This window comes from Flavihumibacter cheonanensis, from assembly GCF_022352215.1.
Taxonomy (GTDB): Bacteria; Bacteroidota; Bacteroidia; order Chitinophagales; family Chitinophagaceae; genus Flavihumibacter; species Flavihumibacter cheonanensis.
Genome location: NZ_JAKRWF010000006.1, coordinates 57,672 through 104,273 on the forward strand (window position 1 = coordinate 57,672; position 46,602 = coordinate 104,273).

The window sequence follows — 46,602 nt, forward strand, 5'->3', positions numbered from 1 at the left end:
CCAGGAAGGCTGACCGTGTTTTATATTCCCAGCCAACAGACAGTCTCTTAAAGCTGATGATGCTTCGCAGCGATAATTTTTATGCAGAACAGGTTTTATTGATGGCATCGCAACAGGTTTATGGCTACATGAATACCCGGAAAATGATTGATACCATTTTAAAAGCCGATCTCAAAGGTTTGCCACAAGCACCAAATTGGGTTGATGGGTCGGGTTTGAGCCGTTATAATTTATTTACGCCGGTTGATATGGTATGGTTATTGGAAAAAATGGAACGGGAGTTTGGACGCAATAGAGTGGATGCCATACTTGCATCTGGCGGAAAAGGAACATTATCGAATTACTATTCTGATTTAGGTGATGCAATAAAGGCAAAAACAGGGACATTAAGCGGCCAGGTTGCATTGAGCGGCTATCTGACTACCAAAAAAGGGAAGCGATTGATTTTTTCGGTTTTAGTAAACAATCACCAGACCAGTGCAGTAAAAGTTCGAAGGGCCATGGAAGCATACCTTCGAAAAGTCTGGGAGCGGTATTAATAGCAGGTGTTATCTTTGCCGAAAGGAGTGTGAACATTGGCAGATAGCATACAATTATTGCCCGATCATATAGCTAACCAGATCGCGGCAGGAGAAGTGATTCAACGTCCGGCTAGTGCAGTAAAGGAATTGTTGGAAAATGCAGTGGATGCAGGAGCAACCGAAATTCGACTACTGGTTAAAGAAGCTGGTAAATCCCTTATTCAGGTTATAGATAATGGAAAAGGGATGAATGAAACCGATGCGCGCCTTTGTTTTGAACGACATGCTACCTCCAAGATCCGTCAGATCGACGATCTTTTTCATATCAATACAATGGGTTTTCGCGGGGAAGCGCTTGCTTCTATTGCGGCAGTTGCCCAGGTTGAATTAAAAACCAGAAGATCGCAGGATGAGCTGGGTACCTACCTGGAAATGGAGAACAGTATGGTCGTAAGGCAGGAGCCATGTGCTACTGCAGCAGGCACGAGCATCGCAATGAAAAACCTGTTTTTTAATGTCCCCGCCCGTAGAAACTTTTTGAAAAGTAATGCAGCCGAAATGCGGCATATCATTGATGAGTTTACAAGGGTAGCAATGGCTTTTCCCCATATCTTTTTCTCGCTTTCCCATAATGACCAGCAGGTTTTTCACCTGGATAAAGGATCGCTCAAACAACGGATTGTTCAATTGCTTGGGAATTCCTATTTATCCCGGTTGGTGCCTGTTCAGGAGCATACTGATTATCTCAATATCCAGGGCTTTATTGGTAAACCGGATGCAGCCAAGAAGACCCGGGGGGATCAATATTTTTTCGTTAACAACCGCTTTATCAGAAGCGCCTACCTGAATCATGCGGTAATGCAAGCTTTTCAGGATCTTATACCGTCAGATAGTTTTCCACTTTATGTATTATTCATTGATTTAAATCCGGAACAGATCGATGTGAACGTGCATCCAACCAAGCAGGAAATCAAATTTGAAGACGAAAAGATTGTGTATGCATTTGTACAGGCTGCAGTGAAACATGCGCTTGCACAATTCAGTATAACGCCTACCCTGGAATTTGATATAGATGCCGGCATTCAACAATCAGATGCGGTTACCAAACCATTTACGGATGAACACCGGAAGGCTGCGAGCAGTTCTGAGCTCTACCAGGCATTCAGCAAGTCAAACCAGGCACATTTTATCGAGAAGGGAGGTTATTCAGGGATCGGTGGATCTGGTGGTTCAACAGGAGGAGCAGCACCTGACAAAGCGATGCCCTCCTGGAAAGATTTTTTTGAGAAACCAGCAACCGAAAAGCCGACGAGTGGATTGCCGGCGGGCAAGCTGGGGGATGAAGAGGGTGAATTATACTTTGATTGGGAAAAGCCCAAAAAAAAATGGCAACTACTGGAACATACTGATTTGCTTCAAATCCAGTTTCAATACCTGATCGCTCCAACACTCCAGGGCTTTTTGCTGATTCATCAGCAATTCGCACATGAGCGGGTTTTATATGAACGCTATGCTGCGGCCCTGGTAGGGAAAACAATTCCATCCCAGCAAAGCTTGTTTCCAGTGACACTGGAGCTCGCACCGGCTGATTCGGCCCTGCTTACCGAACTGCTCTCGGATATGGTACTGCTTGGCTACCAGATTGAACCCTTTGGCAATAATAGTTTTGTGGTTCAGGGGAGTCCGGCCGATATTGTTCAGGGCAATGAGAAAGCCGCGATTGAGCAATTGCTGGATCAGTACAAGCATTTCAGCAGCGATGTCAAATTTTCCCGCCGGGAAAAACTGATCCGTTCACTGGCATCCCAACATTCCATCAAAACCGGAACCGCACTTACCCAGGTGGAAATGCGCCGGCTGGCGGAAGACCTGCTGCGTTGTGCACAGCCCAACATTACAGCGAACAGCCGCCCCACCTTTATCGACTTCAACCAGGATTATCTTTCCCGTTCCTTCGGCCTCTAATCTCACCGGACGGGTGGCACCCGTCCAGTGAGTAATTGCGTGCCAGTTTCAAATAATTTGAAAAATATTTGCATAACTAAAAATATAGTTTTAGATTGCTATGACTAAATTATTAGTTATATGAAATCGTTGACAAAAGCCGAAGAGGAAGTAATGCAGGTTTTGTGGGGAATTGGCCAGGGATTCTTAAAGGATATTATGGAAGCTACGGATCAACCCAAGCCGCACTCCAATACCATTGCCACGATACTCAAAATTCTGATCGAAAAAGGATTTGTGGAAGCAATACAGCAGGGAAGGAATAACTTATATCGTCCTCTGATCAGTAAAGCGGATTATGGCAAGCGATCCGTTCAGCAACTGGTAAAAGGATATTTTGAAGGATCCGCTTCCAACCTGGTGAGCCAGTTTGTGAAGGATGAGAAAATATCTGTTGATGAACTGGAAGCACTTCTGAAACAGATTCGATCAGCTAAAAAATAAGCTATGCTCCCGTATTTATTATACATCTTCAAAATGCTTGTTTGCTCAGCTATCCTGCTGGGTTATTATTGGATCTTTCTACGAAATCAGCGTTTTCATCAGTATAACCGGTATTACCTTTTAGGAGTGCTGGTCATCTCAATAGTCCTTCCGTTGCTTCATTTTGATTTGTCATTCTTTAATAAAGGCATTATCAGCCAGACTGTAATCCGGACTATCGAGGTAATCACTGTGTATGGGGAAGGAGAAAATGTAGATGTAAGTCCTATTGGGTCGATGCTGAAAACAATTACATTTTTAAAGCTGATTTATGCTGCAGGTATTGGTATTGGTTTTTGGGAATTGGGTATCGCGCTTCGAAGGATTCACAGAATGAGAAAAATCTATAGAGGTGAGCAACTGGATGATATTACAATTTATCATACCAGTGAAAAAGGTACACCCTTTTCATTTTTCCGATCTGTTTTTTGGAACGACAAGGTTTCATTGAATAGCAGAGCCGGGCAACAGATTTTCAGGCATGAACTCTACCATATACGGCAATATCACAGCCTCGATATCTTCTTTTGCCAGCTGGTTGTCCTGGTTTACTGGTTTAATCCTTTTTACTATCTGATAAGGCATGAATTAAAGGCTGTTCATGAGTATCTAGCGGATCAGCATGCTATAGGGAATGATGGTCCACTCGAATACGCAGAGATTTTGCTGGAACGCAGTATTCAGGAAAAGCAACTAGCCCTTACCCATCCATTTTTTCAGTCACAACTTAAACGTCGAATAACCATGTTAACCATTAAACCTTTCCAAAAATCCGGCTACCTTAGCCGGGTGATGGCCCTGCCTTTGGTTGCCAGCCTTTCCTTTCTGTTAGTTGCCTTTGTAGTTCGTAAACCATCCGAAACCGGTTTTGTTGCTAAAGAGCCGGTTACCATTGTAGTGGATGCGGGGCACGGCGGACCAGATCCTGGTGTTAAATTACCTGATGGACAGACAGAGCAGCAACTGGCATTAGCGATTAGCCGGCAAATTGCCAGTCTGGCTCCTGAGTACAATGTTAAGGTGCTACTCACCAGAACAGAGGAATCACTTCCTAATGATTTGGTAGATCCAGAGGTAGCAAACGCATGGCGCGTTACCTATTCCAATTCCATACAGCCAGACTTGTTGTTGTCTATTCATTTAAACGCAAGTAACAATACAAATTTGAATGGGTACGAGATCTACGTTCCCCGGTCAAACGGGCCGCACCAACAATTAAAAGCCTCCCAAACGGCAGCTCAAATTCTGCAAAATCAGTTAGATGCAGTCGTCAAAGTAAATGGCATAAAAGAACGGAAGAACCAGGGCATCTGGGTGCTTGACAAAGCTGAAAGTCCTGCTTTACTAATTGAGTGTGGTTTCCTCACCAACCCTGATGATTATACATTTATAAAGGAGTCTCATAACCAGGAAACTCTTGCACGGAAAATTCTTGAGTCTGTCGTATTGTTTGCGGAATATCAACGAGGTAATAAGAATGTTCATTTAGATACAGTTCCGGTTAAAAAAACACCGATGAGAGAGGATATTACATTCACTCAGGCCGAACATATGCCATTCTACCCCGGTGGTAAAGAAGCCTGGCAAAAGTTTTTAAACACTACCCTTCGATATCCCCAGGAAGCCATTGATTCCGAAACAACAGGCACCGTATTACTTGGCTTTGTAGTTAGAGCAGACAGCACTTTAGCGGATATTTCGATTCTCAATGAACCCGGTAAAGGACTTGGACTGGAAGCCAAACGAGTATTGGAAGCCAGCGGTAAGTGGGCCCCGGCAAAGCAAAATGGCCAACCGGTCAACTGTTACTTTAAACAGCCCATTACCTTTATGCTCGAACGGGAGTTTTGATTTGATTCCACCGGACGGGTGGCACCCGTCCGGTGGATGCGGGAATTTGCTGAATTATGCGGCATTTTTCAATAACTTAGGCAGATGAAACAAACCTGGTTATTGGCAGCTGCCCTGCTCGCAGCCGGCAGCCTTACGGCACAAAAGAAATCTGCCCTGAATGCAGATCAATGGGTAGACAGTGTGTTCAAGACACTGAACAATGATCAAAAGATCGCCCAGTTAATGATTGTCCGAAGTTCCGGTATGAAAAACGGGATACCCGTTTTTTACGATAAGGAAGTGGAAGAGGCAATCAAAAAATACAATGTCGGTGGCATCTGTGTTTTCCAGGGCGGGCCTCTTCAGCATGCCCTACGCATCAATAATTTTCAGCAACTGGCTAAAACTCCCTTACTGGTAACCGTAGACGGAGAATGGGGATTGGGTATGCGTTTCGATAGCGTGATGAGTTTGCCTCGCCAGGTAATGCTGGGCGCAACCAACGATCCTTCGCTAATGTATGATTATGGGAAGGCTGTGGCGGAACAGTGCAAGCGGGTGGGTATCCAGGTAAACTATGCACCGGTGGTGGATATCAATAACAATCCGGCGAATCCTGTAATCGGAGAACGTTCTGCAGGTGAGGATAAAATTAAAGTTACTGAGTTAGGTATCCAGTATATGAAAGGCCTGCAGGACCATGGAGTGATGGCCTGTGCCAAACATTTTCCCGGTCACGGTGATGTTGCCGTTGATTCGCATTATGACCTGCCGGTTATTGCTAAGTCGCGCCAGGAACTGGATTCCTTGGAACTCTATCCCTTTCGCAAAATGATCGAAGCCGGTGTAGGTAGCGTAATGGTTGGGCACCTGGCCGTTCCTGCCATTGATGATGCCAAAAACCGACCCAGCTCGGTATCAGCCAAACACATTAATGAACTCCTGAGAAAGGAGCTCGGTTTTAAAGGCCTGACCTTCACCGATGCCCTGGAAATGAAAGGTATCGCGAATTATTACCCCGATGGGGAAGCGTCGGCTCAATCATTAATAGCGGGAAACGACCTGCTTTGCCTGCCGGGTGATATAGCGGGAGGAATACAGGCAGTTAAAAAAGCCATCCGCAAAAAACAACTTACCTGGGCCAGTATTAATGAAAAAGTACGGAAAGTTCTGTATGCCAAGTACCAATATGGCCTTGCCAATATAAATCCGATCGACCTTCACAACTTAACGGCGGACCTGAATAAAGATATTCCTGCTCTCCGCCGAAGAGTGGCGGAGGAAGCAATTACTGTTTTACGCAATGAAAACAGGGCCATTTTTCCGCTTCAGCCGGGAACCAACCGCAGGGTTGCCTATGTAGCCATTGGAACCAACCAGGATAATGTGCTAGCTAACCGAATGCGTAAAGACTATGGTGCCCATACCTATTTTTTCAATAATAAGCTGGATGAAAATGCTGCCAATTCGCTCATTCAATTTATGATTGGACAGTACGATGTTGTAATTGCCGGAATACATTCCTACAACCGGACACCAGCCCGCAATTTTGGATTAAATCCTGCTGGTTTACATCTGCTTGGGCATCTGCGGGATAATATCCCAACTATTACCGTGTTTTTTGGCAATCCCTATGCCATTAAAAATTCCTGTGACAATAAGGTTTTGCTGGCAGCCTATGATGACGATCCCATTACTCAGGAAACAGCCGCTGATCTGATAAATGGAAAAATTCGTCCCAAAGGAAAATTGCCCGTTTCCGTATGCCCTGAACTTTCCGTTGGAACCGGCCTTGTAACACAGCGACTGCTTCCTGAAACCTGGCCTGGTAATCTTGGCTTCAGATACGACCACTTGGTAAAAATTGACTCTGTTTGCCTGGATGCTATTAAACAACAAGCCATTCCAGGGGCAGTTGTGTTGGTAGCCCGGGACGGGAAGATCGCTTTTGAACGGTCCTACGGCACCTATGCTTACAATGATTCCACCCCTATGTATTGTGAAACCATCTTTGATATGGCTTCCGTCACAAAAATCATGGCAACTACCTTGTCTGTCATGAAATTGGTGGATGAAGGAAGGCTGGATATCAATAAAACCCTTGGTGATTACCTTGAATGGACCAAGGGGTCCAATAAAGCCGGATTGAGGATCAAGGATATTTTATTACACGAAGCCGGGCTAAAGTCCTTTATTCCATTTTACCGGGAAACGATAGATCCGGTTGATGGGAGTCCGAATGGCGCCATTTACTCCAACCGGCCCGATAGCGTTTACGCCATTCGGGTGGCAGAAAACCTTTTTTTACGAAAGGATTTTACAGATACCCTGCATAAGCGCATTTTACAGAGTGAACTCGGGCCATCAGGTAAATACGTGTACAGCGATAATGATTTTATCTTTCTGGGAAGAATAGTAGAAGCTATCACGGGTCAGGATCTGGACACCTACGCCCGATCCACTTTTTATGAGCCGCTCGGGCTCACCCATACAGGATTTAAGCCAAGAACCCGATTCCCCGCATCGTATATGGCCCCTACTGAAACAGAACCTGTATTCCGGAAACAACGTTTACAAGGGGATGTGCACGATCCCGGTGCCGCTATGTTTGGTGGTGTGGCTGGCCATGCAGGACTCTTCAGCACGGCTTATGACCTGGCGGTATTATCCCAGTTGCTGCTAAGTAAGGGGACACTACAGGGGCAAACATTTTTCAAACCTTCCACAGTGGATCTGTTTACGGTGTATGCCAGCGGGATCAGTCGCCGCGCATTGGGTTTTGATAAACCGGAGCGTGATAATCCCATTCGCAAAGAACCCTATCCAGCAACCTATGCATCTCCTGAAACCTATGGTCATACTGGTTTTACAGGCACCTGTGTATGGATTGATCCCAAATACAACCTTACCTATATTTTTCTTAGTAACCGGGTAGTGAATAACGGTGATCCCAATAAATTTTTGAGAATGAGTGTGCGACCGAAAGTGCAGGATATCATTTATCGGTCTATGGGAGTTGGTGAAAACTGAGGCAAGGTGACGTCTCACGTCTCACGTCTGACGTCTCATATCTGACGTCTCACGTTTCACTTTTCCTTACATTTGTGTCCGTTTGCTGTACACACATTCATCTCAAAACCAAACAAGCAAAAAACAATGAGTTACATTTCCGAAGTACATGCCCGGCAGATATTGGATAGCCGTGGTAATCCCACTGTTGAAGTTGATGTAATAACCGATGAAGGTGCACTTGGCCGCGCTGCCGTTCCCAGTGGCGCCAGTACCGGAATTCATGAAGCGGTTGAGCTTCGGGACAACGATAAGAAAAAATATGTAGGAAAGGGTGTTTTGAAAGCGGTAAAGAATGTAAATACAGTAATCGCAGACAAGCTGCTGGGTTGGGACGTATCTGACCAGGCCGGCATCGACAACCTGATGATTCAATTGGATGGCACTCCGAATAAAGCTAAGCTGGGTGCCAATGCCTTGCTGGCTGTTTCTATGGCTGCTGCCAAAGCTGCTGCAATTGAAGCAGGCTTATCCCTCTACCGGTATATTGGTGGGACCAATGCTAAAACATTGCCAGTTCCAATGATGAACATCCTGAATGGTGGTGCTCATGCGGATAATAAAATTGATTTCCAGGAATTCATGATCATGCCGGTTGGTGCACCCAGTTTTTCTGAAGGTTTGCGTTGGGGGGTAGAAATTTTTCACACTTTGAAATCCGTTCTTAAAAAGAAGGGCTACAGTACCAATGTGGGTGATGAAGGTGGATTTGCTCCCAACATCCAGAGTAATGAAGAGGCTATCGAAACTGTTCTGGAAGCCATTTCCGCAGCAGGTTATAAAACCGGATCACAGATCGTGATTGCAATGGATGCGGCAAACTCTGAACTATGGGATGCGAAAACCAAAAAGTATATTTTCCATAAGAGCGATGGTAAAAAAATGAGCCCTGATCAACTGGTAAAATACTGGGAAAGCTGGGTGAAACAGTACCCTATTGCATCCATTGAAGATGGTATGGCAGAAGACGACTGGAATGGCTGGAAAGCTTTGACTGATGCAGTGGGAACCAAGTGCCAGCTGGTGGGTGATGACCTTTTTGTAACCAATGTTACCCGTCTGCAACAAGGTATCGACAAGAAAATCGGCAACGGTTTGCTGGTAAAAGTGAACCAGATCGGAACCATAACTGAAACCATCAACGCCGTAACACTGGCTCAGCACAACGGATACAATACGATCATGAGTCATCGTAGTGGAGAAACCGAAGATACCACCATCGCTGACCTGGCTGTGGCATTGAATTGCGGACAAATCAAGACCGGTTCTGCCAGCCGTACCGACCGTATGGCCAAGTACAACCAACTTATCCGCATTGAAGAAATGCTGAATGAAACGGCTATCTATCCGAAAAATCTTAAATTCGGAAAATAAACTACTCAAACAGTCGGATAGCAAAACTATCCGGCTGTTCTTTACCCATGCAGCAAATCCTTTCCCATATCCCGGGTTTCCTTAAGAATAAATATATTCTTACAGTCCTTTTCTTTGCAGTTTGGATGGTGTTTTTTGACGACCGGGATATCATTACAACCCACTTCCGTTATAAAAAAGAATTGAGGAACCTGGAGAATAGCAAAGCCTATTATCAGGAACAGATTACTGAGACCAGGAAAGAACTGGAACAATTGAAAAATGATCCTCAAACCCTGGAACGTTATGCCCGCGAAAAATATCGCATGAAAAGGGCTGAAGAAGATCTCTATATTATTGAAGATCAATAATTAGCGATTATATTTTGGAAAATTGTAAGATTCCCCTTACTTACTGTAGAAAGGCTTCGAAAAAAAAGTAAAATTATTTTTAGGTTATCGCAATAATCTATTTATAACGATCGTTTTATAACCGGACGAAACCCCGGACTGGACCCCGGGTAATTTATTTACTGGACAAAAATGGTTTGCTTATGTCAATCTTTACACAGGAAGATTTACTACTCTATTTGTACAAAGAAACTTCCGCTCAACAAAACGCTTTAATCGAAGCTGCCCTTCAACAGGATTATGAACTCCGTAAGAGTTTAGCTACCTTGCAGGAATCCATCCAATTACTTGATCAGCCTTCTGTAGCACCCCGTACCGAGGTGGTATTGAATGTTCTGAACTATGCGAGAGAAGCGGTGGAAACCGGCGCATGACGATTAAAGAAAGGTATTCTAAAGTAATAGCGTTTTTCCAACAACAGGCCCCCAATGCCGAAACGGAATTATTGTATGATAACCCGTTTCAGTTATTGGTGGCCGTTGTCTTATCAGCCCAATGTACGGACAAGCGGGTCAATCTCACCACTCCCGCCCTATTTGAGCGCTTTCCAGATGCAGCAGCACTTTCCAACGCCTCGGTGGAGGAGATTTTCACTCTTATAAGAAGCATTTCCTACCCAAATAACAAAGCCAAACATCTGGTCGGACTGGGGAAAATGTTGATGGAGCAATTTGATGGTGAGGTTCCCATGACCGTCGAAGAGTTGATTAAGCTTCCAGGGGTGGGCAGGAAAACAGCCAATGTTATAACCTCTGTTGTGGATGCTCAGCCGAATATGGCAGTCGATACTCATGTTTTCAGAGTTTCTGCGAGATTAGGGTTAACAAAAAATGCCAGAACCCCGCTGGCAGCAGAAAAACAATTGATCCGGCATCTTCCCAAAGAGCTTGTGCATATTGCGCACCATTGGTTAATTCTTCATGGTAGGTATGTTTGCACCGCAAGATCCCCTCAATGTTCAGGTTGTGGCCTAAGGGATATTTGTGTTTTTTACAAGCGTGTTCAAGCAAAACAACCAACCAAAACTACTCATGGTAAATAGGTAGTTTAAGGGCTTATCTGTATAAAAAACTACTGTTTATTCGTCGAAAAATGTTGTCCGTTCGTCGAAGGGATAAAATGCAATGTTCTGAAAATCAAACAAATAAACCTACTCGTAAGTTTACTATAGGGTAAATTCAGCAGATTTTACCTTGCGGCTCAGCATAAAAGCTGCTACTTTTCGTTTTAGTTATAATCCGCATTCTGTTAAAAACGAAAATGTACCCCTTATGAACACTAAGCTCTACGTAGCTGGAATTAGCGGCTGTTTGCTATTGCTGATTGCAATATACCAGCCGTTCGTTCGATTCACTTCTAAATCCGTTGCACAATCCACTGAAGATTTATCCGCTGGTCGATCTGTTCTGAATTATGAGCAGGCTGCCATACCAGGGCTTGAGGTTAAAACCCCGGCTAAAGTTGCGATAGTAAACAAGGCTGAAGTCGCGGAGATTCGCAAAAATCCTAAAAAAGTTAAAGCTGTTCTGGCTAAAACCCAGCCAAAAGCCAAAACAATCAGTGAGATTGAACCAGTAATTAAAAAATCTGAAGAAATAGTTGCCAGTTTGCTTAAAAAAGAAACGGAAGAGGATAATCTGCATCCATATGTTGCATCCAGCAAAACTGCAAGTCGTAGAGTAAAAAATAAAACACCAAAACCTGAAGTAGAGATGCCTGATGAGGTATTGGTGAATGCAAGTCCGAAGCGCCCGGGAAGAACAGTTATCAATTACGAAAATGAAGAAACCGTTGTAAATACTTCGTATAAAACAGAAGCGGAAAATACTGTTAATACAAGTAAGGATCGATTCCCACATGGAAATGAGGCAACGGATGAAGTTCGGGTTGAAAGTGGAGCAGATGCAGCTGTTGCGGTGGCTAAGGTTGAAAAGAAAGAAAAAACCTACAGTTTCCGTGGCAAAACAGAGGTTAAGTCCAGTTTGTATAAATACATTCCTCCTTTCTGGGATGGTTTTTCTCCTGAAATCGGAAATGAATCGGCGGATCGCACAGAAGTTATCCAAAAAGCTAAAAAGCTGGCGGCAATGGCGAATAAAGGGGGTTACAACAATGAATATGCATTCCTGCTGGATATGAGCGTAAAATCCAACAAGTATCGTTTTTTCATTGTGAACCTGAAAACAATGAGGATTGAAAAGAGTGCGCTGGTTGCACAGGGAAGAGGTAAACTAAACCTGAATCTGGATAAGGAATATTCCAATACTCCGGGCAGTAACTGCAGTTCACTGGGTGTTTATAAAGTTGGTAAGTCTTACCAGGGTGATTTCGGCCTTTCCTACCGTTTACATGGATTGGAAACATCCAATAACAATGCACTGAAACGTTATATTGTACTTCATGCTATGGGAACAGTTCCGGATATTGAAACCAATTTCCCGATCTGGCAAAGTGAAGGCTGTCCTTCGGTTGCGCCAAAAATCATGGAAAAGCTGAGCAATATGATAGATAACAGCAAGAAACCCATCCTGATGTGGATGTATGACGACACCTACATCCCCATGATGTAGAATTGGTTAATTTTGTAGTCGTTTGCATTAAGGCAACGGTCAACAAAATGGAACCGAATCATTACGGGGAACTGGAAATTCAATCCCGATTATCCTTCGCCCCACTGGTAGATGCCTGGGCTAAAACAGCTGCAGAAGGCAGACCTGGAACGCGCAAGCTCTACCAAACATTACTGGATCGAATTAAACGGCATCCTGAACTGCTGGAGCCGATTGAAGATATCTCCATTTTAAAGGAACACGAGGAATGGGTAGACATGTTAATGGCTACCCTTTTCCCTGTTTCCTACTCTGACCAGGAAGATCTTTATGGAGTAGGGCTCCCATTTGGCAGGGAAATGATTTATTGCAGTAAACGTTTTCGGGAGTTATTCCTGGATGCATCCGGTCAGTTGAACCGCATTCCTGAAGCTGTAGCTACCCAGCACCTTCAGGAAGAAAAATGCGCATCTGCTTATAAATTGATCCTTTCTCAGTTATACGGCCAGAATATTGACGGAAATGTAACCAGTATTGTGAAATTGCCCAATCCTGAAACGGGACTGGATATTTATTATGAACTTGATCTGGATACAACCTTTATTAAAGTACATGCACAGGGTGAACTCCCGGATGTTTCCGGTTTACCGCAATGTTGTAATGTAACAGATGTGTTACAGCAGGATGAGCTGCGAAAACTCTTTCCACTTGAAAAATTCCGGTTTGAAGGAATTACCGTTGTACGTATCAAGGATGTAACGCATCGGGAGGTTATAAACTCCATCAAAAATATCTTACTGGAACAGCATGGTTTTGGAGAAAACCAGGTATTCCATCAAATAGAGCGGCAGGTTCAGGCATTGATGGGCATTCCTGATCTGAAAATGGGGGTCACTCCGTTTTTTAGGGTCAATGAACATCAGATTGTAGCTGAACAATTCACACATCACAGTTTTCTGCTTAAAACTGATAATAGTCAAAAAGGAACTGATCACCTCTGTAAGATCTTTCAGGAATTATTTAAAGAAACCGATCAGCCCTTACTGATCTCATCAATAACGGATGAGTGGTTGGAGCGCTATCCGATGCTAATAAATCTTACTTCCATCGGTTATTACAGTGCAGCTTTTTTCCCATTAAAAAGTGTTGGAAAATTAATTGGTATTCTATCGGTGGTGCATAAAGAAGCTCATGCAATTAAACACCAGCACCTGAATGAGGCTGTGGAAGCCATTCCGCTTTTTGTATTGGCTATGGAACAGGCTGCGGAAACGCTGGATAATGAAGTTGACAAAGTTATCAAACAGCATTTCACAGCAGTACAAAGCTCAGTAGAATGGAAATTCACGGAAGCGGCACTTCAGTTTATCGCAACTAAGACAAAAGGAGGAAAAGCGAAGATTGAACCAATTGTATTTGACCAGGTGTTTCCATTGTATGGGGCTATTGATATTCGCAATTCTTCCATTGAGCGTAACCATGCCATTCAACAGGATTTGCTGGAGCAGCTAAAGTACGCGGGAGAAGTAGTGCAGAAAGCGAAGGAAAAAACAAATATGCCCTTGCTTCAGGAAGTGGCCTATCGAATTGAGAAATACAGTTACAATGTCTCCAATATCCTGTTTTCCGGTGATGAGGTTATCATAGATCACTTTCTTCGGAATGAAGTGGTGGAACTATTTGAACATCTCCGTGTTTTGCTTCCCGAACTAGGAACGTTCATAGATGGATATTTTGAACAGATAGATCCTTCGATTCGTTTAAAAGTTACTCACAGACACGAGTTTGAAGAAAGCATAACATTTATCAATCAGGAACTTGCCCGCTTTATCGATGCAGAACAGGATGCTGCCCAAAAAATTTATCCGCATTATTTTGAACGGTTTGTGACCGACGGGGTAGATTTTAATATGTATATCGGACAGTCCATTACTCCGGACAAACCTTTTGATACTTTTTATCTGAAGAATCTGAAGATGTGGCAATTGACGACGCTTACCAAAGCTGCCAGGCTGGCTAACCAGTTGCAGACAAGGATGGCCAATCCCTTAAAAACAACACAACTGATACTTGCTCACAGTGTTCCGATTTCTATCAGTTTCAGAACCGCCGAGCGAAAATTTGATGTGGATGGCGCTTATAATATTCGCTATGAAATTATCAAGAAACGAATTGATAAAGTTCATGTAAAGGGTAGTAATGAAAGGCTAACCCAACCCGGCAAACTGGCAATTGTTTTCTCTCAGTCGCGGGAAGCTTCAGAATACCTGGATTACATTGAGTTCCTTCAAAATCAACGCATGTTGCTGCATGATCTGGAACAGCTGGAATTGGAAGAATTGCAGGGAGTGGTAGGACTAAAAGCACTACGGGTAAGTATCAATATGGAGCCGGATGAATCTGAAAACACCGTGAACAAGCCCGAAATTATTAAGATCGTTCAGAATTGAAATCCCAGGCTGACAAAGGGAAGTCCGCCTTCTTCTGACTGACCATAACAGGCTACCATAACAAACCGGTTGGCTGGTGCCAGCCAGATGCCGCCACCATATCCCAGGTGCCAGCGCCTGGAACTTTCGTTCTTTAACCAAACCCGGCCAACATCCTGAAAGAATAACAGTCCGAGGGTGCCCGGCAAAATATATCCTCTGAGTTCCGTCAGCCTGATCCGAAGGTCCAGGTTATTGTAGAATCGTTTGTCTCCAGCGAATCTGAAATTACGGTACCCCCTTAGACTTTCATTCCCACCCAGGTATTGGGCCTGGAAAAATTCGTAACTCCCATAGTTGGCACCACCACCAATTCTTCCAGCTAACACTACCTGGTTTGGAGCCATCAGGTTAATAAAATAGGAGAAGGTGGATTCCCATTGCGTAAATGAATTGGAGACGCTGCTAACCCCGTTTATCCATCTCGCTGTATTCATCCAATGTACACCCCTGGTGGGAACAGTTTGATTATTTCGTGTATCCAATACCGTTTGAGCCTGCAAGCCCAGATAGGTTTTTTTCTGCTTTAGTCGCTCCTGATCCAGGCCGCTCTCCGGTTTTGTAATAAAGCGATCCTGATTGTCATCGTAATCAATCCAGTAATGTTGAAATACAGGGCCTGCATTCAACTGTAGAGAAGGTACCGGATGATACTTTGCAAGTGCAGCCAATTCGAAAAGGTTAAAGCGGGATCGGTAATATGTGATATTGATCTGGTCGTTTTTTACAAATTTTGTCTGATTTCCAAATCCAAAGAAGTTTCGGGTATTATTAGGGGCTTTCAGGTTGGCAAAAAATCGAAAGGCGGGAGCGTCAAATAAATATCGAAACTGGTAAGCACCTGTTGCAACTGCATAATAAGCATTGAATTGATGCTGGTAGGCAAAAGGTTCTTTTCGGAACCGGTGATGTGTGGATCGTACTCCTGCTCCCAGAAAAACACCATCATCCCTGTTGTAAGTTGCGAGCAGCAGAGGCGTTGTAATATTGTAACGAAAACTTTTCCGGTCGTAGTTGTGTACGGATGGTAAGTTGGAAAATTTTTTTCTCAGCTTGCCTGTGCCGCTTAATTGATTGGCTTCCTGTTCTATGTCGTACCATTTTATACCTGATGGCCGGTTGCCGGATTGACCAAGTACCAGGCTATCATTTCCTTCACCGCTTATGATGCGGATGGTAAAGTCTTTTGGCATTTCACCCCTGATACGAAATACATCGCTCCCTTTTAATCCATATAGTCTGAGTTCCCTGGTTACATAAGGGTCAATCAGTTGCTCAGAAAGTTTATCAGTCGGTTTCCCTTCTTTGTTAATATCAAAAATGGTCAACTTCAATTCACCCTTATTTTCCCATTCCAGTTCAAACCAGTCTTTTTTGTTCGATCCTGCAATATCAATTGTCCTGTGTAAAAAAGACTGGTATTCCAATACTTCGTCAATAAAAAATTGTTTTCTCCTTTTTAGAATAGAAGCAATAGTACCTGCCTGCAGGGGTTGAAGTTCTGTAGGTTGAGCCGCAAGGGCACTATCAATTACAACATCCGAAATTTCCTGAACCAATTGATTACTCAACTTCTCCCAATCCGATCTGCTGGTTCGGTTTAAAAAACTTCGGTCAAAATAACGGGCATTGTAATTAAAGCGATTGATATTCTCTGCCTGTACATTGAACCCCTGAAATTTTGGTAGTAGCCAGGATCTGCTAATAAGCCAGGGGATCCAGCCACGGTTGGTGAAGAAAGCCTGATCTCGGTCGCGTGGAATGGGAAAATAAATTCGACCTTCTTTTGTGTTTTGACTGCCCCAGCGCCATTGGTCATCATGGCGGTCAAAATCCATGATGAACATATCTAACAGGCGTGCTTTTAATACAGCCGCCTGATCAACTATATTATCATTGTCTTTACTGAGGGCTTCCAGTACTTTGTCTGTGCTATAGGTCTTGGTCAGCCCATCCGGTTCACGTGGTTCGAAAAGATAGAGTTTGTTGCCAAAATCAGCACGATAGTGACCCAGGGCAGGATCAGTTGGCAGAAAAACCAGCCTGGGTTTAGTATGAGGAATTCCGGTGGCTTTTGCTAAAGCGGGAACTGATAAGGCTGCATATGGATAAGAGGCTGAAATGCCATCAACAATCGCATCCTTTACAAAGGTTTGTCGCAGTTCTTCGGGAAGGGTTTTGTCAGGATATTTTTCAATACTTCTCAAGACATATTCCCTGCCAGTGCTGTCTTCCAGCCGGAGAGACCGGCTTTGCATACCACCACCCCGTTTCGTAGGATGTAATCCGCCGTTAAAATCTTTTATTGAGAAAACGGTCACTTTTACAGGTGTTGTCCATTCCTTCCGGTAATTGGATCCGAAAATTCGCTGCCTGAACCTGCTGGCCTTAAAGTAAGGAGCAGCCGCCAGCGAGATGCTGTCCGGTAAGTCTGAATTGGATAAACTGGCAGAATCTCGCGTTTTCGGTGCAGGAAGCAAAATTTCTTGCCGGTACACTTCCTGGTGGTTTATATCACCAGCTTCCATGAATACCAATTGCATTTTTCCATCTGTAAACCATTGCAGTTTTGCATAACCGGTAGTTGAAAAACTAATATGATCTACAGTGTTTTTTTTGTGCCGGGTTGACTTGGATCCGGCACCACTTACGATATAATGCTGGTTATTGAGCCGGATATGTTGCAACCCATGTTCATGACCGGCCAAACGGAGTACGCGTCCATGATAGGTTAACAGGGAGTCTATTCTGGACGACATGTTTTTGTATGCGGGATGATTGTTGTCCTGGATATTTCCAAAACCACCTCTCACGATGGGGTAGATGGAACCAATGAGGGGAAGGGGTATATAAAGTTTGGGATTGATCTCCGTCAGTGGGAAAAGATGTTGCCTGAACTGGTAATAACCTCCATGAATACCCGAAGAAACGAAAGGATGGTGACTCAGAAACAGAATGGTCTTTTCTCTGTTCCGGTACAGAATTTCCTGCAGGCGAAACAGTACTTCATCTTCGGTTTTGCAATCGCAGTCGTTGCTAATACCAGGTTTTTCTGTTTGATGCAGCCACCACTGACTATCCATAATGATAACTGTTAATTGATCATTCAGGTTTCGTTCTTCGGGGCCGGGACAGCCATTGGCAGGCAAGAAAAACAAGTTGGGAAGGTTGAGGTTTTGAATGTATTCCCCCTGGTTTTTTACCTGTTGCCAACCGTTACTGCGGCCCTTTGCCCAATCATGGTTGCCGGGAATAAAATAGATCTGATCTGCGAGTAGCTGTCCTGCTTTCCATTGAGTATCCAGAATAGCTTTGTACTTGGAGTAATTCCTGCTCTGTTCATCCGGTAAACCGGCAGGGTAGATATTATCTCCCAGGAAAAACAAGGCGTTAGCTTTCCTGTTTTTAGAATGCTGGCTTTGCAGCAGTTTGTTTAAAAGAGGGTGTTGATTATTTTTAAATTCACCAGCGTCTCCGATAAAGATTATTTCCTGCACTATTGAATCTGTTTGTGCCGATACCAGCATTGAAGCCAATACAAGGAAGAATACGAACAGCAATTTATTTGCTATAGGGTTCATTTAACTTCAATTTGAATGTTGTCCTCAAAATGCTTCGGATCAAATGGGAAAAAGAGCAGTGTGGCTTTTGATTGTCTTCCTTCATTTGAAATAAAGAGATCTCCATTTGGGGCAAAGCAAAGACCTTCCGGTTGTTGAAACAGGTCGGGATTCAATCCAACTACTGATTCCGGTTGTCCCTCCCTGTTACAGACGGCCAGTAGTTTGGCAGTTGAGGATAGCATATACAACTTACCGGTAATGGGATGAAACGCTGCTGCGGAAGGCTGAAATTCAATCGTATCGTCTTTGGCAAGCCTACGAAAAACATCCCATACTATTTGTATCACTGGCTGTTCTTCCAGTAGGTGCGTGTTCAGGTTAAATGCCCATCCGAAAACAACGGGTTCTGTTTGACCGCAGTTCTTACAAAATAGCAATAGTCGGTTCTGCTCCTGGTCATAGGCAATGCTTTCGAATTCTGTGTATTTACTAAAGCTCAGCGGGTAATCTGCCAGAAGTTTTCCATTTCGTCCGTCAAGCAGAAAAAGGCTGCCATCACTTCTTAGCACATAATATCCTTCTGGTGTTCGGACGATGTCTTCATAATCACCTTTTTCTCCAAAACTCAGGGTATTGATTTTACCTGAAGCTGTGGTGAGCACGAATAGTTTTCCCTGTTCATCGTTTATGGCAACCAATTGGTTATTGTTGTGAAAACTGATTCCCGATATTTCGCGAAGAGGTTTCTTAAGGAAGAGTGTATGGGAAGGCTGATTCGGATAACCTGGCAAGGCTGGCACAAAACAAACACCGCTCAGTTGATTACAGGATAAAAAGCCTGTTACAACCAGCAGCCATAAAAAACTATTCCAGGTAAAGCGGAGGAACATAACTGCAAGTTAGTTTGACCTGAGATTCAATGCTTGATTTGCGTTAATTTAGTTTAATAAACAGTTACATGGAAGCATACGCGGGCATTCTGGATAAGGCTGCTAACCAGGTTCGGCAACATTTTGAAAAAAACGTTCCGTCAACGCTTTATTTTCATGATCTCCACCATACACTACAGGTAGTTGATGCTTCCAGCCAGATGGCTGCAGCTATGCAGCTTCCGGAGGAAGACTGGCTGGCTTTACTGCTGGCTGCCTGGTTTCATGATACTGGGTATAGTTCAGCCTATGAGGGGCATGAAAAATCCAGTGTGGAAATTGCCCGTAAATTTTGCAAAGAGGAGGGATTGTCAGAAACCCTAATAGCTAAAATGAGTTCCTGTATTCTGGCTACAAGCATGCCTCAGTCGCCGGTCAGTCCTATTGAACAGATCATCTGTGATGCTGATATGGCGCATCTTGGCTCCGCCCACTACCCGGAGGAAAGTAAATTACTCAGAAAGGAAATCAATACGGTCTTTAATAAAGACATTAGTAAAAAAGCGTGGCGAAGAACAAATATTCGGTTTCTTCAGGAGCATCGGTATTTTACGGAATATGCGCGTACTCATTTTGAGCCGGTTAAACAGGCGCATTTAAATGCATTGCTCGATAAGGAAGCAGCTGCTAAAGGAGAAACTGTTGAAACCCCGGTAGGTACTATTGAAGATGTGCCTGCATCGGAGTCAACCAGTATTGAAAAGGAAAAGAAACTGGTTGATAAGACCAGTCAATCGCGAACAGACAGGGGAATTGCTACGATGTTCCGTATCATGAGTGAAAATCATGTGAGCCTTAGTCAAATGGCAGATAGCAAAGCCAATATTATGATCTCGGTAAATACCATTGTGTTATCTATACTGGTTTCTGTTTTATTGGGAAAATTGCAATATTACCCGCAGTTTATTCTGCCTACAGCTATACTGGCATTGGTTTGCCTGACAGCTGTAATCTTTGCCATACGCGCAACCCGCCCAACGGTAACGGGGGGTGTTTTTACGGAAGAAGACATTCGTCAGAAAAAGGCCAACCTCCTGTTCTTTGGCAATTTTTTTAAAATGGATCTGAAGGAATACGAATGGGGTATGAAAGAAATGATGAACGATAGTGAGTATCTGTACGATAGTATGATAAAAGATATTTATTACCTCGGTAAAGTGCTGGCCAGGAAATATCATTATTTACGTATTTCCTATAATGTATTTATGTATGGCCTGGTGGTAGCGGTTCTTTCTTTTGCAATTGCCAGTTTTATAGGAATGAAATAACCCGGTAAATCTATGATTGAATACATCCGGGAATATAAAAAATACAGCAGTAGTTATTATGTATCAGAGGGCATTCGTACGACGGCGGGTGTGATGCTTCCAATCCTGACAGCCAGTTATTTTGGATATCTGGATGTTGGTATTGCACTCGGACTTGGTGCTCTTTGTGTAAGTATTGCGGATAATACCGGTCCTATTCATCACCGGGTAAACGGAATGATGGCGGCGCTTATCCTGATCTTTATTTCCACGCTCATTACGGGCTTCTGCATGCCTTATCCCTGGTTACTGGCTGTGCTGATCGTTTTGATGGGCTTTTCCTATTCGATAATTGGTGTGTATGGCGTACGTGCGGCTGCTGTTGGAGTAGCGGGCTTGTTGGTGATGATACTCAGTATTGATGAACGTTATACGAACTGGGAGGTGGTAAGAAATGCACTACTGGTAGCTGCCGGCGGTCTTTTTTATTTTACGATTAGCTTATTGTTATATCGTCTGCGTCCATATAAACTGATTGAGCAGGCTCTGGGTGACTCTCTGCTTTCCATGTCAGATTACTTGCGTACCCGCGCCGGCTTTTACGATGCACAGGTTGATTACGATAAAAATTATAAGGAAGTACTTGAGCAGCAGGTGCTGGTACACAATAAACAGAGCCTGGTTCGTGAAATGCTGTTTAAAACCCGTGATATTGTTCGCGAGTCTACGCATAAGAGCCGGATCCTGATGATGATCTTCCTCGACAGTGTGGATCTGTTTGAACGGATCATGACATCCCAGCAGGACTATCGGCTATTGCATCAGCTGATGGACAACTCAGGATTGTTGCCGGCTTTTCAAACACAGATACGTCTCTTATCTGATGAACTGGAAAAAATCGGACTGGCTTTGCAGGAAGGCAGAATTTCCGAATCCAGAGAAGAGCTGGAGAGTTTGTTGAAAAAGCTGGAGGCAGAATTTGTGGAAGTGCGCAATGCTACGATGGATGATAGTAATATTGAGGGATTTGTAAGCCTGCGTCATATTCTGAACAGTATTAAAGACATTCAGAGCAGAATTCTGACCATTCATCGTTATACCAGTTTTGATAAGAAAATCGGAGCTGCGTTTTCCCGAACTGTAGATTATACCAAATTTGTTTCACCCTCTGATTTTAATATCAAACTACTGACGAATAACCTCAGTATTCATTCTACTATTTTCCGTCATTCTGTTCGGGTAGCCTTATCCTTGCTGGCAGGTTATTTCCTGAGCAGGGTGCTGCCATTCGGACACGGGTATTGGATTTTATTGACCATCCTGGTTATTCTTAAGCCGGCCTATAGTTTAACCAAACAACGGAATATTGAACGTTTAACAGGTACATTTTTCGGAGCGTTGCTTGGAGTTGGAATATTGTGGCTTATACGTGATGATCGGTTATTGGTAACTGTTATGATTATCGGAATGATAATCGCTTACAGCATGGTAAGGATTAAATACCTGGTTAGTGTTGTGGCAATGACAGCCTATATATTGATCGCTTTTCATTTTCTGAAGCCTGGTGATTTTTCTGAGGTATTGCGTGATCGCCTGATTGATACATTTGCAGGTTCGGTGATTGCCTTCATTGCAACATTTGCCATCCCTCCAAAATGGGAACATGAGCAGATCCAGGAGTTGCTGGAGGAAGCCATCGAAGCGAATGCACGTTATTTTGAAAGTATAAGCAGATTGTTTATTGGTGTTGCTCTGAGTAATGAAGTATATAAGCTCAGCAGGAAAGAAGCGTTTGTAAAGCTGGCCAACCTCTCTGATGCGTTTCAACGCATGCTGAACGAGCCCAAGCGTCAGCAAAAAAAAGTACAACTGGTTCACCAGATGGTAGTGAATAATCACATGCTTGCTTCACATATCGCAACTCTTTCCTCCTATCGGAAAATGGCAGAACGATATGCTTCGGAAAAATTTCAACCCATTATTTCTGCTTCACTTCAGCATCTTCAAACAGCGGCTGAATTGGTAAAACAGCAGCCTTTGCCCAATGTTTTGCTGAGTGCCGAAGAGAATTTTGTTATCCGGGAGGAGCTCAAACAATTGCTGGAACTCCGGTTAAAGGAGTTGGCCGAGGGTGATATGGATACGGAGACCCGGCAACGGTTTTCGGAGTTGAAAACCATTGCCGATCAATTTGAGTATATAAATAAAATCAGTATTGAACTGGAGAAGCTCGCACAGCGGCTGCGGGAACGCACTGTTTAAGCGGGAATGGTCATTCCCAACATGTCCTTCAATTTGATTACCAGTTCCGTTTTGGTAATAGGAACCCCCATAATCTTATTGTATCCTTTGGCATCCACCAGGTATTGATCACGAATGATTTTGATAAGTTGGCCATTGTTGATTTCCGGAATCAAAACCTGTTCAAAGTTTTTGATAATATCTCCGAGGTTTTTTGGAAAAGGACGGATATAACGGAGTTGGGCATGGCTTACTTCCTGTCCGGCTGCCTGTAATTCCTGCACTGCACTTTTTATGGCACCATAGGTTGAACCCCAGCCGAGAACCAGGATCTTTCCTTTTTCCGGACCACTGTCGAGTTTTTGCTCGGGTATATAATCTGCGATTTTGTCCACTTTTTCCTGCCGGATTTTTACCATCAGTTGATGATTCTCCGGATCATAACTGATATTGCCGGTTATGTTTTGTTTTTCAAGTCCGCCTACCCGGTGTTCCAATCCAGGTGTGCCGGGAATAGCCCAGGGGCGAACCAGTTTTTCATCCCGCTGATAGGGCATGAACTTTTCTTCTCCATGACCCAGGTCTTTCTTGAAGTTTGTTTCGATGGGTGCCAGTTGATCACTGGTTGGAAATTTCCATGGTTCAGCACCATTAGCGATGTATCCATCACTTAAGAAAATAACTGGTGTCATGTGCTGAATGGAGATACGTACTGCCTCATATACCGCAGCGAAACAATCACTGGGTGTGGAGGCAGAGATAACCGGCATTGGGCATTCTCCGTTTCTTCCATAATAGGCCTGGAGCAGATCGCTTTGTTCGGTTTTGGTGGGCAGGCCGGTGGAAGGGCCACCACGCTGGATATTTATTATAACCAGTGGGATTTCAAGCATAACTGCAAGTCCCATGGCTTCTGTTTTTAGTGCCATACCCGGACCAGAAGTAGTAGTTACTCCCAGTGAGCCACCATAAGAAGCGCCAATAGCGGCTGTTATTCCCGCGATCTCATCTTCAGCCTGAAAAGTTCGTATGCCAAAGCTCTTGTGACGGCTCAACTCATGCAGAATGTCAGATGCTGGTGTAATGGGATAGGTTCCCAGGAACATGGGTAGGGATGCCTTTTGAGAGGCAGCGATCAGTCCGTATGCCAGGGCCTGATTTCCCATGATATTTCGATAAGACCCTGGTTCGATTTTGGCTTTTTCCACCTTATATCGGGTGGTGAAAGTTTCTGTAGTATCTCCGTAGTTGTAACCAGCCTGAAGCGCTTTTATATTGCTGTTGAGGAGGTCTGGTTTTTTACCAAATTTATCTTTGAGAAATTGAAGGCTGCTATCCATATCCCGGTTATACATCCAATACAAAAAACCTAGGACGAACATGTTTTTCGCTCGGTCTTTTTCCTTGGTTCCGAGTTGGAATTCTTTTAGGGCCTCGCGGGTCATCTTGGTTATATCCATTCGAATGACTTCATAATTAGCGAGACTATCATCTTCAATGGGATTTACTCCGTCAGGGTAGTTGGCGAGTCGCAGGTTTTTGGCGTCGAAGCCATCGGTGTTGACAATGATTTTACCACCCTTTTTCAGGGCTTTGAGATTGGTTTTCAATGCTGCGGCATTCATCGCAACCAACACATCACATTCATCACCTGGTGTATAAACAGGGGTACTTGAAAACCGTAACTGGTAACCGCTTACACCTGGAATAGTTCCCTGAGGGGCCCGGATTTCCGCTGGAAAATCGGGAAAGGTGGCCAGGTCTATACCCAGTAAAGCCGTGTTGTTAGTGAATTGGGTACCAGTCAATTGCATGCCATCTCCACTGTCGCCTGCAAACTTTATAACTACCTCCGGAAGGAGCTCTTCTTTATGCATCATGGTGCAAAGGTAAGGAAAGGAAGAATGGAAGAATGGAAGATGGAGGAATGGAAGATGGGTTAAGAACTAGTAAGGGAGCGGAACACATCTTCCAGGCTTTGGTCGCTGCTTTGGAGAGAAACGATGTTCAGGTTTTGTTCAACGCTGAGGGCCAAGAGTTGTTTTTTTGCTTCTACGGGATCGGCTGCTTCCAATTGCCATTCAAATGCATTGATCTTCTGTAATTCTTTCAGGCTGGTAACCGCTCTTTCCAGCCATTGAGCTTCGAGGGCCTCTTTGAATTGAACACGAATCACTGGTTTGCTGTGGCTGGACTGAAGGTCTTTCAAATTGTTATCGGCGATAAGATTCCCCTTATTTATGATGATCACCCGGCTACAGACAGCTTCTACTTCCTGCAGGATATGAGTGGAAAAGAGGATGGTTTTTTGGGCTCCTAGTGAACGGATGACTTCCCGTATTTCTATTATCTGATTGGGATCCAGACCAGTGGTGGGTTCATCCAGAATCAATACTTCCGGATCATGGATCAAAGCTGCCGCCAGTCCAACCCGTTGTTTATAACCTTTGGAAAGCTGTCCAATTTTTTTATGACTCTCCGGTGTTAATCCGACCTGTGTGATAACGGTATTGATGCGACCTTTTTTATCGGCTATACCATGCACTTCCGCCATAAATTGAAGGTATTCCCGCACATACATATCATAATAGAGTGGGTTGGATTCAGGCAGGTAACCGATCCTGGATTTGGTAGCGAGGGGGTCTTTTGTGACATCCATACCAGCAATCAGGGCGGTGCCACCATCGGGCTGCAGGTAACCGGTAAGTATTTTCATAGTAGTGGATTTCCCGGCACCATTTGGGCCGAGAAATCCAACTATTTCTCCCTGATTTACAGAGAAGGAGATATTATTGACAGCTGTTTGCTGACCATAAACTTTCTTGAGAGACTGAACCGCGATTGACATAGTTCAACAAACCTACAGAATTATAAGTCATCATACTCATAGATGCTGTCAATATGTGTATTGGCCGGCATTTCGAATACAGGTTTGATCAAGCCGTCTTTTAGTCCGTATACCCAACCATGCAGATGCGGTTGCTGGTTATATTTCCAGGCTTTCTGGATGATGGATGTTTTAGCGAGATTCATTACTCCTTCAATCACATTAAGTTCTACCAGGCGATTGGTTCTTTGATCCTCATCAGCGATGGCATCGATTTCATCCCGGTGGAATCGGTAAACATCTTTAATGTTCCTGAGCCATTTATTGATGATTCCAAAATTATGTTGGGTCATCGCTGCTTTTACGCCACCACAACCATAATGACCACAAACGATCACATGTTTAACTTTCAGATGAACCACGGCATATTCGAGTACACTTAACAGATTCAAATCAGTGTGCACCACCATGTTGGCGATATTTCTGTGTACGAAGATCTCACCCGGCTGTGTGTTGGTAATCTCATTAGCAGGCACCCGGCTATCGCTGCAACCGATCCAAAGGAAATCCGGACGCTGAATATTCTCCAGCCGTTTGAAAAAATCCGGATCTTCTTCCACCGTTTCTGCTGCCCATGCTTTGTTTTCAAGTAAGAGTTTTTCGTATTGTTTCATGTTAACTGATTTTTAAATGGTTTCTGAATGGTTAGAGAATCCCTGTTCTTTATTTGCGCTTTTTTTAAGTTGAACAGTAATGTTTTTTAGGGGGGCACTGATTATAAAGTCTTCAATCACTTCCACCACATCCTTGTCGAGAAAGTCGGCTCTTGTGGCGTCAATCAATACAAAGGAGTCTTCCGGAACCTTGGCCAATTTGTGTTTAATGATAGGTTTATTGAGGAAGGAAACATCCTTTCTCAGGCGAAAAAGATAGTTCTTATCATCGTTTACTACAAAAACTGCTGAGCGGAAATTACTGCGTAGTACAAAGAATAATCCAACCACACAACCTATCAGGATACCTTTGAGCAGATCGGTCAGGAGGATAGCAATGATTGTAACGATGAAGGGAACAAACTGGTCCCAGCCTCTTTGATAGAATTTTTTAAAAATAGAAGGTTTCGCCAGTTTAAAACCGGTATATATCAGGACAGCTGCCAGGGCTGGCAATGGAATCATATTCAGAATATTGGGTATAAAAACAACACAAAGCAATAACAGCATACCATGAAGGATTGCCGACATTTTGGTTTTGGCACCGGCATTAACGTTTGCTGAAGTTCTTACAATTACGGAAGTGATGGGCAGGCCGCCAATGAATCCGGAGAGCAGGTTGCCAACTCCCTGGGCCTTCAATTCACGGTTGGTTGGGGTTACGCGCTGGTAAGGATCCAGTTCATCCGAAGCTTCGATATTCAATAAGGTTTCAAGGCTTGCTACGATCGCAAGTGTAAATGCTACCACCCATACATTATAGTTGGCGATATGACCAAAATCCGGGAATTGGAAAAAACTAACAAACTCTTCAACGGTTTCTGCTTTTGGAATATTCACCAGGGTATGCTCTGGGAGAACGAGTGCGGATTGAGAGGCAATGAAGAATTGGTTGATTGCAACTCCAATCAGCACTACTATTAAAGGGGCAGGAATAAGTTGCATAAACTTGCCGATTTTCACCACGTATTTATCCCACACTATATGGATCAGAAGAGATGCAATTCCGATAAGGGCGGCACCAGGTATGATATGATTGAGAGAGTTGAGGATGCCTGTAAATGTATTGGAGCCATCCGGTTGCCGGAAACTTTCATCCCCTTCGAAATCTGCATCGTAGCCAACCAGGTGAGGTAGCTGTTTCAGAATGAGGATCAGCCCGATAGCTGCCAGCATTGCTTTGATGACAGCTCCAGGTATGTAATCGCCCAGTACCCCTGCTTTCAGATATCCCAGAATGATTTGCAAAACCCCGGCAATTACCACGCTTACCAGAAAAGCTTCGAAGCTTGGAAGTTTCGCAAGTGCAGCCACTACGATGGCTGTTAAACCTGCAGCCGGACCACTAACACTAAGTTGGGAGCCACTAAGGGCGCCAATGACGATACCACCCACTACTCCGGCAATAATACCTGAAAACAGGGGGGCGTTGGAGCCTAACGCAATACCAAGGCAAAGTGGAAGTGCAACTAAAAAAACTACGATAGAGGATGGGATATCTGACGACAGATTCCCAAACGGATTTTGTAAACGTTTGGACATACAGGTTGATTGTTTCGAATAATAGAAAGGGATAACAAGTCTTCAGCAGGGAAGGGGCAGGGTACTGCAAAAAAAACTTCAATAAAAGGCTCATGCCTGATCCGGAGGCTGAATTAGGGTTTGGGAGAGTTGATCATCCGGAAGGTTTTCGGATACCGGAACAACTCGTAGAATATCCTCTGCATTAATGGTTCTTAGAATCGCACAAACATTCAAATTACAAACCGAGAATGTTTTTCCGTTCTTGTGTTCTTCGTTAATGGGATTATTACTGCCAGCTTCTTCTTCTACGGTATTAAGTACACAGTATTTATTCTGCTTGGAAACCAGCGGAAGCATGATAAGGGTTGTGCCCAATAAACCCAGGAATAACAGGGCAACGCCGGTAATCAGCATTTTTGAACCGAAGAATTTCGGTCTACCTGTTATGGGGGTAATTTTCATGGCGGTCGAAAATAAAGTAATAGCTTGAAAGATAAGGAATTGTTAAGGCATTTAACAAAGACTTATTGCAATAATTGATTTATTTCTTTAATAAGAGAGCGGGTTGAGAAAGGTTTATAAACATAGGCTGCCGCACCCAATTCCAGGCCTTTTCGTTGGTCGGACTCCCGGGTTTTGGCGCTCAGGAATATTACGATAATGTGCCTGAGTGCAGACTGTTTTTTAATGAACTCACAAATAGCATACCCATCGATATCCGGCATCATGATATCGAGTACCACCAGGTCTGGGATTTCCTGTTGAATCAGTTGAAGCGCTTCCGTTCCGTTTCGGGCAACAACAACAGTATACCCGTTTTTCTGCATCAGGAATTCCAGTGACATCAGGATGTATGGGTCATCATCAACAACCAGTATTTTTTTTTCCGGCATGTCAGTGGTTTGTTTGGGATAATGGAAGCATAAAGATAAAACGGGCGCCTCCTTCTTCTCTGTTTTCAGCTTTGATATTACCTGTATGCAGTTCAATTATTTTTTTGGAGATCGCCAGCCCCAGTCCGCTCCCTTCCGGCTTTTTAAGTATTTGGTTCGGTGCCTGATAAAATTTATCGAATATGAGTTCCAGTGATGCTGCCGGAATTCCTTTACCCTGGTCAGAAATAGAGATCTCCAGGTGATTACCCGAAACGTTGGCTTCAAAAAGGATGGTACCCGATTCAGGCGAGAATCGTATTGCGTTGGTGAGAAGATTATACAGCACCTGACGAATCAGTGCCGGATCCAGTTCGACCAACTCATAAGGATGAGACAAGTGGGCTTCTATCCGTAGTTTTTTTTGCTGAATAAGGGGCTGAATATCGGATAGTGCTTCCTCCTGCAGTCCTTTGATCTGTATGGTTTGAAGCTCTAAAGAGTGTTTACCGGATTCAAATCGTTCGAGACTTAAAACCTGGGTAATCAAATGGCTCAAGCGTTCTGTTTCACGAACCACTGCTGCCAGGAATTCAGTCTTTTGGGTTTCCGGCATTTCCGGATTATCATGTACCAGTTCTGTTAATGCCCGGATAGAGGTAAGAGGAGTCCGGAGTTCATGCGTTACTGTATAAAGAAATTCATCTTTTACTTCGTCCATTGCCATCAATTGTTGGTTGATTGCAGAAAGTTGTTCTGTTGCACGTGTCAGTTCAACTGATTTTCTTTTCAGTTCCTTATTCAGTTCCATGATCTGCTGCGATTCGCGCAAGAGATTCAATACTTCTTCCATACTGAGTTCCTCTGCTTTGGCAACGCGTGAAACCAGGATATGCGCAGATGCGGATCCAATTACTTCGGCCAGTATTTTTTCCGTGAGTTGCACGAGGCGAGGGTCAGCTGTGGTTGTATTCAGAGGAATTTGGTGCCGGTTTGCATATTTCTGAAAAAGGCTTGCAGCCCGATCAGTTCCGATAAAGTTTTGCAGAAGTAGTCTGAGTGCCGGCAGGCTGGCTGTATTTTTCCAAACGGCAGGTTCAGTTTCAAACTTTTCTTTGTTCAAAAAATCTACAAATAGTTCTGCCTGGAAAGTTTCCCTGGTACCCTTCTGGCTATTGATGGAAACCAGCACAAAGAGTCCGCTGTTTAATAATAGGCTCCAGAATAGGGAGTGAGAAACAGGGTCAAGGGAGTTCAGTCCGAACAGGGCGTCCGGCTTTAACCAGGCAACACCGAAATATCCATTTTCTACAATGGAATTATCCAGCAGTCCGGCTCCTGCAAGTGAAGGCAGCAGGAGGGTGAACATCCAGCAGATGAATCCGGCTGCTAATCCGGCCAATGCTCCATTTTTAGATGCTCCTTTCCAGTAAAGGCCTCCAAGTACAGCAGGTGCCAATTGTGCAACAGCTGCAAAGGAAACAAGGCCTATGGATACAAGGCTGTATTGTTCTGCAACCAGTTTATCGTATAATAATGCGAGGCCAATTACGAGCAGGATGCTTCCTCTTCGCACCCAAAGTACAACAGCAGAAAGATTTCGCCTGGATTCCTGGTGCAGCCGGTTGGTTGAAAGGAGTAGGGGAAGCGCCAGGTGGTTACTGATCATAGTTGTTAGCGCAATTGTTTCTACAATGATCATTCCCGTTGCTGCAGAGAAACCACCGATAAAGATCAGCAGGCTCAGCAGGTATCTTTCCTGGTCAAGAGGGATATTCAATACATACAGGTCTGGGTTAACTGTAGTGGCGGGATAAAGAACAGAACCTGCAAGTGCTATTGGAATCACAAAAAGGTTGATCACAAATAGATAGAGGGGAAATACCCAGCTTGCTGTTTTCAGATGGTTTTCATCCAGGTTTTCAACCACGTTCACCTGAAACTGTCTTGGCAGAAAAAGCATGGCGAAGAAGGAGAGTGTCAGCATGGAAAACCAACTGGTATAGGCATTGGTTTCCTGGAGGGTAAATAACTGCTGTAATCGGGGTTGCGCAATTGCCTGCTGAAACAGATCCGAAAAGCCATTGAATACATAATAAGTTATGAACAAACCGGCTGCCAGAAAGGCTACGAGTTTGATTACCGATTCAAATGCAATCGCGGCAATCAGTCCTTCATGTTTTTCAGCTGCATCCACCGAGCGGGTCCCAAAAAAAAGAATGAAAACAGTTAGCAACAGGGTGCCATAAAATGTGCTGTCCTTCCAGATGGATTGATTTGTATTGCCGGTTGCACCTGCAAGCAGATCAAAACTGGTGGCAATAGCTTTCAGTTGAAGTGCGATATAGGGTATCACTCCCAGTACGCAAAAAATGGTAACCAGAACGGCCAGGGAAAAATTCTTACCATATCGGGTAGAAACCAGGTCAGCAATGCTGGTGATTCCCTGCGTTCTGCAAATGCGGATGATTTTGAGCAGAACCGGCCAAAAAAGTGCGCACAATATTGTTGGACCAATATAAATGGTCAGGAAATCCAGTCCGCTGGTGGCAGCTCTGCCAACACTTCCGTAGTAGGTCCAGGCGGTACAGTAAACAGCCAGTGATAATGCATAGACATACCCGTTATTTATCCAGGATTTCCCTTTTTTTCTCACCGATTCTGCGCTCCAGGCCAGGATGCTGAGAAGGAGCAGATAACCTAAAGCGGTTCCGGCAATGATCCAGCTACTCATGTTCGTCTGGTTTTTTGGGAGCAGTCCGATGAATAGTGCGAATCAGCAAAATAAAGAGCAGCCATCCGGCAAACAGGTAGACCAGCAGGTAAGGCAGATCGCCAATCTGCCTGGGTTGATTGGCAATAGAGAGAAGAGGAAAGTTAAAAAACAAGAGGCAGGCAATTGCTATCAGCACTGCCTTCTGGTTTTTTTTAGAGGCTGACATGGCCACAAATTTAATCGCTTATTTCATCGGATCGTTCCGGCAGGTGGTCATATTCTCCTTTAAGTGCGAAGTAACCAAACAGGGCAAGGCCGAAGGCGATTGGAATGAATATAATTACAAATACCCCCCATTGTATTTTGGTATCAATAACGGGTTTGGCGGCGATCTCCGATGCTGCTGTTTTTATCAGGTAGTAGATGGCAACAGGCGCGAGTGCAATCCAAAGAATTCCAAGGTATCGTTTGAGGTGGTTCATGACATTAATCGTTTACGTTTGGATCAATTTTGTTGCTGATATAAAGAGTGCCGATTACCAGGCAAATGGCTGCAATCAGGATTGGGTACCAAAGTCCGACCAGTGCATCCTGTGTATAGATGGTAGTGAGCAGGGTGGCAATAAAAGGTGTTAGTCCACCAAATACTCCATTGCCAATATGGTAAGGTAGCGACATACTGGTGTATCGGATTTTGGTGGGGAACAATTCAACCAGGAAGGCGGCTATCGGGCCATAAACCATGGTTACAAAAAATACCTGGATGAAGATCAGCAATACAAATTTCCAGTAGGTAGGGTTGTCGAGTTTTTTTTCTGTGTAGGTGAGTTTGCCTGGAGTTGTTATATTATTTCGAAGGGTGTCGGATTTAACTTCGGTAAAAGACATTCCTGTGCTGAATGAATAGCGGGAGGATGTTATTTGCAGGGTTGTGGAAACATCCGGCAGCGGGCGTGTTTCACGATTAACGGAAGCCACTGCAGGGGTTTCGGAACTAATTCGGTTAGGGATATTGGTTGCTGTCATGAGTTCTTTGTAGATAGGCCGGTAGGAAAATACGGCCAGCAGCATGCCTGCCATCATAATCCATTTTCTTCCAATCTTATCGCTCCAGGAACCAAATACAACAAAAAATGGGGTAGCAAAAACAATGGCCCAGATCAGGATGGTGCGGCTTTGGTCGAAATCAACCTTACATACATTTTCGATGAAGGACTGGGCATAAAACTGTCCGGTATACCACACTACTCCCTGACCCATGGTAGCACCAAACAGTGCCAGCAATACCATTTTCAGATTGGTTTTATGACCAAAACTTTCTTTGAGCGGGTTGACCGAAACTTTTCCTTCCGATTTCAATTTGGCAAACAGGGGAGATTCGTTCATTTTCAGCCGGATGTAAATCGAGACCACAACCAGCAGGATAGAAACCAGGAAGGGAATGCGCCAGCCCCAGTCGTTGAATTTGCGAATAGACACCTCCTGATCGCTATCGAGACTATGCCTTGTCAGCAGAATTACCCCGAGAGATACAAAGAGTCCGAGTGTGGCTGTTGTCTGAATCCAGGAAGTAAAGTAACCTCGTTTGTTTGCGGGGGCATGTTCAGCAACATAAGTGGCGGCACCTCCGTATTCGCCACCCAGTGCCAAACCCTGCAGCAAACGCAGGAGCAAAACCAGTATAGGAGCAGCAAACCCGATGGTTTCATAAGAAGGAATTAACCCGATAGCGAAGGTGGACCCACCCATTAAAACAAGGGTTAAGAGAAAGGTATATTTCCTGCCGATCAGGTCTCCCAGGCGACCAAAGACCAGGGCGCCGAAGGGGCGAACGATAAAGCCTGCTGCAAAAGTGGCGAGTGTACTCAGCAATGCAGCAGTTGGATTGGTGTTGGGAAAAAACTGGCTGGCAATTACTGTTGCCAGGCTTCCGAAAATATAAAAATCATACCATTCAATGAGGGTGCCTACGGAGGAGGCACCAATAACTTTCCAGATACCTTTGTTAGTTGGTTGGGACATAGCTAAGCAATCTTGTAACTACATATTACGTAATCCGGATAAGTATACAAAGTAGCTGCTGCCAAATGTAAATTAGTATAGCTGTTTCTTTATTTTCTGAAGCGTTCCCAGCGAATCACCATGAATTTATCACCAAGTTCAGTGATCATACAGCCGGCTTTGCGAAGTATTGCCGGGTCTTGCAGGAATTGATTCAGTTCAGCATGAGAGAGTACTTTATAAGCCGGACGATAAGAGGGGCTTGGTGGCAACTGAAGATTGGCTTTTTTTATCCAGTTATGAACGGAGGCATGACTGATGCCCAGGAGCCGTTCGATCTCCCTAAGGGAAACGCCTTCCAGGTATAACTGCAGTGCCTTGATAACGTAGTAGGGCTCTGTTGATTTGCCTTTTTTAAAAACAGTAAAATAGTAGCGGCAGGTTTTGCAATGGTATCGTTGCCTGCCTTTTACAATGCCGCTTTTGATGGGGTTGGATGAGGAGCAGCGCGGACAGGAAATCGCTTTCATAAATAAATATACCAAATTACCAATCTTTGTTGATTTTTGGCCAAACAACTTTTCTACTTTTAGAACTGCAAACAAAACGATGCCATATGTCATACCCTTATCAGATTAAGTCTTTCGAAGAATACAAATCGGTTTACAATAAAAGTGTGATGGATCCGGAAGGGTTCTGGGGGGATATTGCCGGTCATTTTTACTGGCGGAAGCGTTGGGATAAAGTGTTGAACTGGAATTTCAAGGATCCCAAGGTAGAATGGTTTATTGGTGGTCGGCTGAATATAACTGAAAACTGTCTGGATCGGCACCTTGGGTCTTTAGGAAACAAGCCGGCTATTATCTGGGAACCCAATGATCCGGAGGAACATCATCGCGTATTAACGTATCGGGAACTCCATACCAAAGTGGTACAGTTTGCCAATGTATTAAAGAATAATGGCGTTCAGAAAGGGGATCGGGTTTGTTTGTATATGGGCATGGTTCCTGAACTGGCAATTGCTGTGTTGGCTTGTGCAAGGATTGGTGCTATTCATTCCGTAATATTTGGGGGCTTTAGTGCACAGAGTATTGCTGATCGTTTAATGGATGCACAGGCGGAATACGTAATCACCTGTGATGGCGCTTTTCGGGGTAATAAAGAGATCCCTTTAAAATCGGTCATAGATGATGCCCTGGTACAGTGCCGTTTTGTAAAGCGGGTGATCGTTTTAACCCGTACCCGTACGCCGGTTTCAATGATAAAAGGTCGTGATGTTTGGTGGGAAGATGAAATCAAAAAAGTTGAGACCATGGGCAATCCTGATTGTCCTGCTGAAGAGATGGATTCCGAGGACCCCCTGTTCATTCTCTACACTTCCGGCTCAACCGGCAAACCCAAAGGAGTTGTTCATACCTGTGCCGGTTATATGGTTTACACCAACTATACTTTTGTCAATACCTTTCAATACCAGCCGGGAGATATCCATTTTTGTACCGCAGATATAGGTTGGATCACGGGCCACAGTTATATTGTATACGGACCATTGAGTGCAGGCGCCACTACCTTATTGTTTGAAGGAATTCCAACCTGGCCGGATGCAGGTCGATTCTGGGAAGTTGTTGATAAATACAAGGTGAATGTCTTGTATACAGCACCAACTGCCATACGTTCCCTGATGGGTTTTGGCCTGGGTCCATTGCAGGGAAAGCAGTTGAATTCGCTGAAGGTATTAGGTACAGTTGGTGAGCCCATTAATGAAGAAGCCTGGCATTGGTACAATGAAAATATTGGAAAGGGCCGCTGTCCGATTGTGGATACCTGGTGGCAGACGGAAACAGGTGGCGTACTGATCAGCAATATGGCTGGAGTTACTCCTGCCAAACCCAGTTATGCAACCCTGCCAATGCCCGGAGTACAGCCGGTTCTGGTGGATGAGAATGGAAAGGAAATCACCGGTAATAATGTGAGTGGCAATCTTTGTATCCGTTTCCCCTGGCCATCAATTATCCGGACTACTTACGGAGATCATGAGCGTTGCAGAACGAATTATTTCTCAGCATATGATAATATGTATTTTACTGGTGATGGTTGCTACCGGGATGAAGAAGGTAATTATCGCATTACCGGTCGGGTTGATGATGTGCTGAATGTGAGCGGGCACCGTATTGGCACGGCTGAAGTGGAAAATGCCATCAATATGCACGCAGGTGTAGTGGAAAGTGCAGTAGTAGGGTATCCTCATGATATCAAAGGGCAGGGTATTTATTGCTTTGTGATCTTTCAGGGTTCTCATGGAGATGAGAACCTGAATCGCCAGGATATCACGCAAACGGTCAGCCGAATCATTGGTCCTATTGCCAAGCCGGATAAAATTCAGTTTGTGCCCGGCTTACCCAAAACAAGGAGCGGAAAGATAATGCGGCGGATTCTGAGAAAGATTGCTGAAGGTGAGTTGGAGAATCTGGGAGATACCAGCACTCTGCTGGATCCTGCAGTAGTAGACGAAATCAAAAAAGGAAGGATCTAATTGAAGACAACAGCTCTTCATGTTTAACCCGGATCTGCTGAAGCGTGGATCCGGGTATATTTTTTAGCTGCTGCTCCTTACTGTGACGGATTAGACTGGGCGCGCATTTCCAGGTAATCCAACCCAAAAAGATGCTGCTAACGAAAAAAATCATTCCTGCAAGGAGAGAATGAACAATCGTTAATACCAGGAAAATCAATAAGGTCCAACAGCTATCCAGCAGTGCTGCAGCTGCTACCAAAATCCAGGCATAGAAATCAATTCGGGTAACTTTTGTATCAGCTATCCATTTTGCGATGAAAAGGGGCGGTGCATGCAGAAGGAAACCAGGTACCGCAAGAAATCTACACAGAAGCTTTTTTTGTTTCGAAAGAGAATTTGAGTTCGTTGGCAGCACTCCTTCCTCTTTGATCTGATGCTGTTTTAACAGGTGTTTATAGGATCGATAGGTTTCTAACAGCATTTCATGAATCCGCATAAAATCCAGGCTGATTTTTTTTTCCAAATGCCATTGTTTGGCCGGATCTGCCATTTGATACCTGCTATCTGTTCTTAAGATTGCCAGTAGCTGGAAGAGTTCATTCGAATGGGATGCTGGAACCTGAATTGTCAGTTCTTTAATTGATTCATATGTAGTATCAGTAAGTTTGCGAACTGCCTGGGCAGTGTTAGACTGGTAGGCTATATAAAAATCGGTTGTTTCAACAGGTGGTCCAGCTTTTACCCAAACTGTACTAAACAGCTCAGTTGGATGGCTGTAATGAAATCCTACGGGTACAATTGGGAGCGAAATGTGCTGGTTTTTTTCCAGCGCCTGAAAAGCCAGGCGAAAGGTTCCTTTTTTAAAAGGTAACAGGAAGTATTCAACATGGCTAAAACCTTCGGGAAAAAAAAGTACAAGTTCTCCTTTTTGCAGGAGTTTGAGTGCTATTTCAAAACTATCGTCGTTCACACCCAGGGAAGAGCGGTTATACTGGTGATGGTGGATCGGGTGCATGTGAAGTGTATTCAGGATGCGATGTATCAGCCTGTTTTTAAAAATGTCTCCTCTAGCGAAAAAATGAATAGGCCGGTTTACTAACAATCCAAGCAAAGCTGCATCCATTAGTGAGCCGGGATGATTTGCGATCAGGATGGCCGGACCGGTAGCCGGAATGTTTTGGCTGTTCAGGAAGTGAATTTTCCTGTAAAAAATCCTGGTAGCCAGGGTCATTAAAAGTTTTACCAGCCTGTATAACATGAACTACAATAATAAAAAAAGACCGCCACTATTGGTGACGGTCTTTTTATGTTGACAGTAATTCTTACTGGATAAAGAATTGCATTGTCTGACGTTCGTTATTGATGGAGGTCGTAATGAAGTAGCTGCCTTTCTGCAATGATTCCACATTGATTTTAGCGCGGTTATCAGAACCGAAGGTAATTTGTTCCTGACGAACAATTCCTCCAACTGCATTATAAATAGTGATGGTCACTTTCTTGTTGCTCCAGTTTCCGTTCTCAATGGTCAGTGGCATATTGCCGGAAACCGGGTTCGGGAAGAGACGCAAACCTTTCAATGCTACTTCGCTATTGGATACGCGGATTACATCACTGTAGCTGAATTTGCCATCACGATCTGTTTGTTTAATCCGGTAATAACCAGAACCAGAGAGCGGATTGGTGTCTTTAAAGCTGTAACGGGAGATACTTGTTGTATTTCCTACACCCGGCACATTTCCAATAGCAGTGAAGTTTTGACCATCAACAGAGCGTTCGATCGTATATTCTTCATTATTCACTTCGAGGGAAGTGCTCCAGTTCAGATCAACAGATCCGTTGAAGTAACGGCCAGTGAAACTCAGCCAGGTAACAGGCAGCGGGTTAGCAATGGGGTCAATCGTACTCAGGGTAAATACCGGATTGGCGGAACTTACGTTTGAAACATTTGTGCTAGCTGATGCTACATAAGAAGCACCTCCAACATTCTGCAAACCTCCGTTTCCGATTAATTGCCAGAAACCAGGGTTATCCCATTGAGTAACACCAATAGTAGTAGGATCAGTTACACCGCTGCTGCCAGAATATGAAAGCCAAATTCTTGGCCCAGCTACTGTTGCTCCCTGCTGATCCAGAATCCAGTACTCCAGATCACTTATTTGTAGATCAGGGGGATTAGTAGGAGATAATTGATCGATTGGATACAATGGATCAGGACTTGATCTTACATATTGAGCAAGGTAGGTCGCATTAGAAATGTTAGAATTGAATCCGGCACCACTAATATGAATCGGACCATAAAATCCTGCATCACCAGTAGGGAAGGTAAAGGCTGTGTTACCACTTCTTAGAATTGGACCATCAACAAAACTACCTGCATTTCCACCTGTCGCAAACACGCCGTTAACGGCGAAATTCAAAATATTGGTATTGGTCGTTGCCAGTACACCACCTGTAAAATTTACAACCTGACCTGGTACATCAATATCCAATGGGGAGTTAAGCGTAACAGGACCAGGTGCAGACTTTACTAATGAAATATTACCATTGATAAAACTGGATTGGCCAGCACCAAGATTAATTGACTGAGCATTTGGTCCGGAAAATTCTAGTTGAATGGCTGATGACAAAGGAAGTGCACCAGGCTGGAATGTTAAATTACCACCAACTTCCAAGAAGGAAGGTGTTGTTAAAGAACCACCAGTGCTAATGAACGTTCCATTTGTAAAAGTAAAATTATTAGTAGCAATCAGTCGGTCTCCTAATTCAATATTCATGAATCCGGTGGGGCTGGTATTATCAAGAACTACATTGAAGAAAGTAGTTGATCCGTTCACAGTTGGTGTCCCAACACTATAATTTCGTTGAACATTGGATTGGAAAACAACTGTGCCATTATTTCCGGAAAAGTTACCGGAATTGTTAAAGTTCCCAGGAAATATCATAGTTCCAGATGACCCAACTACTGAACCGCCAGAACCAATATTGAAGTTCACATAGTTCCAGTTTACATTGTCACCATCTGGAAAATCAATAGTCCCGGTATTAAGGTTCATGGTTGCATTCGCTACTGAATTTAGGTTTATGAGATTACTTGGCAATGTAGTTGTAAATGAGAGCGTTGCCGAAGGATTCGACTTGTTAATAGCTATAGTGCTTCCAACCTGTTGTGTTAGAGGCGCGTCAATAATAACATTTCCATTAGAAGCTCCAATAAATTCAAAATTGGCAATTCCTCCAAGTGATGTTTGTGCTACAGTAAGACCTCCCCCAATTTGAATGGTGGCATTAGGGGCTCTCAAAATACCATTTGTAAGGATAAGGTTATTAAGAACGACAACTTGATCAGCAACGCCGATATTCATACTATTTGCAGCAGGATTAGTTTTATTGACCTGCATGTTAAAGAAAGAAATGGTTCCAGGAGAGCTGCCATTATTATTAATAGCGGCATTTGCAGTGCCACCAAATATAGCGGTACCGGAACCAGGCACAAAGTTATGCGTCAGCGAGTTGATCGTAATATTCCGGTTGAAAGTCATATTGCCGGCTCCAGTAAATGTGCCTGCATTCAGCGTTACGGCATCAGTAAACAAAGTAGAAGTACTTCCAGGAGTAAAATTTCCTCCATTCTGAACAAAGAAAACCCCAATACTTGAAACTGCCGGAAAAGTAATTGTGCCATTGTTTAATAAAACACTCGCCTCTATGGTTAATGAGTTAGTTCCCCCAGGACTAATTGTGCCAGTATATCCGGCACCTATATTCAAGCTTCGGATTGTAATTGCAGGTAAATCGAGTATACAGTTTGCATCGCTTACACCATCAAATTGGGCAGATTGACCGGTGATAGGTGCGCCTGCACCACCTGGACCTCCTGTAGAAGTTGACCAGTTAGCGGGATCGGACCAGTTACCGGTTGCGCCTGGGGCAACCCAAAATCTTGCTTGCGCCATCGCGCCAGCCGAAACAAATAAGAGTAGGATTGTGAAATGTACAAGTCTTCTCATGGTAGAGTATTTGTGATAGAATGTATTCATGGATAACACAGTTTTGAAAATGACTAAGTAACCATGGTATTTGACACCTGGTTACGGTTTAGGATTAGTCTTAATAAGGAATTTGGAAAACTGTGGTTATTCCGAAGGATTTGGAAGACTAGACGTATGCACAAACAAAAATAGTCATATCCAAGATATGACTATAATTTTAACTAATTTATTTATTCCCAGTATTTTTACTTACGTATCGTCACTTTGGTGCCTATAGGGATCATTTCAAATAATTCATCCATTTCGGATCTTTTAAGGCTGACGCAGCCATTGGTCCAGTTCTGGAAATAATCTACCGCCATGTCGTCCCGCATCCAGGTACCATGAATGGCGATCCCATTGCCGATGCCTTTGTTCTTAGGAATCAATCCTTTAGCTTTTCTTTCTTTGTATTTAGCCCAGTCTGCGGGTGTTGGATAATCCAGCAACATAATTTTCCCCCATTTGTCGTGTGGACGCTTGGAAACGATTTTGTATTCGCCTTCAGGGGTTTTGCGATCGCCTTCCCACATCTTATCTCCCAGGGTTTTTTCACCAAAAACCACCGGATAAGTGGCATACCAGCCTTCATCATCAAAAATACTCAGTTCATAATCGGTCTTGTCCACCAAAATGCGGGGAGTCCCATTTAATTCGGAGTTCAGCCGGTTAAAGCGGACTTTCCGGTAATTGTGACCGGAAAAGGAGAGCAGGCCAACGGTGCACAGGGCCAGCAAGGATACGGATACACGTGAGAGCTGCATATAATTGATTTTTGTAAACTAGCTTCGACGGTTAGGGTATCACAAAAACGTTGCCTTTTATTCATTTATTACGGCTGTGGATAAACTTTGGAAAAACTTAACACAAAAGCCCCGATTTCGGGGCTTTTGTGCTTTATAATCAATTATTTACGTGGTATTTTTAATTTCCATCCAGGGTGGATAAGATCCGGGTTTTTGATCAGATCTGTATTGGCTTCGTAGATATCCTTCCAGCTTAATCCGGGATACTTCTTAGCAATATTACTGAGGTTATCTCCGGATTTAACGGTATAGAATTCTTCTGCCCCTTCTGCCAGGCTGAGATTCATGATCAGGTCAGCATCCCTGAATTCGGGGTTCAAGGTTTCATAATGATCCCAGATGGCATCTTTTACCGAAGTACTGGGAGCAATCCCGTCGATATACAAAACACCATCCTGTTCTCTAACCTGTAGGTTGGCTACACCTTGCGAAGTTGCCAGGTCAACCAGGCTTTTATATTTATTGTCCTGAAGTGCCATAGCTGAAATTTTATTTGATGGTTAATTTGTTTTCAATCTTTTTGGGTTTTAACTCATTGAGTTTCATCATTAATCCCTGTAATTCAGATTTTTTGATTTCTCCGGTGAGTGTGATTACTCCATCCTGGACCGCTGCCTGTACTTTGGGAAGGTTCAAAGCTGTAATTGCTGAATTGGCTGTTTCTTGAAGAGTTGTATCCGGATTAATTACTACCGGGGCAGGCGGAGGTGTAATGGTTAGCTTGCTGTTCACGGATTTTACTCCTTTTACTCCTTTGGCTGCTGTTTCCGCTGCTGATCGGGTTGCGTCGTCTGCTACCTCACCGGAAAGAGTTGCAACACCATCAGTAACTGTAACCTGCACGCCTGGATAGGCTCCCAGCGCAGTTGTTACATTTTTTTCGATGTCTTCATCTTTGGGTTTACAACCTGTGAAGGTCAATGCTCCCAAAAGGAGCAATGCCCATAGTGATCTGCTGATACTTTTCATTTGTATTCTGGTTTAATGGTGAAAAAGACAGCTTTGAACCACTGATTAGTGGAAAACCTTCGGTTCCAGGTTTTTGGCAGCTTCGATCATGTCTGCCAGCATTTCGATAGAGGGCACCCTTCCGGATAATCCAAATTGATTATTAACCTCCTGCAGTTTTGTATGAAGATTCGCAGCGTTACGGGTTGCCAGTTCTTTGACAGTATCCACCCCTGCTGCTTCCAGTAATTCGGCGGTTTGACCTGCAATTCCATTGATCCGCATCAGATCGGCATGATTCACCCAGGTTAATATCAATGTTTCCGGGAGTTTGGACCCGGCAGCTAAAACTTCGCGTCCGGCTTTGGTTCCGGCTTTTTGCAATAAGTCAGAGGTTGTTTTAATTCCATGAACTTCCAGTTTTGCGGCATATGTACTTCCGATACCTTCGATGTCAATTACATTGTATGGCATAAGTCCTCACTTTGATTTATTTAAATATACAATAAAAAAGCAGCCCCGATTCCCGGAGCTGCTTTTTTAATAAGTAGATCATATTAGAATGCGCTTAACCTAAGTCCAACAGTATAGGGGGTGAAATCCAGCCCCTTTTTAAACATGGATTCAGTTGCGTAAGAACCATAAACCTGAACCGGACCAAGATGAATTTCACCCACATAGGCCAGTTTGAAATCATTCAATCCAAGATTACCTTTTAATTTCTCTTTTCCGGTTTCATCACTGCGGTATTTTTGCCGGGATCCATAGAGATAACTGCCACTTACACCTGCACTGACTCCAAATGATCTTTCCAGTGATTTGCCGGGCGTGAAGTTAATATTCAGCATAACCGGAACCGTGATATAATTCAATGCCAGTTTATTCTTGTTGTAATTAATCTGGTCATCGAGATATACGGAGGGTGGATTCTTCCTGAACCGGATATCTTCCTCGAACCGGAAATTGTAGAACTCAAGTCCCGCTCCATACCGCAGATTGATCACATGTTTAATCATATTTAGCCGACCCTGTACGAACCAAATGTTGACATTGACCGATTTCGAATTACGGAGGTTGAACCAGTCGTCGGTTGCCCCCGGAGCAAATGCCTGGGTTTCAGGACTGCTGTAATCTGTGTTATCCACAAAATTATTGAAGCCAAGATCAAAGGCAAACCAATGTGTTACATGGTTGGACTTATTATACTTCCTGTGTTTGAAATAATCCTGAACTTCCTGGGATTGATTGGAAGGCTGCCCGTTTTTAAGGATGATGATGTTCCCGATTCGCATGGTATCACTTTCCTTCACGGGTGATTGGGTGGAGTCGGTTTGTGCCTGCGTACTAAAAAGGGCACAGGTTGCCAGGGCCATGAGGCCGATCTTCTTAAACATAGATATGATTTTTATTTTTTTATTGTTCATTCGACGCGGTGAATACACCGCCTTTTGCCCGGTCTTCAGAGAATGGGTTGGACTTTCCTACGATGCGGCCGGCTTTGCGAAGTAATCCGCGCAGGGGCGTTTTTCGTATTATTTCTTTGCCCGGGGAGAATGTATCGTCATCTCTTGAATTATCATTGACAGCTACTACTATCACTGGTTCATCATCGATCTGAACTGGTATAACTGTTTTTTCTGTAGTTACATTGTTTATAGCCAGGGAGCCTTTAGCCGGTTCTTCAACTTTTAATGCAATTGAAGTTCCAACCGGAAGTTTTGTATTGGTTGTTTGGTCTGGCACACTTGCTTCCAACTTTACTTCCTGTATCTTCTGAGGTTGACTAATAACTGCCAGCCGTGAGGTAGATTCATCATTGCTCAAGGTATTTTCTGATACAGCTGTTGGTTTTGAACTTGCTGCCAAAGTTGTTTGCTCAGATGGAAGTTCACCTGGTGTTGGTATGGATTCAACTGCTTCAGCAGGTTGTTTTGTTGATTGAGACTGATTCGTTGCGATACTACCCTGTTGACTTTGGTTTGAATTAGTTAAATCGCTCTGGCGGCTTATCCAAAACATACCGGCCATTAAAAGTATCATCGCAGCAGCTGCATACCGGGTCCAAACCGGGAACATTGGCCGCACAGTGGTTGAACTTCCCCGGTACAATTTTTCTTTGCCAGAAAAAACAACCGTATTATCAGGTACCAGCTTTGTCTGCTGGATTAATTCAAATTCCGCCTGAAACTCGGGGTTGTCGTATACGAATTTTTCAGTTGCTGCTTTTTCTTCATTGTTTAATTCATCATCGGCATATTGAACGAAATAGGATTCATAATTCAGAATGGAAACCGGGTTGCTGGTATCAGTGGTGCGATACAATTTCGACTTATCGGGAAAAACTGCAGCTGCCTGATCTTCCGGAAGAATAGTGCCTGACAGCATATCCATTTCTACCCGGAGATCCGGGTTTTCTTCGAGAAAGTTTTCCACTGCATGCATCTCATCCGCGTTCAACTCGCGATCGATATACAGCAGGAAAAAAAGCTCGTAATTATTTCTGTTAATGTTCATTGTTTCAGAATTTGGGTGAACGGTTAGAGTACGTTTTCCGGACTTACCAGGTAATTTTTCAATTGGATCCTGGCCCGGTGCAGGTACACTTTTACCTGGCTCTCACTCAGGGAGGTAATCCGCCCGATTTCCTCATAAGAATAACCTTCATAATCCTTCAATAGCACTAGGCTTCGTTGAGTCTCACTAAGGCGGGCCAAAGCATCTTCCAGCACTTTGCGCAGATTACTGGCTGGCCGGTCAGTAATCCGGGTTTGTTCAGAAAACTCCTCCTTCAATTGAACCCTGCTGGTTTTCCGGATATGGTCAATCATCTGGTTATAGGCCACCGTAAACAGGTAACTTTTACTCTTTTCATAATCAATCGATTCCCGGTGAAGCCACATTTTCTCAAATGCAGACTGCACAATATCCTGCGCGTCATCTTCGTGCCGGAGGTTTTTGAGAATGAAGCGGTAAACATTATCCGCATAAGTCCTCACACATTCATTGTATTCCCTCTCTGTCATAAACAGTTTTGTTGAATTTTCAGGTGGTTCTGTATGTTATACGGATCAGAAGAAGATAAAGTTACAGGGAAATGGAAAAAATGTATGGAAGAGGAGCATGGAAGGGGGAATGGAGGAAAGGAAGATGGAGGATTGGAAGAAAATATATCGTAAAAAACTATATAAGATAGTAAAGATGAAGGGGGAGGTTAGAATCCGGTGGAAAGCAGGTGTCCGGTGACTGCTTCAAAAATAATGGAGCTGCTTACTGGTAAAGCAGAAGGAGTGGCATCATCCGTAATTTCAGTACAGGTAGCTGCAGCATTGGCACTTGCAGACCGGAGGGATGGCCCTGAGAAAGCTAACAAATAGGTAGTAATAATGATGCCCGCAAGAAGTACTGTACAGCTAAGAACAAGGTTGGTTTTGGAAATCGGGCGTTTCATTGCTTCGGTTTTCGAATTAGACGCAAGATAGACAGGGGATGTTACATCAACGAGTCTAAAAAGTTAAAAAAAGATCAAGTTCGGCCTACTCAATCGATTTCACGAACAGTCGTTAGCCATCCAATCTTCCTTATTTTTACACCCTAAATCGGTAACATGAACGAGAAATTTGTACAACGAATAAAAGAGGAACTGCAATCCATCGAAGCGGCAGGTTTATTTAAAAAAGAAAGGGTTATTACCAGTGAGCAGGGGCCGGAAATAATGGTCAATGGGAAAAAAGTACTGAACTTTTGTGCAAATAATTATCTGGGATTATCCTCACATCCCAAAGTAATCCAGGCAGCCCATGAAGCCATTGATTCTCATGGATATGGCATGAGCAGTGTCCGTTTTATTTGCGGAACACAGGATATACATAAAACACTGGAGAAAAAAATTGCCGATTTTCTGGGTACGGAAGATACCATATTATATGCGGCTGCTTTTGATGCCAATGGAGGTGTCTTTGAACCCTTATTTGGCCAGGAAGATGCTATTATTTCTGACGAATTGAATCATGCTTCCATTATTGATGGCATTCGCCTCTGCAAAGCACAGCGGTTCCGTTACAAACACAATGATATGGCAGATCTGGAACTGCAGCTTCAGGCAGCTGCCGGGGCAAGAAGCCGGATTATTGTTACGGATGGTTCCTTTAGTATGGATGGTACGATAGCCCAATTGGATAAAATCTGCGACCTCGCAGACCAATACGATGCAATCGTTATGATAGATGAATGTCATTCATCCGGTTTTTTGGGTAAAACGGGTCGTGGAACCCATGAATACCGCGGTGTAATGGGAAGGGTGGATATTATCACAGGCACGCTTGGTAAGGCATTGGGTGGAGCATCCGGAGGATTTACAAGCGGACGAAAAGAAATAATTGAAATGTTACGGCAGAGAAGCCGGCCCTATCTGTTCAGCAATACCCTGGCTCCCTCTATCGTAGGCGCTTCCATTGCGGTATTGGATATGTTGAGTGAAACAACAGAACTGCGCGACCGTCTGGAATCCAACACCAGTTATTTCAGAAAACAAATGACAGATGCAGGATTTGATATCAAACCCGGCGACCATCCGATTGTTCCAATCATGTTATACGATGCAGTAGTAGCCCAGCAACTTGCTGCAGGTTTACTGGAAGAAGGGATTTATGTGATTGGATTTTTCTTTCCGGTTGTTCCAAAGGGGCAGGCCAGAATCCGTGTTCAGCTAAGTGCTGCCCATACCCGGGAGCACCTGGATAAAGCCATTACAGCATTTACCAAAGTGGGCCGGGAATTGGGTGTATTGTCAAAATAAGAAATAGGCTATTTAGAGGCAATCATGCTGATTTCCACGTTTACATTTCGGGGTAACCCTTTAACAGCAACCGTTTCACGAGCAGGATAATTACCGTCAAAATACTTACCATAAACTTCATTAACCGCCGGGAAATTGGCCATGTCAGTGAGAAAAATGGTGCTTTTGA

The 46,602-nt window shown here is 43.9% G+C and carries 39 protein-coding genes (1 of these 39 cut by a window edge); 15 read left to right on the plus strand and 24 right to left on the minus strand.

What is annotated here, in order from left to right:
- From MD536_RS20120 to MD536_RS20170, 11 genes are all read left to right on the plus strand, one after another.
- Positions 1-539 carry the 3' end of a D-alanyl-D-alanine carboxypeptidase/D-alanyl-D-alanine-endopeptidase gene (locus MD536_RS20120; protein ID WP_239603450.1) on the plus strand. The gene continues 802 nt to the left of window position 1, outside the view, so only the last 539 of its 1,341 coding nucleotides appear in the window; the start codon falls outside the window, past its left edge; its stop codon occupies positions 537-539.
- Positions 540-575: 36 nt separating this feature from the next.
- Complete coding sequence (gene mutL, locus MD536_RS20125) at positions 576-2,486, plus strand: DNA mismatch repair endonuclease MutL (RefSeq protein ID WP_239603453.1); 1,911 nt, start codon at positions 576-578, stop codon at positions 2,484-2,486.
- Between the two features lie 120 nt (positions 2,487-2,606).
- Complete coding sequence (locus MD536_RS20130; protein ID WP_239603455.1) at positions 2,607-2,969, plus strand: BlaI/MecI/CopY family transcriptional regulator; 363 nt, start codon at positions 2,607-2,609, stop codon at positions 2,967-2,969.
- A 3-nt stretch (positions 2,970-2,972) separates the two neighbouring features.
- Positions 2,973-4,859, plus strand: a complete 1,887-nt coding sequence (locus MD536_RS20135) for an N-acetylmuramoyl-L-alanine amidase (RefSeq protein WP_239603459.1) — start codon at positions 2,973-2,975, stop codon at positions 4,857-4,859.
- Positions 4,860-4,943: 84 nt separating this feature from the next.
- On the plus strand, positions 4,944-7,871 hold the full coding sequence (locus MD536_RS20140) for a glycoside hydrolase family 3 N-terminal domain-containing protein (RefSeq protein ID WP_239603461.1): 2,928 nt from the start codon (positions 4,944-4,946) through the stop codon (positions 7,869-7,871).
- A gap of 126 nt (positions 7,872-7,997) precedes the next feature.
- The gene (gene eno / locus MD536_RS20145) at positions 7,998-9,284 is read left to right on the plus strand and encodes a phosphopyruvate hydratase (protein WP_239603464.1); all 1,287 of its coding nucleotides are present in this window, start codon (positions 7,998-8,000) and stop codon (positions 9,282-9,284) included.
- 47 nt (positions 9,285-9,331) lie between these two features.
- Positions 9,332-9,634, plus strand: a complete 303-nt coding sequence (locus MD536_RS20150; RefSeq protein WP_239603466.1) for an FtsB family cell division protein — start codon at positions 9,332-9,334, stop codon at positions 9,632-9,634.
- Positions 9,635-9,816: 182 nt separating this feature from the next.
- On the plus strand, positions 9,817-10,047 hold the full coding sequence (locus MD536_RS20155; protein WP_239603467.1) for a hypothetical protein: 231 nt from the start codon (positions 9,817-9,819) through the stop codon (positions 10,045-10,047).
- Positions 10,044-10,715 (plus strand): endonuclease III, encoded by a 672-nt coding sequence (gene nth / locus MD536_RS20160; protein ID WP_239603470.1) that lies wholly within the window; start codon positions 10,044-10,046, stop codon positions 10,713-10,715. Before MD536_RS20155 ends, nth begins: the two co-directional genes overlap by 4 nt.
- Positions 10,716-10,944: 229 nt before the next feature.
- Positions 10,945-12,243: a murein L,D-transpeptidase catalytic domain-containing protein gene (locus MD536_RS20165; RefSeq protein ID WP_239603472.1), complete on the plus strand. Its 1,299-nt coding sequence runs from the start codon at positions 10,945-10,947 to the stop codon at positions 12,241-12,243.
- 47 nt (positions 12,244-12,290) lie between these two features.
- Positions 12,291-14,672: a hypothetical protein gene (locus tag MD536_RS20170; protein ID WP_239603475.1), complete on the plus strand. Its 2,382-nt coding sequence runs from the start codon at positions 12,291-12,293 to the stop codon at positions 14,670-14,672.
- Here the strand turns inward: MD536_RS20170 and MD536_RS20175 are convergent.
- Both MD536_RS20175 and MD536_RS20180 read right to left on the minus strand, forming a co-directional pair.
- Entirely contained in the window at positions 14,663-18,292 is a 3,630-nt protein-coding gene (locus MD536_RS20175) for a BamA/TamA family outer membrane protein (protein WP_239603479.1), read from the minus strand. The genes MD536_RS20170 and MD536_RS20175 overlap by 10 nt on opposite strands.
- Positions 18,289-19,164 (minus strand): SdiA-regulated domain-containing protein, encoded by an 876-nt coding sequence (locus MD536_RS20180; protein ID WP_239603480.1) that lies wholly within the window; start codon positions 19,162-19,164, stop codon positions 18,289-18,291. Before MD536_RS20180 ends, MD536_RS20175 begins: the two co-directional genes overlap by 4 nt.
- A gap of 68 nt (positions 19,165-19,232) precedes the next feature.
- On the opposite strand from MD536_RS20180, the gene MD536_RS20185 reads away from it, so the two are divergent.
- Positions 19,233-20,471, plus strand: a complete 1,239-nt coding sequence (locus MD536_RS20185) for a Pycsar system effector family protein (RefSeq protein WP_239603482.1) — start codon at positions 19,233-19,235, stop codon at positions 20,469-20,471.
- A 12-nt stretch (positions 20,472-20,483) separates the two neighbouring features.
- Complete coding sequence (locus MD536_RS20190) at positions 20,484-22,712, plus strand: FUSC family protein (RefSeq protein ID WP_239603485.1); 2,229 nt, start codon at positions 20,484-20,486, stop codon at positions 22,710-22,712.
- Here the strand turns inward: MD536_RS20190 and MD536_RS20195 are convergent.
- The 11 genes from MD536_RS20195 to MD536_RS20245 form a co-directional block, all read right to left on the minus strand.
- The gene (locus MD536_RS20195) at positions 22,709-24,571 is read right to left on the minus strand and encodes a 2-oxoacid:acceptor oxidoreductase subunit alpha (RefSeq protein WP_239603487.1); all 1,863 of its coding nucleotides are present in this window, start codon (positions 24,569-24,571) and stop codon (positions 22,709-22,711) included. The two genes, MD536_RS20190 and MD536_RS20195, sit on opposite strands and share 4 nt — an antisense overlap.
- 59 nt (positions 24,572-24,630) lie before the next feature.
- The gene (gldA, locus tag MD536_RS20200) at positions 24,631-25,539 is read right to left on the minus strand and encodes a gliding motility-associated ABC transporter ATP-binding subunit GldA (RefSeq protein WP_239603489.1); all 909 of its coding nucleotides are present in this window, start codon (positions 25,537-25,539) and stop codon (positions 24,631-24,633) included.
- Positions 25,540-25,559: 20 nt separating this feature from the next.
- Positions 25,560-26,192: a carbonate dehydratase gene (can, locus tag MD536_RS20205; RefSeq protein WP_239603492.1), complete on the minus strand. Its 633-nt coding sequence runs from the start codon at positions 26,190-26,192 to the stop codon at positions 25,560-25,562.
- Between the two features lie 12 nt (positions 26,193-26,204).
- Positions 26,205-27,773 carry a SulP family inorganic anion transporter gene (locus MD536_RS20210; protein WP_239603494.1) on the minus strand — a complete coding sequence of 523 codons (1,569 nt, stop codon included), beginning with the start codon at positions 27,771-27,773 and terminating at the stop codon, positions 26,205-26,207.
- Between the two features lie 90 nt (positions 27,774-27,863).
- Positions 27,864-28,217 carry a hypothetical protein gene (locus tag MD536_RS20215; RefSeq protein WP_239603497.1) on the minus strand — a complete coding sequence of 118 codons (354 nt, stop codon included), beginning with the start codon at positions 28,215-28,217 and terminating at the stop codon, positions 27,864-27,866.
- Positions 28,218-28,279: 62 nt separating this feature from the next.
- Entirely contained in the window at positions 28,280-28,648 is a 369-nt protein-coding gene (locus MD536_RS20220) for a response regulator transcription factor (protein ID WP_239603500.1), read from the minus strand.
- A 1-nt stretch (position 28,649) separates the two neighbouring features.
- Positions 28,650-31,361, minus strand: coding sequence for an ATP-binding protein (locus tag MD536_RS20225; RefSeq protein ID WP_239603501.1), 2,712 nt, complete (start codon positions 31,359-31,361; stop codon positions 28,650-28,652).
- Positions 31,354-31,569 carry a hypothetical protein gene (locus tag MD536_RS20230; protein ID WP_239603504.1) on the minus strand — a complete coding sequence of 72 codons (216 nt, stop codon included), beginning with the start codon at positions 31,567-31,569 and terminating at the stop codon, positions 31,354-31,356. The genes MD536_RS20225 and MD536_RS20230 overlap by 8 nt, the downstream gene beginning before the upstream one ends.
- Before the next feature lie 10 nt (positions 31,570-31,579).
- Positions 31,580-31,825, minus strand: coding sequence for a DUF6814 family protein (locus tag MD536_RS20235; RefSeq protein WP_239603506.1), 246 nt, complete (start codon positions 31,823-31,825; stop codon positions 31,580-31,582).
- 4 nt (positions 31,826-31,829) lie between these two features.
- Positions 31,830-33,365 (minus strand): MFS transporter, encoded by a 1,536-nt coding sequence (locus MD536_RS20240; RefSeq protein ID WP_239603507.1) that lies wholly within the window; start codon positions 33,363-33,365, stop codon positions 31,830-31,832.
- Positions 33,366-33,454: 89 nt separating this feature from the next.
- Positions 33,455-33,874: an IS1/IS1595 family N-terminal zinc-binding domain-containing protein gene (locus MD536_RS20245; protein ID WP_239603509.1), complete on the minus strand. Its 420-nt coding sequence runs from the start codon at positions 33,872-33,874 to the stop codon at positions 33,455-33,457.
- Between the two features lie 86 nt (positions 33,875-33,960).
- Here MD536_RS20245 and acs point away from each other — a divergent pair, with 86 nt between their 5' ends.
- Positions 33,961-35,874, plus strand: a complete 1,914-nt coding sequence (gene acs, locus MD536_RS20250) for an acetate--CoA ligase (protein ID WP_239603510.1) — start codon at positions 33,961-33,963, stop codon at positions 35,872-35,874.
- Here acs and MD536_RS20255 read toward each other — a convergent pair.
- The 10 genes from MD536_RS20255 to MD536_RS20300 form a co-directional block, all read right to left on the minus strand.
- Positions 35,855-37,114 carry a 1-acyl-sn-glycerol-3-phosphate acyltransferase gene (locus tag MD536_RS20255; protein WP_239603512.1) on the minus strand — a complete coding sequence of 420 codons (1,260 nt, stop codon included), beginning with the start codon at positions 37,112-37,114 and terminating at the stop codon, positions 35,855-35,857. The genes acs and MD536_RS20255 overlap by 20 nt on opposite strands.
- A 64-nt stretch (positions 37,115-37,178) precedes the next feature.
- Positions 37,179-39,863 (minus strand): T9SS type A sorting domain-containing protein, encoded by a 2,685-nt coding sequence (locus tag MD536_RS20260; protein WP_239603514.1) that lies wholly within the window; start codon positions 39,861-39,863, stop codon positions 37,179-37,181.
- Positions 39,864-40,090: 227 nt separating this feature from the next.
- The gene (locus MD536_RS20265; protein WP_234868606.1) at positions 40,091-40,648 is read right to left on the minus strand and encodes a L,D-transpeptidase family protein; all 558 of its coding nucleotides are present in this window, start codon (positions 40,646-40,648) and stop codon (positions 40,091-40,093) included.
- Between the two features lie 143 nt (positions 40,649-40,791).
- Positions 40,792-41,169, minus strand: a complete 378-nt coding sequence (locus tag MD536_RS20270) for a LysM peptidoglycan-binding domain-containing protein (protein WP_239603517.1) — start codon at positions 41,167-41,169, stop codon at positions 40,792-40,794.
- A 10-nt stretch (positions 41,170-41,179) separates the two neighbouring features.
- The gene (locus MD536_RS20275; protein ID WP_239603519.1) at positions 41,180-41,659 is read right to left on the minus strand and encodes a BON domain-containing protein; all 480 of its coding nucleotides are present in this window, start codon (positions 41,657-41,659) and stop codon (positions 41,180-41,182) included.
- Positions 41,660-41,704: 45 nt separating this feature from the next.
- Positions 41,705-42,112, minus strand: a complete 408-nt coding sequence (locus tag MD536_RS20280) for a DUF4332 domain-containing protein (protein ID WP_239603521.1) — start codon at positions 42,110-42,112, stop codon at positions 41,705-41,707.
- 83 nt (positions 42,113-42,195) lie between these two features.
- Positions 42,196-43,032: an outer membrane beta-barrel protein gene (locus MD536_RS20285; RefSeq protein WP_239603523.1), complete on the minus strand. Its 837-nt coding sequence runs from the start codon at positions 43,030-43,032 to the stop codon at positions 42,196-42,198.
- 19 nt (positions 43,033-43,051) lie between these two features.
- Positions 43,052-44,152 carry an anti-sigma factor gene (locus MD536_RS20290; RefSeq protein WP_239603525.1) on the minus strand — a complete coding sequence of 367 codons (1,101 nt, stop codon included), beginning with the start codon at positions 44,150-44,152 and terminating at the stop codon, positions 43,052-43,054.
- Positions 44,153-44,175: 23 nt separating this feature from the next.
- Positions 44,176-44,661 carry an RNA polymerase sigma factor gene (locus MD536_RS20295; RefSeq protein ID WP_239603527.1) on the minus strand — a complete coding sequence of 162 codons (486 nt, stop codon included), beginning with the start codon at positions 44,659-44,661 and terminating at the stop codon, positions 44,176-44,178.
- 188 nt (positions 44,662-44,849) lie between these two features.
- The gene (locus MD536_RS20300; RefSeq protein ID WP_239603529.1) at positions 44,850-45,086 is read right to left on the minus strand and encodes a hypothetical protein; all 237 of its coding nucleotides are present in this window, start codon (positions 45,084-45,086) and stop codon (positions 44,850-44,852) included.
- A 156-nt stretch (positions 45,087-45,242) separates the two neighbouring features.
- On the opposite strand from MD536_RS20300, the gene kbl reads away from it, so the two are divergent.
- Positions 45,243-46,433, plus strand: coding sequence for a glycine C-acetyltransferase (gene kbl / locus MD536_RS20305; protein WP_239603531.1), 1,191 nt, complete (start codon positions 45,243-45,245; stop codon positions 46,431-46,433).
- A gap of 8 nt (positions 46,434-46,441) precedes the next feature.
- On the opposite strand, the gene MD536_RS20310 is transcribed toward kbl, so the two are convergent.
- Positions 46,442-46,591 carry a Rid family hydrolase gene (locus MD536_RS20310; RefSeq protein ID WP_317208149.1) on the minus strand — a complete coding sequence of 50 codons (150 nt, stop codon included), beginning with the start codon at positions 46,589-46,591 and terminating at the stop codon, positions 46,442-46,444.
- Positions 46,592-46,602: the final 11 nt, after the last annotated feature.

Coding starts and splice junctions, on each gene's coding strand:
- MD536_RS20130 (WP_239603455.1), top strand. CDS start 2,607: ATGAAATCGTTGACAAAAGCCGAAGAGGAAGTAATGCAGGTTTTGTGG.
- MD536_RS20135 (WP_239603459.1), top strand. CDS start 2,973: ATGCTCCCGTATTTATTATACATCTTCAAAATGCTTGTTTGCTCAGCT.
- MD536_RS20140 (WP_239603461.1), top strand. CDS start 4,944: ATGAAACAAACCTGGTTATTGGCAGCTGCCCTGCTCGCAGCCGGCAGC.
- eno (WP_239603464.1), top strand. CDS start 7,998: ATGAGTTACATTTCCGAAGTACATGCCCGGCAGATATTGGATAGCCGT.
- MD536_RS20150 (WP_239603466.1), top strand. CDS start 9,332: ATGCAGCAAATCCTTTCCCATATCCCGGGTTTCCTTAAGAATAAATAT.
- MD536_RS20155 (WP_239603467.1), top strand. CDS start 9,817: ATGTCAATCTTTACACAGGAAGATTTACTACTCTATTTGTACAAAGAA.
- nth (WP_239603470.1), top strand. CDS start 10,044: ATGACGATTAAAGAAAGGTATTCTAAAGTAATAGCGTTTTTCCAACAA.
- MD536_RS20165 (WP_239603472.1), top strand. CDS start 10,945: ATGAACACTAAGCTCTACGTAGCTGGAATTAGCGGCTGTTTGCTATTG.
- MD536_RS20170 (WP_239603475.1), top strand. CDS start 12,291: ATGGAACCGAATCATTACGGGGAACTGGAAATTCAATCCCGATTATCC.
- MD536_RS20175 (WP_239603479.1), bottom strand. CDS start 18,292: ATGAACCCTATAGCAAATAAATTGCTGTTCGTATTCTTCCTTGTATTG.
- MD536_RS20180 (WP_239603480.1), bottom strand. CDS start 19,164: ATGTTCCTCCGCTTTACCTGGAATAGTTTTTTATGGCTGCTGGTTGTA.
- MD536_RS20185 (WP_239603482.1), top strand. CDS start 19,233: ATGGAAGCATACGCGGGCATTCTGGATAAGGCTGCTAACCAGGTTCGG.
- MD536_RS20190 (WP_239603485.1), top strand. CDS start 20,484: ATGATTGAATACATCCGGGAATATAAAAAATACAGCAGTAGTTATTAT.
- MD536_RS20195 (WP_239603487.1), bottom strand. CDS start 24,571: ATGATGCATAAAGAAGAGCTCCTTCCGGAGGTAGTTATAAAGTTTGCA.
- gldA (WP_239603489.1), bottom strand. CDS start 25,539: ATGTCAATCGCGGTTCAGTCTCTCAAGAAAGTTTATGGTCAGCAAACA.
- can (WP_239603492.1), bottom strand. CDS start 26,192: ATGAAACAATACGAAAAACTCTTACTTGAAAACAAAGCATGGGCAGCA.
- MD536_RS20210 (WP_239603494.1), bottom strand. CDS start 27,773: ATGTCCAAACGTTTACAAAATCCGTTTGGGAATCTGTCGTCAGATATC.
- MD536_RS20215 (WP_239603497.1), bottom strand. CDS start 28,217: ATGAAAATTACCCCCATAACAGGTAGACCGAAATTCTTCGGTTCAAAA.
- MD536_RS20220 (WP_239603500.1), bottom strand. CDS start 28,648: ATGCCGGAAAAAAAAATACTGGTTGTTGATGATGACCCATACATCCTG.
- MD536_RS20225 (WP_239603501.1), bottom strand. CDS start 31,361: ATGAGTAGCTGGATCATTGCCGGAACCGCTTTAGGTTATCTGCTCCTT.
- MD536_RS20230 (WP_239603504.1), bottom strand. CDS start 31,569: ATGTCAGCCTCTAAAAAAAACCAGAAGGCAGTGCTGATAGCAATTGCC.
- MD536_RS20235 (WP_239603506.1), bottom strand. CDS start 31,825: ATGAACCACCTCAAACGATACCTTGGAATTCTTTGGATTGCACTCGCG.
- MD536_RS20240 (WP_239603507.1), bottom strand. CDS start 33,365: ATGTCCCAACCAACTAACAAAGGTATCTGGAAAGTTATTGGTGCCTCC.
- MD536_RS20245 (WP_239603509.1), bottom strand. CDS start 33,874: ATGAAAGCGATTTCCTGTCCGCGCTGCTCCTCATCCAACCCCATCAAA.
- acs (WP_239603510.1), top strand. CDS start 33,961: ATGTCATACCCTTATCAGATTAAGTCTTTCGAAGAATACAAATCGGTT.
- MD536_RS20255 (WP_239603512.1), bottom strand. CDS start 37,114: ATGTTATACAGGCTGGTAAAACTTTTAATGACCCTGGCTACCAGGATT.
- MD536_RS20260 (WP_239603514.1), bottom strand. CDS start 39,863: ATGAGAAGACTTGTACATTTCACAATCCTACTCTTATTTGTTTCGGCT.
- MD536_RS20265 (WP_234868606.1), bottom strand. CDS start 40,648: ATGCAGCTCTCACGTGTATCCGTATCCTTGCTGGCCCTGTGCACCGTT.
- MD536_RS20270 (WP_239603517.1), bottom strand. CDS start 41,169: ATGGCACTTCAGGACAATAAATATAAAAGCCTGGTTGACCTGGCAACT.
- MD536_RS20275 (WP_239603519.1), bottom strand. CDS start 41,659: ATGAAAAGTATCAGCAGATCACTATGGGCATTGCTCCTTTTGGGAGCA.
- MD536_RS20280 (WP_239603521.1), bottom strand. CDS start 42,112: ATGCCATACAATGTAATTGACATCGAAGGTATCGGAAGTACATATGCC.
- MD536_RS20285 (WP_239603523.1), bottom strand. CDS start 43,032: ATGTTTAAGAAGATCGGCCTCATGGCCCTGGCAACCTGTGCCCTTTTT.
- MD536_RS20290 (WP_239603525.1), bottom strand. CDS start 44,152: ATGAACATTAACAGAAATAATTACGAGCTTTTTTTCCTGCTGTATATC.
- MD536_RS20295 (WP_239603527.1), bottom strand. CDS start 44,661: ATGACAGAGAGGGAATACAATGAATGTGTGAGGACTTATGCGGATAAT.
- MD536_RS20300 (WP_239603529.1), bottom strand. CDS start 45,086: ATGAAACGCCCGATTTCCAAAACCAACCTTGTTCTTAGCTGTACAGTA.
- kbl (WP_239603531.1), top strand. CDS start 45,243: ATGAACGAGAAATTTGTACAACGAATAAAAGAGGAACTGCAATCCATC.